Annotated in this window: 66 protein-coding genes, 1 tRNA gene and 2 riboswitches (2 of these 69 cut by a window edge); of the genes, 18 read left to right on the forward strand and 49 right to left on the reverse strand. The window is 26.1% G+C overall.

Annotation, left to right across the window (positions count from 1 at the left end; all coding sequences use genetic code 11):
* The 37 genes from J2S18_RS09665 to J2S18_RS09845 form a co-directional block, all read right to left on the reverse strand.
* Positions 1-336, reverse strand: partial view of a hypothetical protein gene (locus J2S18_RS09665; protein ID WP_307486317.1) — the 5' portion only. The gene continues 252 nt to the left of window position 1, outside the view; only the first 336 of its 588 coding nucleotides appear in the window; it begins with the start codon at positions 334-336; its stop codon lies off the left edge, out of view.
* A 650-nt stretch (positions 337-986) separates the two neighbouring features.
* Complete coding sequence (locus J2S18_RS09670) at positions 987-2,027, reverse strand: hypothetical protein (RefSeq protein WP_307486320.1); 1,041 nt, start codon at positions 2,025-2,027, stop codon at positions 987-989.
* A 7-nt stretch (positions 2,028-2,034) separates the two neighbouring features.
* Positions 2,035-2,763: a hypothetical protein gene (locus J2S18_RS09675; protein WP_307486322.1), complete on the reverse strand. Its 729-nt coding sequence runs from the start codon at positions 2,761-2,763 to the stop codon at positions 2,035-2,037.
* A 1-nt stretch (position 2,764) separates the two neighbouring features.
* Positions 2,765-3,307 carry a hypothetical protein gene (locus J2S18_RS09680; RefSeq protein ID WP_307486325.1) on the reverse strand — a complete coding sequence of 181 codons (543 nt, stop codon included), beginning with the start codon at positions 3,305-3,307 and terminating at the stop codon, positions 2,765-2,767.
* A 244-nt stretch (positions 3,308-3,551) separates the two neighbouring features.
* On the reverse strand, positions 3,552-5,672 hold the full coding sequence (locus J2S18_RS09685) for a phage tail tape measure protein (RefSeq protein WP_307486326.1): 2,121 nt from the start codon (positions 5,670-5,672) through the stop codon (positions 3,552-3,554).
* 10 nt (positions 5,673-5,682) lie between these two features.
* Complete coding sequence (locus J2S18_RS09690; RefSeq protein WP_307486329.1) at positions 5,683-6,018, reverse strand: hypothetical protein; 336 nt, start codon at positions 6,016-6,018, stop codon at positions 5,683-5,685.
* Entirely contained in the window at positions 5,985-6,542 is a 558-nt protein-coding gene (locus tag J2S18_RS09695) for a hypothetical protein (protein WP_307486332.1), read from the reverse strand. Before J2S18_RS09695 ends, J2S18_RS09690 begins: the two co-directional genes overlap by 34 nt.
* A gap of 16 nt (positions 6,543-6,558) precedes the next feature.
* A complete protein-coding gene (locus J2S18_RS09700; RefSeq protein WP_307486334.1) occupies positions 6,559-7,125 on the reverse strand; it encodes a hypothetical protein in 567 nt (188 codons plus the stop codon).
* A gap of 10 nt (positions 7,126-7,135) precedes the next feature.
* Positions 7,136-7,498, reverse strand: a complete 363-nt coding sequence (locus J2S18_RS09705) for a hypothetical protein (RefSeq protein ID WP_307486337.1) — start codon at positions 7,496-7,498, stop codon at positions 7,136-7,138.
* Entirely contained in the window at positions 7,498-7,839 is a 342-nt protein-coding gene (locus J2S18_RS09710; protein WP_307486339.1) for an HK97 gp10 family phage protein, read from the reverse strand. The genes J2S18_RS09705 and J2S18_RS09710 overlap by 1 nt, the downstream gene beginning before the upstream one ends.
* A complete protein-coding gene (locus tag J2S18_RS09715) occupies positions 7,823-8,134 on the reverse strand; it encodes a hypothetical protein (RefSeq protein ID WP_307486342.1) in 312 nt (103 codons plus the stop codon). Before J2S18_RS09715 ends, J2S18_RS09710 begins: the two co-directional genes overlap by 17 nt.
* Complete coding sequence (locus J2S18_RS09720; protein WP_307486344.1) at positions 8,134-8,418, reverse strand: hypothetical protein; 285 nt, start codon at positions 8,416-8,418, stop codon at positions 8,134-8,136. Before J2S18_RS09720 ends, J2S18_RS09715 begins: the two co-directional genes overlap by 1 nt.
* Before the next feature lie 63 nt (positions 8,419-8,481).
* The gene (locus J2S18_RS09725; RefSeq protein ID WP_307486347.1) at positions 8,482-9,288 is read right to left on the reverse strand and encodes a phage major capsid protein; all 807 of its coding nucleotides are present in this window, start codon (positions 9,286-9,288) and stop codon (positions 8,482-8,484) included.
* Positions 9,289-9,425: 137 nt separating this feature from the next.
* A complete protein-coding gene (locus tag J2S18_RS09730; protein WP_307486350.1) occupies positions 9,426-10,037 on the reverse strand; it encodes a DUF4355 domain-containing protein in 612 nt (203 codons plus the stop codon).
* A gap of 92 nt (positions 10,038-10,129) precedes the next feature.
* Complete coding sequence (locus tag J2S18_RS09735) at positions 10,130-10,297, reverse strand: CPCC family cysteine-rich protein (RefSeq protein ID WP_307486352.1); 168 nt, start codon at positions 10,295-10,297, stop codon at positions 10,130-10,132.
* Between the two features lie 321 nt (positions 10,298-10,618).
* A complete protein-coding gene (locus J2S18_RS09740; protein WP_307486354.1) occupies positions 10,619-10,876 on the reverse strand; it encodes a hypothetical protein in 258 nt (85 codons plus the stop codon).
* Positions 10,877-10,932: 56 nt separating this feature from the next.
* Positions 10,933-11,247: a hypothetical protein gene (locus tag J2S18_RS09745; protein ID WP_307486356.1), complete on the reverse strand. Its 315-nt coding sequence runs from the start codon at positions 11,245-11,247 to the stop codon at positions 10,933-10,935.
* A gap of 281 nt (positions 11,248-11,528) precedes the next feature.
* Entirely contained in the window at positions 11,529-12,461 is a 933-nt protein-coding gene (locus tag J2S18_RS09750) for a minor capsid protein (RefSeq protein ID WP_307486359.1), read from the reverse strand.
* Positions 12,448-13,824 carry a phage portal protein gene (locus tag J2S18_RS09755; protein WP_307486361.1) on the reverse strand — a complete coding sequence of 459 codons (1,377 nt, stop codon included), beginning with the start codon at positions 13,822-13,824 and terminating at the stop codon, positions 12,448-12,450. The genes J2S18_RS09750 and J2S18_RS09755 overlap by 14 nt, the downstream gene beginning before the upstream one ends.
* Positions 13,825-13,833: 9 nt before the next feature.
* A complete protein-coding gene (locus tag J2S18_RS09760) occupies positions 13,834-15,534 on the reverse strand; it encodes a hypothetical protein (protein WP_307486363.1) in 1,701 nt (566 codons plus the stop codon).
* 423 nt (positions 15,535-15,957) lie between these two features.
* Positions 15,958-16,356: an IS630 transposase-related protein gene (locus tag J2S18_RS09765; RefSeq protein ID WP_307486365.1), complete on the reverse strand. Its 399-nt coding sequence runs from the start codon at positions 16,354-16,356 to the stop codon at positions 15,958-15,960.
* A 42-nt stretch (positions 16,357-16,398) separates the two neighbouring features.
* Complete coding sequence (locus tag J2S18_RS09770) at positions 16,399-16,614, reverse strand: hypothetical protein (protein ID WP_307486368.1); 216 nt, start codon at positions 16,612-16,614, stop codon at positions 16,399-16,401.
* Between the two features lie 89 nt (positions 16,615-16,703).
* A tRNA-Ser gene (locus J2S18_RS09775) sits at positions 16,704-16,802 on the reverse strand.
* Positions 16,803-17,045: 243 nt separating this feature from the next.
* Complete coding sequence (locus J2S18_RS09780; RefSeq protein WP_307486370.1) at positions 17,046-17,876, reverse strand: hypothetical protein; 831 nt, start codon at positions 17,874-17,876, stop codon at positions 17,046-17,048.
* 50 nt (positions 17,877-17,926) lie between these two features.
* Positions 17,927-18,364, reverse strand: coding sequence for a hypothetical protein (locus J2S18_RS09785; RefSeq protein ID WP_307486371.1), 438 nt, complete (start codon positions 18,362-18,364; stop codon positions 17,927-17,929).
* Between the two features lie 340 nt (positions 18,365-18,704).
* Complete coding sequence (locus J2S18_RS09790; RefSeq protein WP_307486374.1) at positions 18,705-19,226, reverse strand: helix-turn-helix domain-containing protein; 522 nt, start codon at positions 19,224-19,226, stop codon at positions 18,705-18,707.
* A 211-nt stretch (positions 19,227-19,437) separates the two neighbouring features.
* Complete coding sequence (locus J2S18_RS09795; protein ID WP_307486376.1) at positions 19,438-19,722, reverse strand: transcription factor; 285 nt, start codon at positions 19,720-19,722, stop codon at positions 19,438-19,440.
* A gap of 160 nt (positions 19,723-19,882) precedes the next feature.
* Positions 19,883-20,083, reverse strand: a complete 201-nt coding sequence (locus J2S18_RS09800; RefSeq protein WP_307486378.1) for a hypothetical protein — start codon at positions 20,081-20,083, stop codon at positions 19,883-19,885.
* A gap of 436 nt (positions 20,084-20,519) precedes the next feature.
* Positions 20,520-21,326 (reverse strand): hypothetical protein, encoded by an 807-nt coding sequence (locus J2S18_RS09805; protein ID WP_307486381.1) that lies wholly within the window; start codon positions 21,324-21,326, stop codon positions 20,520-20,522.
* Between the two features lie 264 nt (positions 21,327-21,590).
* Positions 21,591-22,130: a molecular chaperone DnaJ gene (locus J2S18_RS09810; RefSeq protein ID WP_307486383.1), complete on the reverse strand. Its 540-nt coding sequence runs from the start codon at positions 22,128-22,130 to the stop codon at positions 21,591-21,593.
* A 261-nt stretch (positions 22,131-22,391) separates the two neighbouring features.
* Positions 22,392-22,820 carry a sigma-70 RNA polymerase sigma factor region 4 domain-containing protein gene (locus J2S18_RS09815; protein ID WP_307486386.1) on the reverse strand — a complete coding sequence of 143 codons (429 nt, stop codon included), beginning with the start codon at positions 22,818-22,820 and terminating at the stop codon, positions 22,392-22,394.
* A gap of 104 nt (positions 22,821-22,924) precedes the next feature.
* Positions 22,925-23,320: a hypothetical protein gene (locus J2S18_RS09820; protein WP_307486388.1), complete on the reverse strand. Its 396-nt coding sequence runs from the start codon at positions 23,318-23,320 to the stop codon at positions 22,925-22,927.
* Between the two features lie 327 nt (positions 23,321-23,647).
* A complete protein-coding gene (locus J2S18_RS09825) occupies positions 23,648-23,923 on the reverse strand; it encodes a hypothetical protein (RefSeq protein ID WP_307486391.1) in 276 nt (91 codons plus the stop codon).
* A gap of 112 nt (positions 23,924-24,035) precedes the next feature.
* On the reverse strand, positions 24,036-25,361 hold the full coding sequence (locus J2S18_RS09830) for a replicative DNA helicase (RefSeq protein WP_307486393.1): 1,326 nt from the start codon (positions 25,359-25,361) through the stop codon (positions 24,036-24,038).
* Positions 25,362-25,375: 14 nt separating this feature from the next.
* Positions 25,376-26,152, reverse strand: coding sequence for a conserved phage C-terminal domain-containing protein (locus tag J2S18_RS09835; protein WP_307486396.1), 777 nt, complete (start codon positions 26,150-26,152; stop codon positions 25,376-25,378).
* Positions 26,153-26,346: 194 nt separating this feature from the next.
* Positions 26,347-26,631 (reverse strand): helix-turn-helix domain-containing protein, encoded by a 285-nt coding sequence (locus J2S18_RS09840; RefSeq protein ID WP_307486399.1) that lies wholly within the window; start codon positions 26,629-26,631, stop codon positions 26,347-26,349.
* Positions 26,632-26,767: 136 nt separating this feature from the next.
* Positions 26,768-26,968 carry a helix-turn-helix transcriptional regulator gene (locus tag J2S18_RS09845; protein ID WP_307486402.1) on the reverse strand — a complete coding sequence of 67 codons (201 nt, stop codon included), beginning with the start codon at positions 26,966-26,968 and terminating at the stop codon, positions 26,768-26,770.
* A gap of 136 nt (positions 26,969-27,104) precedes the next feature.
* On the opposite strand from J2S18_RS09845, the gene J2S18_RS09850 reads away from it, so the two are divergent.
* The 3 genes from J2S18_RS09850 to J2S18_RS09860 all read left to right on the forward strand — a co-directional run bounded on the left by J2S18_RS09850 (position 27,105) and on the right by J2S18_RS09860 (position 29,583).
* Entirely contained in the window at positions 27,105-27,731 is a 627-nt protein-coding gene (locus tag J2S18_RS09850) for a helix-turn-helix domain-containing protein (protein ID WP_307486405.1), read from the forward strand.
* 482 nt (positions 27,732-28,213) lie between these two features.
* Positions 28,214-28,402, forward strand: coding sequence for a hypothetical protein (locus J2S18_RS09855; RefSeq protein WP_307486407.1), 189 nt, complete (start codon positions 28,214-28,216; stop codon positions 28,400-28,402).
* Between the two features lie 17 nt (positions 28,403-28,419).
* Positions 28,420-29,583: a tyrosine-type recombinase/integrase gene (locus tag J2S18_RS09860; RefSeq protein ID WP_307486410.1), complete on the forward strand. Its 1,164-nt coding sequence runs from the start codon at positions 28,420-28,422 to the stop codon at positions 29,581-29,583.
* 128 nt (positions 29,584-29,711) lie between these two features.
* On the opposite strand, the gene J2S18_RS09865 is transcribed toward J2S18_RS09860, so the two are convergent.
* The 5 genes from J2S18_RS09865 to hflX all read right to left on the reverse strand — a co-directional run bounded on the left by J2S18_RS09865 (position 29,712) and on the right by hflX (position 35,466).
* Entirely contained in the window at positions 29,712-30,449 is a 738-nt protein-coding gene (locus J2S18_RS09865; protein ID WP_307486412.1) for a YebC/PmpR family DNA-binding transcriptional regulator, read from the reverse strand.
* A 114-nt stretch (positions 30,450-30,563) separates the two neighbouring features.
* A complete protein-coding gene (locus J2S18_RS09870) occupies positions 30,564-31,211 on the reverse strand; it encodes a YigZ family protein (RefSeq protein WP_307486414.1) in 648 nt (215 codons plus the stop codon).
* Positions 31,199-32,614 carry an aminotransferase-like domain-containing protein gene (locus J2S18_RS09875; RefSeq protein WP_307486417.1) on the reverse strand — a complete coding sequence of 472 codons (1,416 nt, stop codon included), beginning with the start codon at positions 32,612-32,614 and terminating at the stop codon, positions 31,199-31,201. Before J2S18_RS09875 ends, J2S18_RS09870 begins: the two co-directional genes overlap by 13 nt.
* A 13-nt stretch (positions 32,615-32,627) precedes the next feature.
* Positions 32,628-33,521: a nucleotidyltransferase domain-containing protein gene (locus J2S18_RS09880; RefSeq protein WP_307486420.1), complete on the reverse strand. Its 894-nt coding sequence runs from the start codon at positions 33,519-33,521 to the stop codon at positions 32,628-32,630.
* Between the two features lie 145 nt (positions 33,522-33,666).
* Positions 33,667-35,466 (reverse strand): GTPase HflX, encoded by a 1,800-nt coding sequence (gene hflX, locus J2S18_RS09885; protein WP_307486424.1) that lies wholly within the window; start codon positions 35,464-35,466, stop codon positions 33,667-33,669.
* A gap of 168 nt (positions 35,467-35,634) precedes the next feature.
* Here hflX and hpt point away from each other — a divergent pair, with 168 nt between their 5' ends.
* The gene (hpt, locus tag J2S18_RS09890; protein ID WP_307486426.1) at positions 35,635-36,159 is read left to right on the forward strand and encodes a hypoxanthine phosphoribosyltransferase; all 525 of its coding nucleotides are present in this window, start codon (positions 35,635-35,637) and stop codon (positions 36,157-36,159) included.
* Positions 36,160-36,220: 61 nt separating this feature from the next.
* Here the strand turns inward: hpt and yunB are convergent, their stop codons facing one another.
* Positions 36,221-36,862 (reverse strand): sporulation protein YunB, encoded by a 642-nt coding sequence (gene yunB / locus J2S18_RS09895; protein ID WP_307486428.1) that lies wholly within the window; start codon positions 36,860-36,862, stop codon positions 36,221-36,223.
* Between the two features lie 100 nt (positions 36,863-36,962).
* Here yunB and J2S18_RS09900 point away from each other — a divergent pair, with 100 nt between their 5' ends.
* Together J2S18_RS09900 and J2S18_RS09905 are read left to right on the forward strand one after the other, a co-directional pair.
* Positions 36,963-39,413, forward strand: a complete 2,451-nt coding sequence (locus tag J2S18_RS09900) for a transglycosylase domain-containing protein (protein ID WP_307486430.1) — start codon at positions 36,963-36,965, stop codon at positions 39,411-39,413.
* A 235-nt stretch (positions 39,414-39,648) separates the two neighbouring features.
* Complete coding sequence (locus J2S18_RS09905) at positions 39,649-41,052, forward strand: alanine/glycine:cation symporter family protein (RefSeq protein WP_307486433.1); 1,404 nt, start codon at positions 39,649-39,651, stop codon at positions 41,050-41,052.
* Positions 41,053-41,092: 40 nt separating this feature from the next.
* Here the strand turns inward: J2S18_RS09905 and J2S18_RS09910 are convergent, their stop codons facing one another.
* The gene (locus tag J2S18_RS09910) at positions 41,093-41,917 is read right to left on the reverse strand and encodes a hypothetical protein (RefSeq protein ID WP_307486436.1); all 825 of its coding nucleotides are present in this window, start codon (positions 41,915-41,917) and stop codon (positions 41,093-41,095) included.
* Positions 41,918-42,145: 228 nt separating this feature from the next.
* On the opposite strand from J2S18_RS09910, the gene J2S18_RS09915 reads away from it, so the two are divergent.
* Both J2S18_RS09915 and J2S18_RS09920 read left to right on the forward strand, forming a co-directional pair.
* A complete protein-coding gene (locus J2S18_RS09915; RefSeq protein WP_307486439.1) occupies positions 42,146-42,541 on the forward strand; it encodes a YtxH domain-containing protein in 396 nt (131 codons plus the stop codon).
* Positions 42,541-42,858 carry a hypothetical protein gene (locus J2S18_RS09920; RefSeq protein ID WP_307486441.1) on the forward strand — a complete coding sequence of 106 codons (318 nt, stop codon included), beginning with the start codon at positions 42,541-42,543 and terminating at the stop codon, positions 42,856-42,858. Before J2S18_RS09915 ends, J2S18_RS09920 begins: the two co-directional genes overlap by 1 nt.
* 22 nt (positions 42,859-42,880) lie before the next feature.
* On the opposite strand, the gene J2S18_RS09925 is transcribed toward J2S18_RS09920, so the two are convergent.
* Complete coding sequence (locus J2S18_RS09925) at positions 42,881-43,966, reverse strand: GNAT family N-acetyltransferase (protein WP_307486444.1); 1,086 nt, start codon at positions 43,964-43,966, stop codon at positions 42,881-42,883.
* 403 nt (positions 43,967-44,369) lie between these two features.
* On the opposite strand from J2S18_RS09925, the gene J2S18_RS09930 reads away from it, so the two are divergent.
* The 5 genes from J2S18_RS09930 to J2S18_RS09950 are packed head-to-tail and all read left to right on the forward strand — an operon-like array spanning position 44,370 to position 48,660.
* Positions 44,370-44,909, forward strand: coding sequence for a helix-turn-helix domain-containing protein (locus J2S18_RS09930; RefSeq protein WP_307486447.1), 540 nt, complete (start codon positions 44,370-44,372; stop codon positions 44,907-44,909).
* Positions 44,910-44,946: 37 nt separating this feature from the next.
* On the forward strand, positions 44,947-46,005 hold the full coding sequence (potA, locus tag J2S18_RS09935; protein ID WP_307486450.1) for a spermidine/putrescine ABC transporter ATP-binding protein: 1,059 nt from the start codon (positions 44,947-44,949) through the stop codon (positions 46,003-46,005).
* Positions 45,995-46,834: an ABC transporter permease gene (locus tag J2S18_RS09940; RefSeq protein WP_307486452.1), complete on the forward strand. Its 840-nt coding sequence runs from the start codon at positions 45,995-45,997 to the stop codon at positions 46,832-46,834. Before potA ends, J2S18_RS09940 begins: the two co-directional genes overlap by 11 nt.
* Entirely contained in the window at positions 46,828-47,610 is a 783-nt protein-coding gene (locus tag J2S18_RS09945; protein WP_307486455.1) for an ABC transporter permease, read from the forward strand. Before J2S18_RS09940 ends, J2S18_RS09945 begins: the two co-directional genes overlap by 7 nt.
* A complete protein-coding gene (locus J2S18_RS09950; RefSeq protein ID WP_307486457.1) occupies positions 47,611-48,660 on the forward strand; it encodes an ABC transporter substrate-binding protein in 1,050 nt (349 codons plus the stop codon).
* A 37-nt stretch (positions 48,661-48,697) separates the two neighbouring features.
* On the opposite strand, the gene ndk is transcribed toward J2S18_RS09950, so the two are convergent.
* The gene (gene ndk / locus J2S18_RS09955) at positions 48,698-49,093 is read right to left on the reverse strand and encodes a nucleoside-diphosphate kinase (RefSeq protein WP_307486460.1); all 396 of its coding nucleotides are present in this window, start codon (positions 49,091-49,093) and stop codon (positions 48,698-48,700) included.
* A gap of 162 nt (positions 49,094-49,255) precedes the next feature.
* Here ndk and J2S18_RS09960 point away from each other — a divergent pair, with 162 nt between their 5' ends.
* On the forward strand, positions 49,256-49,528 hold the full coding sequence (locus J2S18_RS09960; RefSeq protein WP_307486462.1) for an acylphosphatase: 273 nt from the start codon (positions 49,256-49,258) through the stop codon (positions 49,526-49,528).
* Positions 49,529-49,623: 95 nt separating this feature from the next.
* On the opposite strand, the gene J2S18_RS09965 is transcribed toward J2S18_RS09960, so the two are convergent.
* A complete protein-coding gene (locus J2S18_RS09965) occupies positions 49,624-50,991 on the reverse strand; it encodes an alanine/glycine:cation symporter family protein (RefSeq protein ID WP_307486465.1) in 1,368 nt (455 codons plus the stop codon).
* 75 nt (positions 50,992-51,066) lie between these two features.
* Positions 51,067-51,160, reverse strand: a riboswitch (glycine riboswitch).
* A gap of 2 nt (positions 51,161-51,162) precedes the next feature.
* Positions 51,163-51,247: riboswitch (glycine riboswitch) on the reverse strand.
* Between the two features lie 181 nt (positions 51,248-51,428).
* On the opposite strand from J2S18_RS09965, the gene J2S18_RS09970 reads away from it, so the two are divergent.
* From J2S18_RS09970 to J2S18_RS09985, 4 genes are all read left to right on the forward strand, one after another.
* A complete protein-coding gene (locus tag J2S18_RS09970) occupies positions 51,429-52,211 on the forward strand; it encodes a Cof-type HAD-IIB family hydrolase (RefSeq protein ID WP_307486468.1) in 783 nt (260 codons plus the stop codon).
* Between the two features lie 192 nt (positions 52,212-52,403).
* Positions 52,404-53,909, forward strand: a complete 1,506-nt coding sequence (locus J2S18_RS09975) for a spore germination protein (protein ID WP_307486470.1) — start codon at positions 52,404-52,406, stop codon at positions 53,907-53,909.
* Positions 53,878-54,969: a GerAB/ArcD/ProY family transporter gene (locus J2S18_RS09980; protein WP_307486473.1), complete on the forward strand. Its 1,092-nt coding sequence runs from the start codon at positions 53,878-53,880 to the stop codon at positions 54,967-54,969. Before J2S18_RS09975 ends, J2S18_RS09980 begins: the two co-directional genes overlap by 32 nt.
* Positions 54,947-56,083, forward strand: a complete 1,137-nt coding sequence (locus J2S18_RS09985) for a Ger(x)C family spore germination C-terminal domain-containing protein (protein ID WP_307486475.1) — start codon at positions 54,947-54,949, stop codon at positions 56,081-56,083. The genes J2S18_RS09980 and J2S18_RS09985 overlap by 23 nt, the downstream gene beginning before the upstream one ends.
* A gap of 167 nt (positions 56,084-56,250) precedes the next feature.
* Here the strand turns inward: J2S18_RS09985 and J2S18_RS09990 are convergent, their stop codons facing one another.
* Complete coding sequence (locus J2S18_RS09990) at positions 56,251-57,207, reverse strand: D-2-hydroxyacid dehydrogenase (RefSeq protein WP_307486479.1); 957 nt, start codon at positions 57,205-57,207, stop codon at positions 56,251-56,253.
* Between the two features lie 284 nt (positions 57,208-57,491).
* Positions 57,492-57,671, reverse strand: partial view of a TraX family protein gene (locus tag J2S18_RS09995; RefSeq protein WP_307486482.1) — the 3' portion only. The gene runs 684 nt beyond the window's last position; only the last 180 of its 864 coding nucleotides appear in the window; its start codon lies beyond the right edge, outside the window — the gene reads right to left on this strand; the stop codon is at positions 57,492-57,494.

Raw genomic sequence — 57,671 nt, forward strand, 5'->3', positions numbered from 1 at the left:
ATCTTTCTCTACAATATGCTCTGGATCAGTAAATGCATATAAAACAAATCCAATAAATATATAAATTCCGATACTTAAAACTATTAATGAAATTCCAATTTTACATAAAATCCGTGTAGATGTCTTATCATTACTCTTGCGCATAATCTTATATAAAAAAATAATTATTTGAATTAGAATTGAAAATACTAATATAGTAAAAATACTTACAAATATAAAATTAACCCAATTTAATAATACCAACTTATTTAATTTAAGTATATATTCAAGAATCTTATACACTATTATTATTAAAAATAGCGTAATACAATTAATAATAAAAATTTTCTTTTTCATAAAGCCTCCTTATGAATTTATATCTATAAATAAGCACTATCATATCCTTCAAGTTTTTCTTATTTATAATTATCTAGATGTTTGTTTGATATAAGATATGTTTTGAAATCATTCCATTTAAGATGTATTTATTCATTATATACATTAAAATATTTCTCTATTTTGCTCCTTTAAGTTACTATTTTAACGTATTAAACAAAATATCACAAACATATATTCAAATCAACATGATGTATTTTTCAATTTATAAATTATATTAATATTTATAATGTTATTATATTTGCATTAACAAATTAGAAAACAAAAAATTGTAAGACTTATTCTTGCAATTCTTTTTGTTATATGGAAAGTATTAAAGTTAAATGTAAGTTTGATGTTATCCTTAGTTATTATAGATCTTATTTTATTGCATTAATAGTTGGTTTTATTTTAAGCTTACTATATTTGTATTATCTTTTACTTATATACTTTATCATTAGAAATTAATAAAAATAGCTGCAGGGATTAAGTTCCTTACAGCTATTTTTACTAAATAATATTCTATCTCTATATAATAAATATTATTTTTTTGGTTTTTTCTTTTTTAATTCTAAAATCTTCAAATAAAATAAAAAATTATAGATTCAAAAATAATAATTCATTTTTTTAATCTATTCTTCTAACTCGTCCAATTCATTTTCTAGCTCAAGTTCTATTTGTTCATCAACAATACTATAAACTAAATCATCATCTTCTTCTTCCTCGGAATTTTCTAATTCTTTTATTTCATCTTGTATTTTTTTTAATTGGGCTTGTACATTTTCATCAATTACATTACCTATATTTCTTAAGAAACTTAACTTAACATGTGCTGTCCACTCACCACGAACCTTACTTTCATTATATGCTTCAACAATTGTAGGCAAAATTTTTCTACACATTAATATTGTAAGTGCTATTACTTTTTCATCATCATTATATCTCATAAGAGAACCTACATAATTTGCATCAGAAATTTTATTACCATTATTAAATTTTAATTCAGATACAAGTATATGATCTTTATATTGTATTTCTGGTTTTAAAGCCTTTAAATTATCATCATTAAAAATAAATGCTAATGTTCCTAATAATGCACCAACTCGTACGCCTTGTCCTCTTATAGCATTTATCTCATCCTTACTTTTCCCCATATAACTAACAAGTCCTGTTAAATATAGTTTACATCCATTCATTAATTCATCATTTTTATATTCTCTTAGTCTATAAAACATCCAATATAATAAATCTTTATCAATATTATTATCCTCAATAATTTCTCCCCATATTGATTCTTTGAAAAACTTTTTTATTATTGAACTGGCATGTGTTTTGCTTGATAATATTATTAATTTAATTTTCGTTTTATCTTTATAAATTAAAATATTTTCTTCAAACCAATTCATTCTATCTTCTAACGAATCATCTTTTGACCAAATTTTTTTAGCATACTCAATTCTAACTCTAAAATATATATGCTCTATTTTTTCCCCATCTACTTCTATTTCTCTTTTACTATTTATATCAAATCCATCTATATTAATTATAGCGTTTTTTAAGTCTCTTTCATCCCAATCCATCTTTATTATATGTTCTTTATTTCTATTTAGAACATTAATAACATCATCAATCTCAGTAAAATCTTTAAAATACCAATTTGAAAATTTTATCATAAAATCTTTATTCCTTTCTATATACCACTTCTTGCTTATCGAAATTTAAATCAAAAAATATAATTACAATCTTTTTCAAAAAAAATTTATAAATTTTTTTTGAACATATAACTCTTATATCAGTTGATATATAATCTTCATTTTTTATTGATTTATTTGATAGTATTTCTAAAGTTAAATATATTTTTTTATTATTTTTATTTGTGATATCAACACATATTTCTTTAGATGGATTATCGTAATTTATATAATCATATTGATCTAAATCACTTACAGTAATGCTTGTCCAATCAGTATTTTTAATTACTATATATATAATTCCATCTAATTTTCTTATTATAGTCTGTAAAAGTTTATACTTATAATCTACAAATATCTCCAAATCAACTTTAGAAATTTTATCTATTCTTAAACGTAATTGTTTCAAGTCTACTCTATTTTTAAAAAAAGTTTTTATTGATGCTGGTGAATTAATACTTTGTGCAATAAAATTAAAAATTAAAGTTATTATTGCCGAATCTACTGCAATTCTAGCAGTACTACTTAATGGTAACATATTTAATCCTAATAATTTTTGAACGTTGTCTATTATTGTTAAATTTGTTAAATTAAACAATAATACCGCTATAGGTGCACTATATTTTATTAAACATTTTAAATATCCTGTAATACCTCTGCTCCATATAATATATATTGATGGAAGTATAAATATTATATAACCTATATTTCTCACCATCCTAAATACACTTTATAACTTCCAGTACTTTATCTAATATTTTAGAATCATCAATTATTAATAACCCATTATCATATAATGAAAATTTTATTTTTATTGGTTTATCATCACTTTGCATTCTAAATGACATATACTTTATATCTATTCCTTCATTTGATTTTAACCAATTTAATTCATCTAATAAATTTTCTTTAAGATTATTAGATGAATTATAATTTATTTGAGATATTAATTTTAATAACATTTCATTATCATCTTTAAAAATATCTATTAATCTAATTTCATCTATAATTAAATTTTTTTTCATACATGATTTCAATAAATTTAAAAATTTATTGGCTGTTATAATATATTGTGTTGCTGGGAACTTATTCATTTCTTCTAATAAATATTTATAATCATACAAATTATAATCATATTGAATGGCGATTTTGTTTCCAGATAATAATACAATTTTATCTTTTCCAAACTTTTTGTATAAGTAATTTAAAGTTTGTTCAAAATTAGATGAATCTAATATATATATTTTAAATTGTTTATCCATAAATTATCACCTCCAAAATTTTAAATCTACTGTATAATTGTATACCTATTACATAAATAATATGTTTCAAGTAAATTATATCAATAAAAATTACTGAAGTATACTTATATTAACTAAATTTAACTTTTATTATATACATTTAATTAATTTTTATTCGCAATAAATTAAAATAAAGGCAGGATTTCTCCTGCCTAAATTACTTTTTATACACAATGTCCTAGTTTTTATCTACCCTAAAATTCCTCTATGCTATTCCTAACATTTTTTTATACATATCTATTTCCTTATCTTTTTCAGCTATAAATTGTATTATTTCTCTTTCATTTACTTTTAATATAATAGGTCTATTTGCAATTTTATCTAGTTTATCCCATAAAATATTTAATGGTATTACAGCCTCTGCATTAGAACCAGTTCCGTTAAATTTATCTCCTACAACATTTCCACCATTAAGTAATGTTGGTTGTGTAAAGATACCACCATTATATAAATAATTTATGTTAGGTAAATTAACTCCAAAGTGTTGCCCTCCGACAACTGGTACCCAACTTGGAATGTCTACACTAATACTATTTATTCCACTTATTGCGGCGTTAATCATTCCGATTACTGCATTTAATGGTGCTTTTAAAACAGCTCCTAAACCGTCCATTATTCCACCGAATATATTTACTACTCCTTGCCAAGCTTGACTCCAATTACCCGTAAATACACCTTGTATAAAGTCTATTACTCCGCTAAATATTCTTTTTATAGAATTCCAAACACTAGACATATTATGCATGAAGGCATTTATAATATTTCCAAACACTCCAAAACTCTTGGTCCAATCTGTAGTAAATATTCCTGTTAAGAAGTTATTAAATCTTTTAAATACACTAGTTATCTTTGTCCAAACTTTATTAACTCCATTTCTAAACCAATCACATTTATTATACAAAGTAACAAATACTGCTCCTAAAGCTAAAAGAATTGTTATTACTAATCCTATTGGATTCATTCTCATTGCTAAGTTTAAAGCTTTTTGTGCTAAAGTCATAGCTTTTGTTGCTGCTGTAACTGTTAATTGAGCTGCTTTAAATGCTAACAATTTAACTTTTTGTGCTACCCATACTGCTCCATTTTTTATTGCCATTGCTGTATTTTTTATTATTTCTATAGTAAATTTGGCTAAGGACTTGATACAATTTAATATTCCTTTTACAAAATTAGCTACACCCTTTGCTGCACTTTTTACTAGCTCTATAGTAAATTTAGCTAAAGATTTAGTTATATTAACTATTCCATTTTTAAACTTACCAATTACATTAGTTCCATTTTTTACGCCTTTTGCAAAACCTTTTACTCCATCAATACATTTTTTTGTGTTTCCAGGAAAATTTTTAAGGAATTTTACTGTTACACTTACACCTTTTCCAAAACTGCCCAATGCTTTTATAGTTGGACCTAATGCTACTGCAAATAATCCCATATATACTATAGTTTGTTGTGTGCCTTTATCCATTCCAGATAAATTTGTTATTAATTTATTTAAGTAAAGAATTAATGGAGTAAATATAGGTAATAATCTACCTCCTATTGTTGCTTCAAGTTCTTTAGTAGATTCTTTAAAAGTTCTACCTGCATTTGCTGCTTGATCGCCAGTTCTAGCAAAATCTCCTTGTGCATCTTTAGTCTTAGCCATTACATAGTTATAACGTAACTGTACTTGCTCGGCTTGGCTCATATCTTGAATTTTTTTATGAATGCCTTTACTTTCTGCAAATCTTTGTAGGTTAGTTTGTGTCATTATTATTCCTAACCCTTTTAAAGATTCAGTTTCACCAGTATATACTCCAGTAAGTGCTGTATTTGCTTGTTCTATAGATATATTTTTAAAAGATGCCATATCTGCTGCTAATTGAGTTAAATTCATAGAATAATCCTTAGTTTGATTAGCATTTAAACCCATACTTGAACCCATATCACCAAACTTACTAGCCATTTCTAAAGCACTAGATTGACACATCCCCATAGATTGTAAAGAAGTTTTACTCCAACTTTCAACTGTATTTGCATTATTTTTAAATACAACATCTGTTTTATTTATATTTTCGTTTAAATCACTTGCTGCTGAAAATGAAGCTTTACCTGCCAACATTAATGGAGCTGTTAATCCTAAACTTAACTTATTACCTAAACTAGAGAATTTATTAGAAAATTTATTTAATTTAGAATCAAAAGAAGATGTAGCATTTTCACTTTTCTTTAAAGTTTTTGCCACATCTTCACCTTTTTTATTTATTAAATCAAAAGCTCGTACTGTTTCTTGATAATTAATATCAAACTTAGCACCAGCCTTAAATACTTCTGCTATTAGTTCCACCTCCCTTCTTTTATAGGAGTTTATTTAATAATTTATTTTGTTTATTTTTAATCTTTTTAACTTTATGCATTTTTTCAGCATAAGTTAAATTATTTTTAGTTCCCCCTACATAATCCATATAATCAAGTGACTCACCATTTAAAACCTGATAAATAGCATTTTCTAGTACATATTGATTATGTATTCTTTCATTAAAATACTGTTTAATAGTTCCATCTATAATCACTACTGCATCTGTTATTCGCATATTTATTATAATTGAATAAGCATTACACTTTACTAATAAACCAATTAAATCACAGCCTATATTTTCTAATGTAATGCTGTAGTAAAAGCCTTTAAGCAAGCTTGAAAATCTTCACTATCTAATATTTTCTTTAACATAGCAAATGTTACATTTATTTTTTGGTTTTGTATTTCTTCTACTTTTACATCAAATAAACTTGCTAGTGTCTTTTCAATAACTTTTGCATTTGGATAATATCTCTCAATTATTGCAGTATATACCAAATTAAAAGCGTTATCTAAAGACATACTTTGCACTTTATCTCCTAAAATATTTAGTTCAATATTTAAATTTTTTGTTTTTAAAGATATTACCTCTTCGATTATCTTTGCTTGCTCTTTTTCATCTTTCTCTTCGTATTCATCCATACTCATTTTAGATTCAATGTCTTCCTTTAAACTTTCTTGCCATTCTACTTGTTTTTTAGAATAAGCCATCATTAAATCCCTTTTTTCATTACTACCACCACCAAATAGTGCCAACACCTCATTTTTAATACCTAATTTGTTTATTAAATTAATTAATTCTATTCCTTTTTTTGTTGTTATTTCTAGTTCAAACTCATTTAATTTTTCTATATTCATTCAATTCTCTCCTTTATTATTCATTTTTTGATTTAACCATTTGAGTAAAATTAGAAAATACTTCAACAGGTTTTATTTTCCCATCATATGCATTTTCCAATGATATTTTAAATGATGCATTTTCTTTACCCTTCATATCGAATTTAATTCCTTCTTTATTAAAAACATCTCTTATTAAAATTATTGTTGGATCTCCACTTTTATTTTCACCTACTACTAAAACATCTTTATATTTTTCTTCTGCTATAATTCCATAACTTGCTACATAATGACCTTCACCTACTTTATCTAGCAAACTACTCTCTATAAGTTTCTCATTTAAATCAAGCAAATCACCTGTTATCTTTACATCCCATTCTGATACTCTTTGCCATCCTTTAACTTTTTTTGCCGCATTTTTTATCACATCAATTTTAGGTTTAATATTTATTGTAAGTTTATCTTCAAAATACCCTAGCACCTTATCTTTTAATGCTTCTACATATCCCTTAGTTGCTTGTACATCAGTAAAATCTCCAATATAAACTGCTCCCTCATCAACTAGCATATTTTTCTCACTAGCATTCCCGTAATCTATTGTCATCTAATCACTCCTAACTATATTTTTTTATGTTATACATTAACACTGCTTTAAATTTATCTTTATCTATATAATCGCTATACCAAACATTTTCTCTTACAATCCAATCCAAATTACTAAACTTAAAATTATTTAATAACTTATCTAACTGCATTGTTTCATTTATTATTTTTATTTTATTTTCTTTTAATCCAACTAATTTAACTTCAAGTGAAATCAAAGTACAATGACCATTTTTAGTATCCATCATTGATTTACCTATCTTGAACTCTTTCGCAATATTTCCATTCTTAAAATTAAAATCATCTGTAATAATATCAACTCCATTTGGTACAATATTGCTTAATTCTTTGTAATATTGAATAATATCTATCATTAATCAAATACCTTTCTTAAATGTTTAATATAAATATTCTCAAACTTTTTAATATCCCTTTTAAATGTACTTCTCAAATAGCTCTTATTTTCAAATTCAACTTTTCTTGCATATATTAAAGGACTACCAACTTCAAAGCTTGAATGAGTATCTGTTAGCTCTGTATTAAAAGTAATACTCTTTTTTAAAGCACCAGGGCTAATTGAACCCTTCTCTTTACTACCAACTGGAGTAACACTTTGTACATCAGCAGTAACAGTAACAGCACATTCTTTAGTTGCATCTTCCATACATTTAATAATTTGATCTCTAAGTTTTAAAATATTATTTTCTACATACATCTATATCACACTCCAAAATCGCATATACCTTATACTCTTTCCAATCTTTCTTCTCCTCAACTTTATAGGTAATATCATCTACAACAATTACATCATCAACATTTAGATTTTCATTGCAATACATTTGTAATTTTGATTTTATTTGACTTCCCCAAGTATATTTAATTGCTTTTTCTAGGATTGGTTGAATATCACATTTGAAAGGTTGCTTTAAAATGTAATTTTTATTAATCATCATATTTTCTCTTAACTCTTCTAATTCAGTTGTAAAATATATATCTTCATATATTTCCATTAAACCCACACCTCTGCCTTTTTATTTGTAGGTTTAGGTAATAATCCCTTAATGTCATTAAAAACATTTTTAATTCCACCATCTACATATGTAATTTGTTTCTCACCTATCTTGTATTGTTTTATTGATGGATTTTGATTTAAATAAGCTTTTAAATTTTGAGTTAATAATATAATTGCACTATTAAAATTTTCTAAAATATAGAATCTTGTATATTTTTTTGTATCATTTAAATAATAATAAATTTGATCTACAGCTATATCTCTTATTTCATTATCTGTCATCTGTATTTCCTCCTTTTATATAAAATTAAGGGCATACAATTATATGTATACCCCCCTTATATATTAGACTTGTGAAGCTTCTAATGTATATTTTAAAGCTGCTATCGCTTCTTTTCTTAAAACAATAGATCCATAAACATCTAGTCCTCTTACACCATCTGCAAATGCAGATTGTAATCTTAATGCTTCTGTTTCTTGTAATTGTCTACCAAAACCAGATCCTGATTTATGCATAGCGATTATAGTATCTGCTGGAAGCTCTTCACTTTCTACAACTTGAAGTCCATTAATTTTTTGTCCTTCTACTATTCCATTTTCAAGCACTACTGGATTTCTAGTAAATCTATCATCTTTAGCTAATAATCCTAATATTTCAGCATCTACAACAACGTATCTATTTACTTTTGGTACTTTCTTCTTGCTTAACTTAGTTCCTAGATCAACTATATTATCATAAACATTTTTTGTATTTAATACTATAGCCTTACTCTTTCCAATAGTTTCTCCTGCACCTGCTGCTACTGTAATAAAAAAGTCTGTATCTTCTTTTTCTTTTAATTTTGCAGCTTCATCTGCAATAGTATCTTGCATTACATCCTTAACTGCTTGTACCTTGTCTAAATCATCCATTGTCATTGCAAAATACTTCTTTTTATCAAAGACTAAATCTACTGGAGTAGTTGTAACCTTATCCCATTCAATGTTACCTGTATAGTCTTTTACATCCCCTGTTGTTAATCTATTAAATGTTACTTTACTTCCATCTGTTCTAGCAGGTTTTGTTGAAATAAGTTCTGCAACTGAAGTCTTTCTAAATTCTGTTATTAATCCTGCTTCCCATAATACCTTTTTAAATGAATCTATAGCCATATGTTTGGCCTCCTTTTATATCTAATATAGTAGTTATTTTTCTTTTTGGACTAAATCAAACTTTAAAAAAGTCCATAAAAAAAGACTATGTTTTTTTTGCTATATATCATTTCAAGCAATTTTTCATAATCTTTTTCTTAGTTATTATTGTTATTAAAATAGTCTAAAGCTTCTTCCATACTTAAATTGTCATTTTGTAATAAACTCTCATAAGTTTTAGCTGTTGCTGTTCCTTCTTTCTTTGGTGGTTTATATCCACCATTTAATTTACTTTGCACCTGGCTATTTATATAAGTTTTCATACTATTTTCAAATAAATCAATGTTAGCATTTGTTACTTCTTCATTTTCACCTAACACAAAATCAATTAAATTACCTGGTATATTTTTTTCTGTTAATGTATCTTTAAATTTAGCAACCATTTCGGCTCTAGCAGATTTTTTATCAGCTTTATCAAGTCTTTCTTCTAATTCCCTAATCTTTTTTTGTTCAGGAGTTTCTTTTTTATTAGTCGCTTTTAAAACTTCTGCCTCTATTAATTTTTGCATGGTATTATTCTTGAAAGTATCGATTGCTTTCGTAACCTTTCCATCCATTAAACCTTGTATATCTTTATTACTTGCAAGTAATTTATTAAAGCCATCCACATCAGTAATTGGCTTTGCAAAACCATTACTAAGGATAATTTCATCAATATCCTTATCGTCCTCTACTTTATTAATTAAATTTAATAATTCACTTTTTAACATAATTCCTCCATTCCCTATATAGTTGTAAAAAAAACTATATAGTTAAATTTATACATAATAAAAGCACCTACTCTTTATCTAAGTAAGTGCCTTTAATTTATTTCTTTACCATTTTCATATGCTTCTCGTGCTTCTTTAAGTAACATTTTATTAGGTCCTATTAGACCGTTTAATTTTTCATTTGGACCACTATTTTGATAATTACAATTATCGCAAATATCAAACATACCTACCTCTTTACTACATACTGGACATTTCACTTTTTATAACTCCTTTATTTAAAATAGTGACTACATTAAATAAGTTTTTAATACCAGATTGAAATATCTTCTTCTAAATAGTTATTTATTTCTTTAAATTTCTTCATCATACTATAAACATGATTTAAATAAAATTTATGATTAGTTATATCTTTTTCAGCTATCTTTATTAAATTAAATTCATTAGCATATTAAATACTACTTCTCCAAATTCTCCCGTATGCTCTAGTTGATATAAATATAATACTTTATTCTCTTTTATATAACTCTTTTTTACATATACCGCACTTACTTTCTCCTTATTATTTAATTAAACTCTCTTTATTGATTATTCTTTTGATATAATAATTCATCATAAAGTTTATATAATTTAATACCTAAGTTATTTACTTTTTCTTGATTATCCATACCATTAAATACAATTTCATCATTTATTAATAATTGTACTTCTCTAAAATCAGCTCTATTAATTTCAAATTCAATGAAGTTCTCATATTCAACTAAATAATTTATATAGTCTTTAACTCCTGAAATATTTATTAATAAATCATACAAGGCTTTTCTTAATTTAAAACTCATTTTTATTACTCCTTAAGTTTGAATATAATAAAATTAATTTATATGATAAAGTTGTATTAATTAGTTTGATAATATAATTCATCATATATTGTTTGAAGTTTTTTACCATCTTCATTTAAATAATCTTGATTTACAAATCCTATCTCTATTTGTTTATCCGCAACATATTGTAGTAATTTCGTTTCGTTAATATCATCTATCTCAAAGTATATATATTCACCTGAATCTTTTTTATTTTTAATTATATTATCTTTTATAATTATTAAATCAATTATGGTATCATCTACATCATCTTTATAACAGTTTTTCTCATTGCTTAACATATTTAATAGGTATTCAAACAATATTTTTTTTAATTTAATCTTACACATTTTTTAACCTCTTTACTAACCTTTCATCTGTTGAATTACATTGAATTAAATTACCCATATCTGGGTTTATAGTTATTTTAATCTTATAAACTTATGGTTATTCTTTTTAAGTTTTTCTTTTACTTTTAATAGTTAAGTTAATGTTTTATAGATTTCACTCATCTATATTATAGTTCAAATCTTGAAAATCTTTCAATGGCCTAGGTATATTTTTTGAACCAATTATATTTTTATAATTATTAAATTACTTCTTATGTTTTGATTTATATTTATCTTTTAGATTATCTTTGCCTAATTCTTTTTTCTTGATACCATTCTTTATAATCTTTATAACTGATATTTTTCTTATTCATATTATCTATACGATTATTAGGTGTATAATCTTTATTAGGAATTAATATATAAGTACATCTATCATTTACATGGCGTGGTAATTCTGGTCTATCTTCATCAACTTTAAAGACTTTTCCATCATCACTAGCACATTTCTCACATGTTTTACTATCTAAGGTAGCACTATATAATAAATTTTTAAAATCATTATTATCTTTAAAAAATTGTTCATTTGCTGCATTTTGTACTCTTACCACTTCATTTCTAACTAATCTTGTAGTACACATTTTATTGACTTTAAACTTTTTTCTTATTTCTTTTTCTATTTTATTAAGATTAGTTTCACCTCTAAGAAATTTTCTTATTTCATGTTTTACTTTTTTAGATAAATCATTTTTATTTGTCCAGATTCTATTACTATAATTTTCCCCTTTGATAGTATGCTTTAATATTTTTTCTAAATCTCTTTTACTTATCTTTTCTAATGTAAAATCCATACCTAAAGATACTAGATAATTATTTATATTATATTTATCCTTTACTTGGTCTTTTAACTGCTTTGTTATCAGTTTATTTTCCTCTTTATATTCATCAGAAAATATATTAGTAACTGTTTTATCTAACTTAGCTGTCAGCTGCTTTTGCTGTATTAAAGTTAAGTTCATTTTATCATCTTTAACTTGATATTTAAGCATTATAGTTGCTATATTTTTAAGCAATTCTTCTGTATTTAAATCTTGTTTTTTTAATAACTCCATTAAAGTTTTATCTGATTTTTCATATAATTCATTGGCCAACTTCAAAAAGTTCTTTATAAAAAATTGTTGATTTTTATTTAATTTGGATAACCCTTTAATGTCTTTATAATTAAATTGTTTCATTCAAATCACCTGGTATATCTCCAGTTAAATCTTCTTTTTCCTTTAATTCAGCTTTTGCTCTTTCATATTCTGCCTTTGCATTAGTTATAAAACTTAGATTTTCTAGTCCTGTTTCTGCACTTAAAATTCCACTTGGTACTAATTTAGTAATTATATCTGCCATAGCACTATCATCAGAAGGAACATTTAATGTATATTTAATTCCAACTTTATTAAAGTCTAAATCCTGTCCATGTAACTTATTTAATGTAGTAAACATACATTGTATTCGTGTCTTAATAGCTTTAGTCATACAGTTTTGCTGAATCTTAACTTTATTTCTTAAAGCTATTATTCTAGTCATTAGGGCCACCCCTGAAGTATTGCTGCTTTGCTGTTCATTTAAATTAATATGTTGGCTTAATTGGTATATATCATCTTGTAAAATACTCAATAACTTATTATGAATTTCTGGGTTAATACTTTTTATTAAATAATCAGCATTAGCTGGATTTTCTTTATCATCATTGACAAGTAATATTCCATTATCCCTAAAGTTAGCTATTATTGTTTCAGCTATTTGTTGTTCTGTTACTACAGCATCTTCTTTTCCACCTTTTAAAGCCTCAATCTCTTCATCACCTAACCCCATATTTTTTAATATTAAATAACTTAATCTACTATCCCCTATTTCATTACTAAAATCAGATAATACATTTTCGATATTATCCTGTAAACTCTTTAAATCCATAAACAATGTATTATATATTCCATCTACTAAGTTACAATAACCAATAGGACACATATTAAAGTAATGTACATTAGTTTCTAGGATATCAAAATTACTATCCATTTTTATTGTTTCTGTATTATCAAAATATTCTATATACTCTGTTCCATCTACTTTATATACATGAATTGCATCCTCTACTATTCCTTCTTCATCTAAGCTCACATAACAATTTAAACTATTGTATTCTTTTATTTTGAATATATTATCTTTTATATAATAAAGTTCCATAGCTTCACCAAATACAAGTAAATTTTTCATCAATTCTGAATCTATATTAATGTTATTACTATTCATAACACTAGCTATAATTTTAATTTCTATGTTATTTTGAGGAGCTTCTATATTATTTAATGTTTCCTCTAATGATAATTCTCTAGTGTAAGTAATTGGATTACCTGTTGCAAACGCTACTTCTTCATTTATAAATTTTTTAATAAAATTAGCCTTAATTATTCTATTATTTCCTATTTGAGATTTTTTGTAGGTATTATCTATATCTGTTTTTCCTATATAATAATCCCACATTTTTTGTTTTCTACTTACTGAATCTTGCCAGTTCTTATAAAGTTTTTTTACTCTATTTAAATCCATTTATTACACCTACTTTTTTAATAAAGCTCTACTAACAAAAGTCATTGATGCTCTTTTAATAACTTTGATAGTATCTATATTGTTTATAGCCATTTCCAAACTATCTATAGCATCATCATGCAATGAAAATTTTTGACCTTTGAAGTCTTTAACTTGTTTGTTATATTCAGTATTTTTTTCATTAAAAAAGACCATCCCCGAATTAATTTTATCGGTTATAGTCATTATTCTTTCATCTTTATTTTTTGTATTATATATTGTTATTACTTTAATTTTTCTTCCTCTTAAAGCACTATCTGCTGCTATTCCTTCTTCTATCCTAGTAGCATCTACGCCTTTATAAACATTCTTTTCTAAGAATACATGTGTTATATCCTTATTAGCTCTTAATTTATCTAGCACAGTTTCTATATATAAATCAAATTCTAATTTTGAATCAAATTTATATAAAGACCCTTCTTTTACAATATAAAAATTATTATATTTTCCTAATGTAGTCATTGCTGTAAAGTCGCTTTTACTATTATTACTTGCAGCTTGGTCTATTGTTAATATTGTTTTATTACATTTATATTTTAATATTTCTTCCTCTGGTAATTCTATAGTATTTGTTATCCATACATCCCCTACTTTGCTTGTATCACACATTAATTCCTGCATAAATGATAATCTATTAGTAAAATAACTATTTGCTATATCTTTACTGCAACGATATTTGCTCCAAATTGTTGTAAATTGCATTTTATCAATATTATCTAGGTAATATACTTCTGCTGTTTTAACATTGTTTGGATCTTTTATATTTAATAATAAACTTCTATACTTAATCCAGTATTCATTATTTAAGAAATAATCGTCTATATCAAAATCAACTACTCCACGCCTAAAAGTTTTAAATGTAGCATCATTTCCTATAGTTTCTATAAAATCACCATTTGCTAGTGGAGTACCCAAAACTATAAATTTAGTATCAGCTTTTATTTTTACGCCTCTTTTATTATAGTTAGCCTTATCTCCACTTTCTACAATTTCTTTATAGAATTTATCTACTATTTTTTGCTTAGATTCATCTGAATTAACATCATCTTGCTTTAACACATCATCACAAACAATTACCTGTGGCCTTACCCTATTATAGACAGTACCTCTTATAGTTGAATTATAGGCTTTAGCACTAATCATAGTATCATTAGTTAATTCTAAATTATCAGCGTTTACTTTTCTGGTCCTTGTATCAATTAATACTCCAAATTCCTCTGCAATTTTTTTGCACTCTAAAAATTTTCTAGTATCAAAAATAAATGCTTGTGTATCTCTTTCTGTTTTACCAATAATAATAGTAAACTTAGATTTTTTATAACAATGTAGCCAACAACTAAGTAATTTATTAACTACTGTACTTTTAGCAAATCCTCTTGGTAATACAAATAGTTCCCTATCGTATTCATCCTTTACAAACATTTTATTTAATTCTTCTATAACAGCTAAATGTGTTGGACTTGATTCTCTATTATCTGGCTCATTATCCTGTGCTATAAAGAATTTATTTAAATAATAGAAACCAAAAAAAGCTATATCAATTTCTCCTATAGCTCTTGCAAGTCTTTTCTTATTTTTTAATATTAATTTCACATCATTTTCTTTATTTAAATCTAAAGGAGCTTCTTTATTGTGTTTATTCCAATACTTACATATTAAATATATATCCAAATTCAGTTCTTTACTAAATTCTTTTCCCTCTATATAATAAATACATATCACGTCCCTTTCTTTTTTCTTTGAAGTTTAAAAATTATAAAAAATTTTGTAGAAGTAACACCCAAGAAAAAATGTTCATCCAAAAAACAGAATACCCCGCCCTTGATTATTTCCCAAAACTGAAAATCTATATTTTTACCAATTCAGGTTTTTATTTCGCTAAATCAAAATTTCACGTAGTTTTTATTCATTTTACAATTTATATTCATATCCTATCTAGTTTAGTAATACCAATACCTAAGATACAATTACATCAACTTTATTTATTTCCAATCTTAACATTTATGCATATATTCATTAATATCTTGTATAGTTATTCAACTTATTTTAATATATACATACTTTATTCAGTATTGATTATCTAGTTATTTCCCATTATTTCTTTTTTAATTCACTTTTAAACTTTTCCATATCTAGAATATCATTTTCGCCTTCATCATCTGTAACTGTGACCTCCGCTTTAGTTGTTGTATTTCCCCAAACCCTGTTAACTAGGTACTTTAAAAGGTCTGCTCTTACTTTTGAACTTGTATTTTTATTTAATGCTAGATCTTCCAATTCATCTACATAAAGCTTTATTTTATTCATAACATGCTCTTTAGTTGAACTTTGAATCTCTAGTCTAAGCATGTCTAGCTCATTTTTAAACTCTTCATCATCCAACCAATTATAAACAGTTGCTCTAGCTACTCCTATCTCTTTAGCAATACTTGCTATTTGTCTACCTTCAAGTATATATTTAATAGCTAAATATTGTTTATCTCCTAACTTCATAATATCACCTACTTTATCACTATGCTTATTAGACACATTATTTTATATCTGTCTTAATCTATTATGTACTCTTTTATATCGTCTATTGTTATTCTTAAATGTATCATTAATACCATCATAAGGATTAATATCAACTGTTATAATTTCACAATTATTATAATTATTACATAATGGGTTATTATAACTACAACAACATATACGTTTATCTTTATCCCATTTACTATATTCTAATTCTTTAATTGCTTTAACTTTACTCATTATTATTTCACCTCACTTAATATATTTAATAATAAAATAGCTATTAGTCTTTTTTAACTAATAGCTCTTGTTTGAATTAATATTTTAACTGGTGGAGAATAAGGGATTTGAACCCTTGCTTGATATTATTTAAATACCAACTGGCTGATTAGCAATCAACTCTCTTAACCTGACTTGAGTAATTCTCCATGATAGCGACCTCTCCACACCCCTAGTCGCTTTGTTGCTTTCACCTTGATAAGCAATCCCTTTATGCTTAATAAACTCCTGTTCCTGGTAGGAGTAACACCGATTGTTTAATTAAGCCTATAAATAACAAAATTTTTTCAAAAAGTTTTGGCAAGAATATAAAAAATAAAAGCCTTGGGTTTCATTCCCTCGACCTTTATCTATATTTTAATTATATCACAGCTATATGTATATTTTCACTATCAAGAAACTATCATTTTTTTATCATTTAATTCTTTACAGCGCTTATTTATATGATTAATATAATTGTCATATTCTTTTATAATTTCACTTAAATATTTTTCAAATTCATCTAAATTTTCAGCAACGTATTTCATATTTATATTGCATATATTAACATTGTTATCATATTTGTTAGATATTTCTTTAATTGAAACAAATAGCTTCATAACATTTTCAAGCAATTCATCTCTAGATGCTATTATACGTTTATTTTCTTCTTCATTTAACAAACTACTATAAAAAATAAAGCTATAAATATTTTTATAGTAGTTTTTTATTATTTTCTCACTATTATACAAGAAATCAGTTAATTTATCCCTTGAAATAACTTTTTTATTAATTTTATTTACTTCAAATTGAATTTTATCAATTATAAATAAACTATCAGAACAAATGGAATGTAACTCTTTGTACTGCATAACCTTATCATTAATTATTTTTATATTATATTCTTTATTAAATTTTTCTTTTTCATGTTGTAATTGCTTTTCAAATTGATTTCTGTCTTCTTCTCTCCTAGTGTCTTCTATCTTTCTTTGCTTATCAAATTGTTGTTCTTGCTTTGCTAATGTTGTTTTTAATATAATTAATGAAATTATACCTCCTAATATAGCACCACCAAATGAACCCGCAAAATTAAAATAGTCTTTTATTTCTAGTTCGTATCCATATTTAGATATTTTAAATATTATAGGAATAAAAAAAGAAATAAAAATAAAAAATAAAAAAATTTTTAAATATAATTTATTATCTTCATTAAAGAAGTCTATTATTTTTTTAAATATTTTCAATCAAAACACCCCCAATACCAAATTATACTATAATTTGAATTGAAAATATTCTATATACCTAACAAATCTAATGTGAACTCATTTAGAATATCTCTTTTCATTCTATAAAAAGTAGCTAATGATATATTCAATTTATTGCATAAATTATTAGAATTTAACCTTTCAAATTTATCCTTAGCATAACATTCAACTAATATGTTTCTATCTACTTCATTAAGCTTGTTTAAAGCTGTATCCATATATTTAACAAATATCTGATTAATTTTTAATCGTTCTTCTAATTCAGCTTTTTCTTGAATTAATTTCTCTAATTTGTAGTTAGCTTTCCTGCATCCAGTAGGTCCAGGCATATCGCTATACTCTTGTGCTCCAACTCCTTGCATTTCATATTTAATTACTTCAAGCTTATTAATTATATTAGGAATAGATCTAGTTTTTAATCTATAATATTTTTCTAATTCTGATATTGTTTTTTCTTTTAAATTCATTTTATTCACCTACTATTTATTGTTTCTATTAATCCTATATATCCTTTATAAGCTTTTAATATGTTTATACTCATTTCTAACTCTCCTTTACAAATGAGCCACACAAAGGTTATACTATATTTGCGAGATATGGTAGTTACCTTTGTGGTACTGCTTTTTTTTATTTGCTTTTATTAAAAGGCATTTCAATCATTGTTTTAGCTACTTACTCCCAAATAATTTTTGAACTACTAACATAGTTTTTTTCAATAACTTGAAGTAATTCTATTGAAAACTACTTTCTACAAAGTTTAACAGAGTATTTTAATCCATAATGTAGGTTTAAAACTTAATACATTTATTATTTACTGCCTCTAAACTCTTTTATATTTTTAAATATTAATGCTAATTGTTGTTCTATGGAGTTTTCTATACTTTCTATATCTTCATCATCTAAACATATTGGACTAGTCCAAATTGGATCAAATCCATTTTTCCCATTATATATTATGCTTAATAATTTAATACTCTTGCATAAATGTTCCTTAGCCTCATCAGGAATTCCCATTCTATACTCTCGTAATGGTTGCTCAATGTTTCTATCAATTAAATTTTGTCCTTCTATAAATTCTTCATCTTCATATGGATTATCAAATTGCTCAGCAAAATCTTTTTCAGTTTTATCTAAGATTTCTTCAGGAGTATTGTTATATAATGTACAAATTCTTATTAATTGTTTAGGTTTAGGACAAACCTTTCCATTTTCTATATCTGAAATTGTTGTATAAGATATATCTGTTATTTCACCAACTTCTCTTAATGTAAATCCTAGCTCTTTTCTCCTTTCTTTAAGTGTTTTTCCGAAAATTATATTAGCCTTCATTCAATTCAGCTCCTTTTTGTTAATTTTATGGCTATATTCTAACATCTTAGCTTTTATTTATCAATATTTTTTTAAAATTTTTGTATATTTCTAAATTTAGTATATAAAAAAGGGTAGCATTTTGCTACTCCCTTTATATAACTATTTATTTTTATAATTATCTTTTTTTACTTTATACTTTTCTTATACTTATTACTAATTTAATTATAATTTAGATAACTTGAAGCTTTATAATCTCAAGTTTACTCTTATATTTTTCAAGTTCATTTTCTAATTTTTTTATTCTGTTTTCTAATTTTCTTCTTTCAATTGGTGATAATGGATTATCATTAGCAATAGTTTCTAGTTCCATAATTTCATCCATTCTGTATCTTGGAGAAGATAAACCAGGAACTCTTGTAATAATCCCTTCACGCTCATAATTTTCAATTACTTTAGTGGAATTAAAATCCCACCTTTCAGCAAGAGATTGTCTACTTAATAAAGTCTTTTCCATTACTTTGGCTCCTTTATAAATTATTTTTTTCTATTAATATTTTAATATTTATTCAATAGTTCTATTATTTTTTAAATTTAGCTTTAATTACTTATATTCTAAATTACATTTTTATAAAACTCAAAATTAATTTAGTAAATTATATTTAAAATATTCTGTTTTATTTTTCACTATATATAGATTCATCTTTAGATATATCTTTAGAAGGTGTAACGCTTAATGTTTCATTCATTGTTACGCCTAATGTTTCACAATCGCCTTTAATCCCTTTATTTTCAATACTTTGTAACATTTCGCCTAACGTTTCACTTAATGGTACATTTAATGTTACGCTTTTTTTGATATTTTCAGCATAAACCATTTTATATTTACTATATAATAATTCTTATCCCACACCATGGAGATAAAACTTTTTCTTTGCCTTCTTCTACTATTCTTTGCAATTTTCTTTAGCTATCTTTCTTAAAACTTCTTCTACTTTTTTTAAATTTGCTTCATTTTCTTCTTTTGAAATATTTGGCTCTATAATTGTTACTTTTACCATAAGATCACTTCTCCTTATTTATATTCATTTCCATAGTCTTGATAACTTATCTTATTAATTTTCATTTTCTATAATTTATAGTATAAGATCATCAGAGCTTAAATAATTATAAAAGGTGGTATGTAGTATGCCTGATAACGAAAGTATTTCTCGTGATTTAACTATTATATATCTTCAAAATAAATGTCTTGTGCAGTCACTTCACATACTACACATATATATTTAGTGGATATTTCATAATTAATTAAAATAACTACATTCCCCATTCTTCTTTTAAACTATTTATAAATTTCATCATTTTCCCATCATCTTTATATACATCAGGATGAAACTTTGCTGATAAAGTTCTATATATCTTTTTTAATTTTTTCTTATCTTCTTCATTGTAGTTACTCTGTTTTGTATTGAAATAACTACTATAGTTTGAATTATAATTGTAGTTATTCTTAAAATTTTCATGATAACTACGCTCATACTTTTTATTTATTTCATACTGCCTTTTAATATCATTTAATTTTTGCTCTTCTTTAAGCTCTCCAAATACATCATAACAATAATCATAAGTATTATCACCATACATATCTTCAAATGCTCTTTTACGCTCTAAATACTCTTTTATTATTTCCTTATGCTTATTACTTACTCTATACTCTTCTGTAGCTTTAAATTCATTTTCTATAAGTTCTATTATTGGATCAAACTTCTTATATATCATATCTATTAATTCATCTTCTGTAAGTCCTAATTCTTTTGCTTTATCTTCTATTTCATAGCAATAATCTCCTATACATGAACTATAATCTATGATGTCATAATAATTAATCGTACATATAACTTTTTGTTTCTTTTTAACTTTTCCTTTATGTCTATAACTTTCATGAATACTTATTCTATATGCTTTCTTTATGGTCCTTTTAAATTTATCACCAGTATATCCATAACCATATACTCTTTTTTCTTCTCCATTACATATCCACTTTGTACAATAACTCTCTAATTCTTTATATGCTCCATTAGTATTCTCTTTCTTTAAATCTATCTCTTGTATAACACAATACATATATATAATCACCTCTCTACACTTTTATATTTATATATCTGCTCTTTATGCTGTAATAAACTATCTATATCCACCTTATAATATTTAATATGCTTATCATTAATCCAATCTATTAAATGCTCTATACTTAAATATGAGCTATTACCGTTAAAACTAATATATCTGACATTGTATAATCAGCCTTACAATTTACCACCAAACATTGTTTTTACTAATCTTCCTGTTTATTAGATTGTTCTTATTAATTTAATACAACTATACGTTTTATAAAATACTATCTAACTTACTTTTTACATCATTTATAATTTTCATCATTTCCCCACTATCCTTTACTATATCTGGGTGATATTTCTTGGCCATAGCTCTAAAACCTAACTTTATAAATTCTTTTGCTATATCTTTTGTAGTGTTATCAAAACTTATAGAACTTGTACCACTACTGAAACCACTAGTATATGAATTATAATACTGTCTATATTGCTCATATTCTTTTTGCTGCTTTTTATATTCTTCCTCTTTATTTCTTCTATTTTTCTCCAATATTTTCTCCCTAATATCTAAATACTTATCATATACTAAGTCTTGCTCTATCTTATTAACAATATCTTTTTCATTTAAAACCCTTTTTATATGCTTTGATATGATACTTATTCTTATATCTGTAAAATCAATTTCCTGTAGTGTCATTATATATTTATCACTACTTTTTACCTTCCCAGTTTCTTTATCTCTATGTCTATTACATAAATAAAATTTATATATATTTCCGTATTTATCTTTTCCTTTTTTTGCTGAACAAAACATACCTTTTCACTCCTTTTGTAGTGTTAATAAACCTATATCACTACGTTTTATTTAAATAATAAGGCTCGACTTAATGTCGAACCCTAATTATTAATCTACTTAAATATATATCAATAAATTAAAAGTTCACATTTAAATTAAATATCTTAATGTTTAACTTTAAGGTTAACCTTAAATTGTCGCCAACCTCTTTTCTTTAAATATAACCTATGTTAATGCTTAACCTTTAAACTCTTACTCTTTTTTTGAGTAATAGCTCCTTTAAATTAAATATTTATTTTTTTCTCTATATTTTTTCCATAATTTCTGTATATGTCTATAACTATAATTCATCAATTCAGCTATTTCAGTTAATTTTAGATTAAATACAATTTTTAAAAATCCTACACGTTCAAATTTTTCAGGTATTAATTCCAGATAATTTTTTATTGATTCACCATCATTAAATCTATCTAATAAATTCTCATCAAGCTCTATCTTAAATAATATCTTTTCCTTTTCTTTCAAATATCCTTCAATACTTATTTCTTTTCTACTTCCATGAATACAATCAAAGTCTTCCCAGCTTGTCCCTTCTTTATATCCACTAGGAGCAAATGCTTTTATATATCTATCATCTACAAATTTTATTTTATCTTTATTAAACTGTATTCTAACTTTAATTATTTTTACAATATCATCATATGTCATTTTTTAGCTCCTTTATAATTTTCCTAGCTGATTAAAAAACATTATGTCATATCTAAAATATAAAATAACAAGAAGGTTCAACCTAATGTTGAACCCATATTTAATCAATCTTTTGTATATTTATTCTCTAACTTATATAATTTTCTATATACTTCTTTTTCTAATTCAAAGACTTCATTCATTCCATTAATTTCATCTTTAGGAGTAGGTATTTCACCAGCTCCTTTATCTTCACATACTAAGTCATTTTTAACATCATTTAATGCATTCTCTAATTCCTCATTACTTAGCTTTCCAGTTGCTCTTAATATTTCTTTTTTAAATTCCATAAACTTTTTATTATTAGTTCTTTTTAATTCTGTTAATCCTTCTACCAGTTCAATAGCATCTGTTAGATCCTCTGATTCCTCACTACTTAGCTTTTTAGTTACTTCTGCAGCTTCATTATTTAATTCAATTTCATTTAAACATTCCTTTAATGTATTTGTATACTCTTTCATCTTACTAACCTCTCTTATTTAATATTCCTTTTAAAAAATTATATATTATTCTTAAATATCTCCCTTCTTTAATTACATCTAATTCATCAATTAATTCTTTTATTTCTTCTTTCATTGTATTAACCTCTCTTTTTCTCATTATTTTTGAATTCATTTAACCCTTTCCAGTTTGGCTCTATTCCTTTTATTTTACATTCTTCAATATAAGCTTTTAATATGTTTATACTCATTTCTAACTCTCCTTTACAAATGAGCCACACAAAGGTTATACTATATTTGCGAGATATGGTAGTTACCTTTGTGGTACTGCCTTTTTTATTTAAATTATTATTTGCATCTTCCATTTTTAATATCCAAATCTCCAGCAAGAATTTCACCAATTAAGATTTTAGTATTTAAATTTGAGTTTTTATAATTTGTAGAACACTTTTTAACCTTATCTTTTAAAATTAAATCACTAGTTTCTTGACATAATAATTGATGAATTTCTCTAAACTCATATTCATGTTTAACTATATAATCTAATATTTCTCCAACTTTTTGTTCATCTTCTATTCCTTTTATTTTTATTTCAAATGGTATGTTATCTATCGTAAAAATCATAATTTAATCTCCTTAAATTTAACTTCTAACTTTTTAAAATTTGCAAGTATTTTATTATGCCTTTTTTTATTATAATAACGAAGTTTCCGTGTATTCATCCTATTTTCAAAACCTATCTTATAAAGTTTGAAACCCTTGAATATTCTCCCTCCCATCTAAAAGCAAGTGTATTCTTTTCACCATGCCTATTTTTTAATATTGTCAAATTAACACATTCAGGATTTTTATCAGCATTTCTTGAACTATAATCCACTAATCCATCTTCTGCTAATTTATCCCTTAATTTTTTATTATCAAATTTTTTATTTCTGTATATTGATATTACCTGATCTGAATCCTGTTCAATTCTCGCACTATCTTGTATATCACTTTCTGTTATTTTTTCAGATATATTTTTACTCTCGTTTATGTCCGCTCTTCTATTAGCCTGTGCCAGTAAAACTATACATATATCTTCTTTTAACGCTAAATCTTTTAATTGACTTGTAACTTGTCCTATTTTTTCAGTAAGTGACATTCCATTCATCCCAGAAATATATTTATTTATATAATCAATAAATAAAATATCTAATCCATTATTTAATTTATATAATTTTATTTCACTAATAACCTTATTTATATTTGTTTCATTTGTTATATAAAACCCTTTATTCATAAGATTATTTATAAAGCTTGTTACTCTATCTTTTTCTTGAGCTGTAAGTATCTTTTTATTCATTTTTTGATATTCAATATTCAATTTACTTGCAGCCATTTTATTTAATACTTCTATTACTGACATTTCCCCACTTCCGTATATAACTTTATAGCTTTGTAAAATTAGATTTAAGGCTATTTGTATTGCTAATGTACTTTTACCTATCCCGCTCCTTGCAAACAATGTAACAAGCCTTCCTCGTTGTAAATTGCCTATTGTTTCATCTAGCTTATATAATCCAGTCTTAAATCCTTTATCATCATCAGCATATAAATTATTTAAATATTCCTCATAAGGATTGCAAATATCTAAATCTTTAACTACATCACTTTTATAAACTGATTCTAAAGTTTTATTAATAAACTCTGTCATTTCATCAATTGTATTTAGTTCTTGAACCTTATTGACCATTTTATAAACTACTCTTTTTTTATACTCATCTAGCAACAAACTCACTTTTGTTTCAAAGTTAGCATTGGTTGGTGAGCAACTCGCTATCTCAGTTATGTAGGTTATTCCACCCATTTCCTTTGTTTTTTTATCGCTATAACTTAGCAAGTTAATTAAATCAACTGACATATTTTTCTTAATCATTTCCAAAATTACTTGGTATATCTTTCTATGTTCCTCCACTTGAAACATATTGGCTTTTATGCTATCGCATTTAGTAACCAACCCATTATCTTGAATCAATCCACATAAAAGCTCTTGTTCTAAAATCACAGCATTGTTCTTTATCATTTGTCCATTCCTCCTTAGTAGTCTATATCGTCATCTGACAATAGCTCACCTGAATCATAAAGTGATTTAACATCCTCAGGAGCTACGTCTATTTGATTTAAATATCCTTCAAATTTATTTCCAAACAATGTTTCAGGTCTTAAATATTTACTCATCTTAGGATTATTAATCCATTCATTAACCTTCTTATCAATTACTATCTTAAAATCCTCTACTGTATATTTTTCTTTTAGCCTAGCATTTATTAAACCTTTTGTCTTTTTACTGTTTGCTTTATATCTAGTATTAGCTTTTAAATTTAAATACTCTATTATTTCCTCAATGTATTTTGAACTATCTATATTATTAGATATTATGTTTAGATTATTATGTTTAGATGATTGAACCTTTTTCTGTTCCTTATACTGTTCCTTTTTGTGTTCTCCAATACCTTCTAAAGCATTGATATTACTATTATTATTCTGTTCCTCTTTTTGTTCCTTTTTATGTTCAAAATTCTGTTCCAAAAATCGAGTTAAAAAATATATGCTTTGAGTGCCCTTTTTACCTTTTAATCTCTGCTCTATATATCCCTCTTTGACTAATGTTTTTATTGTATTTATCATAACTTTATGTGTTAAATTTAATCTATTTTCCCAACTTGAATAATTAAATCCACATTCACCTCTTTTTAATCCATTGTATTCCTCTAGTGTATTGTTTACTCTAAGTTCAAACTCTTCGTACACTATATAAATATGAGCTTTCTTATAACCATATTTAATAAAAAGACTACGCTCTATACTATTCATTGCTTCACCCCGTTCACCCCCATTACCTAAAATAAGGTCATTTTACTTTATCTTTAGAATTTGCTTTAAGCCTCTACACTTTTTTATGCAATATACCACTAAAGGCTTGTACACCTTCATATGTTAGTTTTTTATTTAATTTAATACATATCTTAAATATCTTAAAATCCATTTTAAATACCTCTTTACATGTTCTATTTTTTTGTTTGTCTTAATACCCAATCCTCTAATCCTTTTTTATATACATAATATTTACCTGAAACCATATAACTTGGAAAATCATCTTCCTTAACCAACTTGTATATAGCATTAACACCTACTCCTAAAACCTCCGCTGCCTCTTTAGGGCTTAAAGATAACTTTGAATCACTATCTGAAGGTTTAAACTCTTTAAGTTTTTCTTTAACTTCAGTTGTTATAAAATCTACAGTTAGATTTATGAATTTTTCAAAATAAGGATCCTTATTAACATCCTCCATATTTATCTCCCTCCAATTTATTTAATATCTTTCGCAACTTATTGCGACATTTTAAGACTAGAATACTAATAGAGCTTAGTCTTGTCTTACTTTGTTATCAGATATGATTTACAAAGTACGAATTTCGTACTTTGAATTATTCATCTTCTAAAAAGAATAATGTCATTACATCTGAATTAAGTAATTTAGCTATTTTTTTCATTAAATCTCTATTTGGATTTTTTGCAGCTCCATTTTCTATAAGTCTTAAGTATTCTCTTGATATACCTAGTTCTTTAGCAAATTCTCCAGCCTTAAATCCCAGCCCTACTCTTAATGCTTTAATTTTATATTTCATTTTTTCACCTCACATTGACAAGTTGTAATTGTTAATTTAATACTATATCAACAATTATAACTTGTCAATATCTTTTTATTTTTTTATTTTGACAAATATAATTTGTTATTGGATAATATTAATAGGAGGTTTTAAAATGAGTGTTAATGAAAATATAAAGTTTTATAGAAAACAAAAAAAAATAAGTCAAAGAGAGTTAGGACGCAGAATCAAAAAAAGTGGACAATTAATATCATTAATAGAACAAGGAAAAACGACTCCTTCTATTGATACAATTAATAAGATAGCTTTAGCTCTTGATATTTCTGCTGATAAATTATTATTAGAGCCATCTAGTAACATTTATATAAGTCCTTCTGAAAAAATAAAATCATCTATTCATTCTGCTATTTTATCAATAATGGAAAATGAAATTGATAATTCACACCTTACAGATGATGAAATAACAGAACGTCTTTTAAAAGTTGCAACTGAACTTTATACAACTGAAGATGAAAAAGAATCTTTTTCAAAAATTACTGCTGATTTAATGCACTCTCCAATTAAATATAATGAACAGGATTTTCATGCTATTGAAAACCATGTAATAAAATGTCTTTATAATTTAGCTGTAAGTATTGGTCTAGATGGTTTTAATGAATTATCAAGAGATGAATTATTAAATATAATTAAAAGCGATGAATTAAAACAAACTTTAGAATATTTATATTTTGATGCAAAAAAGAAAAAATTAAAGAAGGTTATTCAAAAAAGAACTAAGTAAAATTTCCCAACTTATCGGTAAATTTAAACCAAGGGGAATTTCCACTTGCTTAATATTAAACTTGCCTTTTTTCCAACAAACTCAATTATGAGTAGGCTGCTATGTACATTTAGGTACATAGCAAGTCCAAAATTGGATTGTCATTATGCTAAAGGAACATAGTAAATTTACTGAGCTAAGTTAATTGGTCTTAAACATTAAACACCTCTTAACTAAGCTTAGATTTAGTCTCAGCTGATGAGATAACATTTTGTTATCCATATTTCGCCCAGTTGTGGTCTAAATCCTTTAGAAGGTTTTAAGATTCTGCAGCAAATGGCAGAAAGATTTATATTAAGAGGTAGCTTTTCACGACCCCCTAGATATTCCCCCACTTATGGAGTAAATATATTGTAGTGTTACATATACTTATCACTACATAATTACGTAGTTATTTAAGTTTAAAATACAGTAACTACTTAGATTTTAAAGGAAGTGATAATATGCCATTATCTGATGATAAAAAGTATTGCCCTTTACTAAAAAGAAATATATCTAGAGCTTATTGTATGGAGATAGGAGATGTTATAAGAGATGATATGGATATAAAACATATAGAAGATAGATTTGATATTGATAAAGCAAATGAAATATGTAATAAATGTGGTTGGGATTATACACCAATACTCTAAAGAAATGAGGTAATATTATGGCAAAAACAATATATAAAAAGAAAATAAAAAATGGAAAAGAATATTATTTTTATAGATTAAGGCATAAAAATTTAAAAAATCCTAAAGATATGTATGCTAAGACAGTAAAAGAGCTTGAAAATAAAATAAATCAGCTTAAATACGAACTTGATCACGATATTATTAATAACAAAGAATGTTTTGAAACTTTCTTTACAGATTGGCTCTTTGATGTACATTTTGGTCATTTGAAACCATCAACTAAAGAAAACTATGAAGGCGTTTATAGGATGTACATTAAAGGTAGCTCTTTATCTAAAATAAAAGTTAAAGACTTAAAGCTTATTGATATACAAAAATTTTATAATAACTTAGTGGCTAACGGATGTACTATTATAAGAATAAGAAATATACACAAAATAATAAAACCCTTTATAAGATACTTATTTGCTAATAATATTATTATAAAGGACTTTTCAACCTCTATAATACTACCTAAAGAAGATGAAAAGACAAAATTGACTAGGGAAAATAAAATAGTTCCATTTACACGTGAAGAAGAAAAAACATTCCTTATGGCAATAAAAAACCACCATTTAGAGGCTCTTTTTGTTACTGCTCTATATAGTGGATTAAGACAAGGAGAATTATTTGCTCTTACCTGGAATGATATTGATTTTGAAAACTCTTATATTAATGTGAATAAATCATATAGATATATTGCTGATGTATCTCGTAATGGTAGATCAGGAGGATATGGTAGTGTTCAAACAACTAAAACTCCTAAAAGTATAAGAAAAGTTCCTATACCTAAATTTGTTGTGAATATGCTACTAGAACATAAAAAGAAGCAACTAATACAGAAAATGAAATACAAAGATATATACAAAGATAACAATTTAGTATTTTGTAATAACCTTGGAGCCTATTTAGTTGATAGCACCGTGGCACGCCAATATAAGAATATTTTGAAGAAAAATAATATCCCCGAAAAGAAGTTCCATGATATGAGGCATACATTCGCGACTAGATTATTTGAACTTGGTGAGGACCCTAAAACAGTCCAAGAGCTCTTAGGTCATAGTACAGTTTCAATGACATTAAACACATATACTCATGTCTTAGAATCAGTTAAATTAAAAGCAGTATCAAAATTAGAGGAACTTCACTATGCTTTATAAATAAAAATCCCTCTTTATTCACATCCTTAAATCTATAAGGGGCAAAAAAGAGGGCAAAACTTAAATTATGTAATTACTAATCTATTTAAAGCCTAGTAAATAAGCCGTTTTTCAGAGTTGTTATACTCCTATTCTTCCCAACCTTCTGGAAATTCTGCATTGTGGTAAACTTCTTGAACATCTTCATCATCTTCAAGTAAGTCAAGCATCTTTTGGAACTTCTTAGCATCTGCTTCATTTAATTCTGATGTTGTATCTGGAATCATCTTAACTCCAGCATCTAAGAATTCTAATCCTTGTTCTTCTAAAGCTTCTCTAACTTCACCAAAGCTTGTTGGATCTGTATAAATTACAAATACCTCATCTTCAGCTTGGAAATCTTCTGCTCCAGCATCTAATGCCATCATCATAACTTCTTCTTCATCTAAATCGCCTTTTTCAATAACGATTTCTCCTCTTTCTTGGAACATGAATCCAACACAACCTGTTGTTCCCATGTTTCCGCCGCCCTTTGTAAAGGCACTTCTTACATTACCTGCTGATCTATTTTTATTATCTGTTAAAACTTCAACTATTACTGCAACTCCTGATGGACCATATCCTTCATAAACAATTTTTTCATAGTCTACTGCTGATAATTCTCCAGCTGCTTTCTTTATTGATCTTTGTATAGTATCATTAGGCATATTAGCTGCCTTTGCTTTTGCTATTACGTCTCTAAGTTTAGCATTAGACTCAGGACTTGAACCACCATTCTTTACTGCAACAATTATTTCTTTACCGATTTTTGTAAAAATCTTTCCTCTTTTTGCATCCACTTTACCTTTTTTGGCTTGGATGTTATGCCACTTTGAGTGTCCTGACATGTCTATTCCTCCTTACATTTTTTAAAACTATAAAAATTATACCATAAAATTATATCATATGGTTTTCACTTTATTCAACATATCAATTGTTTATATTTTCTTTACAATTTATAATTAAATTCCTTTAAATAATCTGTTATTTTCTTTAAAGTATATTCCTTCTTCACTTTTTGAAATAATAGCTTTACCATTTGTAGCTTCTGTAACTTCTTTTTCAATTATAGGTAGTATACTTTTTTCTGCATATATATGAATAATAACTTTATCTGTATATTCTGAATCTTCTATATGCCAGTTATTTTGTGAGCAAAGATATTGTATCTTACCAATTAAATCATAATCTATAGTAATTGAAACTTTAAAGCCACAAACTTTTTCTACAACCCCACCAGCTTTAACAGCTATACTAGCTCCCTTTGTATAAGCTCTTGTAAGACCTCCTGCTCCTAAAAGTATTCCTCCAAAATATCTAGTTACAACTACAGCACAATCTGTAATACCTTGCTTTTTCATAACCTCTAATATGGGAATACCTGCTGTTCCCTGTGGTTCTCCATCATCAGAATATCTTTGAATTCCATAATTTTCACCAATAACATAAGCCCAACAATTATGTCTTGCTTGTTTATGCATACTTTTTATTTCATTTACAAAAGCCTTAGCTTCCTCTTCATTTTCAACTCTTTTTGCATATCCTATAAATTCCGATTTTTTTTCTTCAAATCGGTCTTCCCCTCTATCTCTAATGGTTATATATGCCATTTTTCAAATTCCTCCTTAATTATATCAAGTCCTCTTCTTATGTTATCACAATCTGTTTGAGAAAAACCTATCCTAAAGGATCTATCCCCTTCTTTATTATCTCTAAAAAATAATACTCCTGGTGTTATATAAACTTTTCTCTTTTTTAATTTATAAAATAATTCCCTTGAAGATATATTATTATCTTTAATTATAAGATAGTAATTTAACCCACCATCTGGTTTATTAAAGTATACATAATCTGATAATTTTGTCTTTATAATTTCACCCATTAATTCATATCTTCTTTTATATTCAACAGATGAATTTTGAATATTACCTCTCCAATCCTTATTTGCAATATAATATTCAAGAGCTCTTTGCATAAGAGTTGATGTTGTAATATCTGTATTAACCTTAGCCCTTAAAAAATTATCTCTAAATTTTTCTGGCACTATAATATAACCAAGTCTTATTCCTGGTATAAATATTTTTGAAAAACTTTTTATATATATAACCCTATCTTCTGTATCTAAATATTTAAAAGGAACATATTCAAAATCTTCATTATAAATAAGTTCTGATAAATAATCATCTTCTATTATGTAAAAATTATACTTCTTAGCAAGTTCTAATATTTTTTTCTTTTTATCTAAACTATAAGAAATACCTGTTGGATTTTGAAAATAACTCATTGCATAAAAAAGCCTTATTTTATTCTTTTTTAAAATTTCTTCAAAGACTTCAATATTTATTCCATCCTCTTCCATAGGTACTTCAAAAAGATTTGCCCTTCTCCATTTAAAAACTGATAAGGCACCACCATAAGTTGGCTTTTCAATCATTACATTATCATTAATATTAAGAAGTGCTTTAGAGGCTATATCTATACCTTGTTGTGCCCCTGAAACAATAAGTATATCTTCTGGATTAATTTTGCTCTTCCAAAATACATCATTTATAGTTTCTCTTAATGGATCATATCCAAATGTATTTTGAGAAAGCAAAACTTCCTCACCATCTCTATCTAAAACTTTATTTACTATTTCTTTAAAATCTTTTATAGGGAAAAATATTTCTTTTGTTGTTTCTCCAGTAAAATCTATATATTCATAATTATTATTATTTTTAAGCAGCTTAAATGTTTTAGCATAATCTCTTATAAATGGAGAATTTACCTCTTTTTTCTTTGCAAAGGTTCCACTTCCAACCTTTTGATATGCAAATCCTTCATTTTCTAATTTTTTATAACAACTTACAATTGTTACTTTATTAACTCCTAATTCTTCACTAAGACTTCTAATGGTTGGCAATTTTTCTCCATCCATTATTTCTCCACTTTCTATTAATTCTTTAAATCTATTTGCAATTTGAATATATTTTGGAGTTTCATCTTTAAATTGAATTTCCTTTATACTTTTCAAAACATATCACCTTTTATTCTATTCCATATACATTTTCATTAATTATAAAGTTATTATCTTTATCAATGACATCCTTAACTTTATTTTTTATTATTCCCTTTGAAAGAAGTCTTTTTAATATTTGTTCTACCTTTATATTTTTGCCATCCATTCTTTTATCTTTTACTATTTCAGTAGAACTTAAATATTCTTTTGTGTTACTTAATATATCTATTATAACTTTTGCTGCTATTAATAAGTTATCATCTACGTACTTGTCTATATAATCTATTATTTCTATAATATCCTCTTCTTTGGTACCACTAAATAATTTATCATCAATTATACTTTTAAAGGAATCATTTAAATTAATAACCATTCTAATGGAATCTTTACTTATTGTGTATCCATTTAAACTTAAATATAATTTAGAAAAGCTATCTAAGCTTCTTATCATCATTTCATATGCAGTATATATTCTATTTAATTGTATATATTTTTTACATATTTTTATTTCTTTAATAACCTTACTTAAATATTCTAGATTTTCTATATAATTTCCTTCTCCACCATATATAACTCTATTGTAAATTAAATTTATTTCATTATCTCTTGAAAAAACTAATTTTGAAAATTTTAATATCCCTTTTGATATGCCCTTATTTCCTTCATTTTCATAAGAGTATAAAAAATTCTTTTTACTTAATAACTTGGCATGAATAGGAATTCCATTAACTTCTGAATAAACATCTCTCATCTTATGGAAGTCATCTTTATATATAACAAAAAAATCAATATCCGATCCTCTCCAAATATCTCCTGATACCATACTTCCAAAGGTAAATACTGAAATAACATTATTATTTCTTTTGAAATCTTTCATTATATCATTAAAGGCTTTTTGATATTCAATTATCACATTCTTCATTCAATTTTTCCCTCCATAATATTATTACTATCAATTATAACAAAAGTGTTTCAATTGTTAAAATATTATTTAAAATTTATAAATAATAAAGATTCATAAAATATCATAAAGTCTATTTTACGAATCTTTATTTTGTTTCTATAATTTAGTTTAATATATTTATTATATATTCTTTTGTTCTATTAAATGCCTCATCATCAACTTCAACAGTTAATGCAGTTCCATTATCTATATATTCTTCCTTTAATATTCTTCCATTTCTATGAAGGAAGGAAACAACATCACCTTTATCATATGGAATTACATATTCTACTTTCTTTAAATTATAAGGTAACTTCTTTTCTATTTCATCTAATAGTTCCTCTAAATTTATTTCTTTCTTAGCAGAAATTTTAACTATATCATCATAATAATTAATTTCTTCTTCTATTTTATTTAGCTGTTCCTCTGTTGCCTTATCAATTTTATTTAAAACAAGTATTGTTTCTTTATCTATTGCACCAAGTTCTGATAAAACTTCTTCAACAGCTTTTATTTGTTCTAAAGCATCATCACTTGAAGCATCAACTACATGACATAAAAGGTCTGAATAAATAACTTCTTCTAATGTTGATTTAAATGCTTCTACTAAATCATGAGGAAGCTTCCTTACAAATCCAACAGTATCAGTTAAAGTTATAAGTCCTTTATTTTTAAGAACTATTGCCCTTGTTGTAATATCTAATGTAGCAAATAACATATCTGCTTCAAAAACTTCTTCCTTATTTCTATTATCCTTTGAAGCTGCTATATTACATAATGCATTTCTTAAAGTTGATTTTCCTGCATTAGTGTATCCAACAAGTGAAACTTTAGGAATGCTTTCCTTGTTTCTCTTTTCCCTTTGAACTTCTCTTGTTTTCTTTATCTTTTTAAGTTCTTGATTTAAATCATAAATTGTTTCTCTTATATGTCTTCTATCTGTTTCTAATTTCTTTTCTCCAGGTCCTCTAGTTCCTATTCCTCCACCTGTTCTTGAAAGTATTGTACCAAGTCCTTGAAGTCTACTTAATCTATATTTAAGCTGAGCTAACTCAACTTGAATTTTAGCTTCCTTACTTTTAGCTCTTCTTGCAAAGATTTCTAGTATTAAAGTTGTTCTATCAATAACCTTAGCTCCTATTGCATTTTCAAGGTTTCTAACTTGAGAGCCTGATAATTCATCATCAAATATAATTACATTTGCTCTCTCTGTTTGTCTTAAATGAGCTATCTCAAGTACCTTTCCTTTTCCTATATAAAAGGCTGCATCTATTTTATTTCTTCCTTGATAAACCTTTGTTAAAACGGGAATATCACAGGCCTTTGTAAGTTCTTCAAGTTCATCTAAACTTTCCCTTGTATCTGAACCAACTAATATAGCCCTTTCTCCCTCATCTTCTACAACATCATTTTCTTTAACAAGATCTTCAATATATCTAACTTTATCTATTATATTTATTGACATTAATTGTTCAAAGGATAAATTATTAGTTTCTTCATATACTAAGTTATTGTTATATACCATTAAAGTAGCTATTGAAAAATCTATTATTTTTCCTTCATATATACCAATTGCAATTATACTATCTAATTTAAGCTTTATAAGAGCTGTCAAATCAAGAGCTGAAAGATTACTTAATCCATTTGGATGAGTATGAATAACTCTAATTCCTGAAAGTCTCTTTTCATTAATGTCTAAAACAGGTAGTTCTACTGATGTTGAATCTCCTATGGCAACTGATGTTACCTTACCTTTTCTATCTATAGCTACACTAATTTCTCTCTCTATTTGGGAAGAAAGTCTTGTTATTGTTTCAATAATTTCAATATTACAAGCTTCTTGTTTTTGTGTTTTTATACTATAAAGTCCATCTAATTCTGAAAGAACAGAATTTCTAATTCCTTCTGTATTACCTTGTATCATTTAATCACCCTCTTTTAAATATCTATTGGTTAATTTGACTATAATTCTATACTAATAAAGATTAGTTGTAAACTGTGGCAAATTAAATTTACACTTGATTTTTCTTTAATTATACAGTATTTTTATTAGTAAAGAATACGATTTTTATTTTACTTGGAGGTTTTATTAATGGAAGGAAAAAAACGTAATATTTTATTCTCAGAGGAGCAAATTCAAAAAAGAATAGCTGAACTTGGAAAAGAAATAACAGAGGATTATAAAGATAGAAATCTTTATGTTTTATCTTTATTAAGAGGAAGCTTTATATATGCAGCTGATTTAGTTAGATACATAGATACAAAAGTTAAAATTGGTTTTATGACTACTTCAAGCTACGGACACAATGAATCAAGTTCTGGAACAGTTCAAGTTGTAAATGATATTCCAGACAATATAGAAGGATATGATGTTCTAATAGTTGACGATATAGTCGATAGCGGCATAACTATGGACTTTGTTGTTAATCACGTAAAGAAATTAGGTGCTAAGTCAGTTGAAACTTGTGTATTATTAGACAAACCTTCAAGAAGAAAAGTTGACATTACTCCTAATTATTGTTGCTTTGAAATTGAAGATTTATTCGTGGTAGGATATGGTCTAAATTACGGAGACTACTACAGAAATGTTCCTTATGTTTTTAATTGGGAATGCTAAAATATAAAAATTTACTTTAAGCAAAAATAAAGTGACAAAGGATTAAAATCCTTTGTCACTTTTATTTTTTAAAATCTATAGCCGTATCTGGTATTTCTCCAACTACTATTGTCTCTGATAAAGGAATTTGAGTATTTACCTCAATTTCCCTATTATACATAGGTATAATTATTTTGATTCTTCCCTTTACATTTAAATATATTTTATGTCTAGTTTGATTAATTCCTGCACTTTCAAAAATAGTTTCATAGCTAGTTTCTATATTTCCAATAGGTTCCATTTCTATATTTATATTTGGTCCTAAATTATAATAAATACTCTTATCTGTTATCCAACCTAAAGGAACCTCTATCCCCTTTTTTCCAAGCTCATCTAATTCATTATTAGATCTTATTGATATCTCACTAGTAATTTTATTTAGTAAAAATGTATTTGCCTTTATTAAATTTATTTTATTATTTTTATCTTTATCTATTATTACTATATCATTATTTGCTACTTCTTCATCAAAAACTTCTATACTTATTTTGTTTATTGTTTTTATAGTTTCTGCTCTCATAGTTGTCTCTGCTATTGATACTACTGATGGCATAACCTTTTTATCAAAAATAATTAATAATAGATTAAAAAAAATAAATATGGTTATAATAACAATTACAACAGATTTATATGTTTTTTTTCGCATTTTTGTATAATATTTCATATAACACCTTTTTTATTGAGTTATTGATTTACTCATATTATAATTATGCTATAATGGATAAAAATATTATTCATTAATTTTAAGAGATTGGGAGGAAGAAATGGCAGATAAAAAAGAGTCAAAAAAAGATACAAACATAAAAAATAGCCAAGCTTCAAAAACTAAAGAAAAAAAAACTAAAAAGAAGAAAATATTAAAATGGATTGGACTTAGTGTTTTATTTGCGTTTTTAGCAATAGCTGTAATAAGCGTAGGATATATAGTTGCTATAGTAAAGAACACGCCGCCTATTGATGTAAATAAAGTAGTTAATGTAGATCAAACCCTTCAAGCTTACGATAATAAAGATCAATTTTTAGCATCTCTTCATGGAAAGGAAGATACTCAAAAATCCACTTCTGATAAAATACCTAAAAATTTAAAAAATGCAATAGTTTCAATAGAGGACGAAAGATTTTATGATCATAATGGTATTGATGTCAAAAGAATATTAGGTGCAGTAGCTAATGATGCTATATATGTGGTAACTGGGAAAGGTGGACTTCAAGGTGCCTCTACTATTACTCAACAATTAGTTAAAAATACAATATTAACTAACAAACAAACTATTGAAAGAAAAGTTAGTGAAATGTATCTTTCATTAGAACTTGAAAAAATGCTTACAAAAGATGAAATACTAACTGCTTACCTAAATCACTTTCCTGTAGGGGGAATTGCTTATGGTGCACAAGCAGGTGCTAGAATGTATTTTGGTACTGATGTAGAAAATTTAAATCTTATACAATGTGCTTATCTTGCAGGAGTTACTCAAGCACCTTCAACTTATAGTGCTTATAATCCTAATAATGAAAAAGACCCTAGCATTTATATAAATAGAACTAAAACTGTATTATCAAAAATGCTAGAACATAAATATATAACTCAAAATCAATATGATAAAGCAATAAAAGATTTAGATGACGGAAAACTTAAATTCAAAAAATCTCAAAAGGATTACAAACTTCCATATGAAGATTTTATTTATGCAGCTGTAGATCAAGTAAAAAATGATTTAAAAGCAAAATATAAATATAGTGATGAACAAGTAGAAAACTTAGTTTTAACTGGTGGACTTAAAGTTTATACAACAATGGATAAAAGTTTACAAGATTATACTAAAAAAGTTTTAAATAATTATAGTAATTTCAATATTCCTGGTGGTGATAAGCTAGATAAAGATGGTGTACCATTACTTCAAGCTTCAGCTACAGTTACAGATTATAGAAATGGTAAAGTTTTAGCCCTAGTTGGTGGAAGAGGCGATCAAGGTGCTCGTTCTTTAAATAGAGCTTACGACTCATTAAGATCTATAGGTTCTTCAACAAAACCTTTTACTGTTTATGGACCTGCAATAGATACTAAAAAGTTAACAGCAGCTTCAGTTATAGATGATGCCCCTATTCCAAAATCAATATCAACTTATAACCCTAAAAACTCACCAGATCATTACAGAGGATTATTATCTTTAAGAGAATCATTAAAATACTCAAGTAATGTTGGTTCAGCTTTAACTCAGCTAAAGGTTGGAGATGCTACTTCTCTTTCTTATGGTGAAAAATTTGGGCTTAAATATTCTAATGAATCTAAAAATATATCTACTTATGCATTAGGTGAATTTGCCAATAGTCCTAAAGATCCAGATGGTGGTAATACATTTATAATGGCTTCTGCTGTAGGAACTTTTGGTAATGATGGTATTTATGTAAAACCTAGATTATATACAAAGGTTGTAGATGAAAATGGAAAAGTAATTTTAGATAATACTAAACAAGATAAAAAAATTCTTTCACCTCAAGCAGCTTATATTGTTTACGATATGATGAAGGGACCTCTTTCATATAATGCTGGTCCTGCAAAATTTGGTGCTATGCCAGTTGCAGGTAAAACTGGTACTACTTCCTATGGTAAAGATTACTGGTTCGTTGGATTAACACCTCATTTAAGTGGTGCTGTATGGGTTGGATATGATAATCAAAAACCAATTAAAGGTGGTGGATCAGGAATTACAACTGCTAACCTTTGGGGAAAAATTATGAGAAAAGCAAATGAAGGTTTAAGTACAGCTGATATTAAAAAACCTTCTGGTATTGTTGAAGTTCCTATATGTATGGATTCAGGATTATTACCTACTGATTTATGTAGACATGACCCTAGAGGAAATAGAATACGTACTGAAATGTTCATAGATGGAACTCAACCAACAAATTACTGTGAAACTCATGTAAGTGCAGCAGTTAACAAGTTAAACGGAAAACTTGCAAATGATAATACACCTAAATCATTAATAGAAAATAAGGTGTTTATTAAAAAAGATTATACAAATTCTAAAACAGAGGATTATAAATATGTTCTTCCAACATCTACTGATAATATGACTTCAGTACCAGAAACTGAAGATAAAAAAGACAAAGATAAGGATAAAGATAAAAACAAAGACAAAGATAAAGATAAGCAAGAATCTAACAACAATGAAAATACAAATAATTCTAACGACGCTAAACCAGATAGATAAAATAATTAATTAAATTTTAAAGAACCATTTTAATAAAATGGTTCTTTTTACATTTATATATGAATTTTCGTAGTCAACTTCCTGCACAGCATTTTATATATTACACTTTTTTCATTGTTTTAAACGACAAAATACGTCTTTATGAATAAATCGAAATTAGTTCTTGCAATTTTCATATTTCTATTATAAAATATAATAAATTGTTACATAACATAATTAAGGGAGGGGTAATATTTTGAAAGTATTAAATGATATAATTTTACAGTTTAACAATGTTTTGTGGACTTATGTATTAATAGCTATGTTATTAATTTTAGGTGTTTATTTCAGTTTTAAAACTAAATTTGTACAATTTAGATACATTAAAGAAATGTTTAGATTGTTAGGAGATGGATTTTCATCAGAAAAAAAGAAGGGGCATATTTCTTCTTTCCAAGCATTTTGTATTAGTACAGCTTCAAGAGTTGGTACTGGAAACTTAGCTGGTATAGCTATTGCTATTTCACTAGGTGGTCCTGGTGCAATATTTTGGATGTGGCTAATTGCACTTATTGGTGCAGCTTCAAGTTTTATAGAATCAACTTTGGCACAAATTTATAAAGAGAAAAATGCAGATGGTTCCTTTAGAGGAGGTCCTGCTTATTATATGGAAAAGGGATTAAAGAAAAGATGGATGGGTGTTATATTCTCAATACTTATTACAATAGCTTTCGGTCTAATCTTTAATTCAGTTCAATCAAACACTATCACATTAGCATTTAATGATGCCTTTGGTGTAGACAGATTAATTGTTGGTGCTATATTAACTTTAATAACTCTTTTTGTAATATTCGGTGGAGTTCATAGAGTTGCAAAAGTTTCAGAAGTTATAGTACCTATAATGGCATTAACTTATATTGCAGTTGCCGTATTTATATTATTAATTAATATTACAGAGGTTCCTTCAGTAATAAAATTAATTTTTGAAAATGCCTTTGGATTTAAAGAAATTGCAGGTGGTACATTAGGTGGTGCTATGCTTATGGGAATTAAAAGAGGGTTATTCTCAAATGAAGCTGGTATGGGTAGTGCTCCAAATGCTGCTGCTACTGCTACAGTATCTCATCCTGTTAAACAAGGACTTATTCAAACTTTAGGAGTTTTTACAGATACTATAATAATTTGTAGCTGTACTGCTTTTATAATTCTTTTATCAGGTGTTGATTATACTAATCGTTCAATTACAGGAATACAACTTACTCAAAAAGCACTAAGTGCTCAAGTTGGTCCTTGGGGAAATAGTTTTATAGCAATTTGTATTCTTCTATTTGCCTTTAGTTCTATAGTTGGTAACTACTATTATGGAGAATCAAATATTGAATTCTTAACTAAAAAGAAATCTTATGTATTTATATATAGAATTCTTGTTGTAGCTATGGTGTTCTTTGGTTCAATTGCTGAAATTCAAATTGTTTGGAATTTAGCTGATGTATTTATGGGACTTATGGCTGTTGTAAACTTAATTGCTATAACAATGCTTAGTAAACAAGCATTTGCAGCATTAAGAGATTACTCAGAACAAAAAAAATCAGGAATAAAAGAACCTTTATTTAAAGCTTCTTCAATACCAGGTTTAAAAAACGTTTCAGAATGGAATTAATTATAAATAAAAAAATAGCAGATTAAAATCTGCTATTTTTTTATTCTACTTTTGTTTTCTTTACTGTATTACTAAATGCATTTATTAATTTTCCTGAATCAGAAGATATAAAATAAATCATGTTTTCCTTATCATTTGAAACATTAACTACATAAGCTAGCTCTGATTTATTTAAAACTTCCTTTTTATTGCAAAATGCCAAATAGGACTTTCCTTTAATTTTTCCGCCACTACTAACATTTTTAAATAACTTTAAGGCTGTTTCTTCTGCTTTTTCCTTTGAAATATTTATCTTTATATCATTATGATTATCATCTTTAGTTTTATTTACATATCCTTGTAATTTCCCATTATTTTTATTTATGTTTATAATTACTTCCTCTGAATAATAAGGATATCCATCCTCATACTTTGAAAAAATTATTGAATAAAAAGGTGATTCATCCTTTAAATCATTTCTATTTACTTCTTTTACTCTATAATCCCCACTACATATTTTTGATAAATATTCCTTTGCAATCCCTTCTCCTTCTTCTGGAGTTACGTTGATAACATTATTAACTTTCATTTTATCTGCAAAACTAATTACATCAAAATTTTTATTTAAATCAATTCTGTAGTTATTACTTATTAGAGAATAAGTTTCATTTTCTTTATCTGTTCCTGTTTTCTCTTCCATTTGGAACTTTATATGTTCATTGTTTTTTTCAATCATATTTTCACTTTGCAACTTTTTTATAAATTTATTTGCTGCAACAATTTGTTTTCTTCCTGGTCCATAGTAATTATATAAAATAATAGGTATCGTTATCAAAAGTATTATTACTATTAAGATACTTACATATCTTCTTTTTTGGTCTTTCATAAATCCCCTCCTATATTAAAAGATAACACCTAATTATACATATTAATTTTACACTATATCTTTAATTTATGAAATACTATATCAAATAATTGTATACTTTTTAAATAGTTTAATCAATATATTAACATTGGTTTAATTAACCTTATTTGTCTTGTCCTTCCTCTCTTCATTATAGTATAATGAAGCTAACAAATTTATCAAATTTTTATTATTTTAGGAGGTTATTGTATGAATTTATCAAAATTAATAGAACAAAAAAGAAAACAAAAAGCTAGACAAGCACAAAAGAAAACTGCTAAAACATTAGCTACAGGCGCTACAGTAGGTGTTATTGCAGGAGCTTTAAGCGGTATATTACTTGCACCTAAATCAGGAAAAGAAACAAGAGATGATTTAAAAGATGCTGCTAAGGATGTTAATGAAAAACTTAAAAGCAAAGCAAATGTAGCTTCAGCTAATTGTAAAAACAATATATTAGATGCTAAATCAAAAATTAAAGAATATTTAGATAGTAAAAAGCTTAATAACAAAGATGTTACAGAAGACCCTGAAGAAAAAGAAACTGAAGAAGATACTAAAGAAACTGTTGCTGAAAAAGTAGAAAATTCAGAGGATAATAAATAATGTATATTAGTGTTGTTGGATTGTTTTGGTTTATTGTAGGAATATTAGGTGCAGTTGCATTAGTATTTTTAATAATATGCTTATTAAAACTTTCAAACCTTTTAACTAAAGTAGATTCTCTTTTAGATGAAAACAAAAAAAATCTTAATTCTACTTTATCAAATGTTAATGATATAACAGAAAATGTTAAAGATATAAGTGATGTAGCAACAGAAGCAACTGCTGATGTTATAGTTGCAAAGGAAAATATAACAAACCAACTAAATACAGTTAAAGATATAATTACTATTATTGCAAATGTATTTTTAAAAAAGTAAGTGGAAATATAAATATTTCCACTTACTTTTTTAATCCTATTTCATAGGCTAACTTTTCTTCTAAATCGTTACCACCTATTTTTTTAATTAAATTTAAATATAACTCTAATGTTCCCATTATATTTGTACTTAACATTAATTTACCATTATCAGTATAATTCCTTTTTACTAATCTAAAATCAGTTTTTTCTACATTTACCCCTTCAATCCATTCTCCATAAGGGACTAGTACTCCACTTAATTCACTACAACTTGCTAAATAATATATACCTTCATTAATAGCACATATAAAATCACAATCATCATAACATTTTAATATACAATTAGTGATTTTTTTCTTGCTATCTTCTAAAATCATATTTTTACCACCAGGGACTATTAAAACATTAGGCTTTTCAACTTTATTATCATCTAATACTAAGGATATATTTTTGCTTATTTTAAAATTATTATCAATATTTATTCCATAAACATTAAATAGAGTTTTTCCTAAAATAAAATTTGCTTTTTCAAAGAGTTCCTTTGCCATAGTATAATCATTCATATTCATATTTTTTATCATTAATATTCCTATATTGGTTTTTGTTCCTTTATCAAAATTTAAAAACTCTTCCTTTGTAATTCTCATAGTAGTTTTTCCACTAAATTTTCTAACTTCTTCAAATCCTATCTTTTGAGCAACCTTTTCACCTTCAATAGTTAATACGTTATCCATTAACATATCTCCACCAAATTCTAAAAAGTAATATTCAAGTAAAAGTCTTACTGCTTCTTCTCCATATCCTCTATTTCTATAATTTGAATGAATCTTAACATTGAATCTTGCAATTTTAGTGGCAGAATCGTATCCATGAAAACTAACTTCTCCTATTGCTTTATCTTTATTATCATATACTAAGCAATAAAAATTTTTGCCATCTGTTGGATTAACCATCTTTTTATAAAACATTTCCCATTTATTTTGCGAAAAATTAAATACTCCCCCAATATCTTTCATTGTTTCTTCATCATTCCAAAGTTGTTGAACAAATTTTAATTCATCATATTCAGGCTGTTTTATATATACTTTTTTTCCGTTTCTTCTATATAATCCTTCTCTTAGCTTCATTATAATCACCTTTTATTAAAATTTCACCCTTCTCTATTTTTCAGCTTTCTTTTATTATATCAAATTTTTATTACTTTTTTATGTATTAACTATTTTTTTATTTATTATAAATTTTTATTAACATTCCATCGTTAATCTCTGCCAACTTTTTCAATTTATTCACTTATTTTTAAAATATTTAGTATTACTAAACTTTTTTTCACCTTTTATTAAACTCTTTTTATCAATTTTCCTATATAGCTCCCTAACACCAACGAATTACATAATAATTTTTTTAAATTTTTTTATTAAATATATTGATTTTTTTCTCTTTAATCATTATAATTATTCTTGTTTGTTTAGTAATCTTAAACTTTATGTTTAGTAAAAGTTATATTTATTATAGAAATGGTGGTGTGAAGACATGGAAATCGGAGATAAGATTAGAAGTATTAGAATTGCTAAGGGGCTTACCCAAGAAGAGTTAGCTAATAGATGTGAATTGTCTAAAGGCTTTATATCTCAAGTTGAAAATGATTTGACTTCCCCATCTATAGCTACTTTAGTAGATATTTTAGAAATTTTAGGAACTAATTTGACTGAATTCTTCAGTGAAAAAGGGGAAGAAAGAATAACATATAAAAGCGATGATATGTTTGAAACTGAAGATGAAGATTTAGGATACAGTTTAAAATGGTTAGTACCAAGTGCTCAAAAAAATGACATGGAACCAATTATGTTAACATTAGAGCCTAATGGTAAGTATATTGAGGAAGAACCTCATGAGGGAGAAGAATTTGGATTTGTTTTAAATGGAAGTATAATTCTTCATTTAGGTGATAAAAGCTATAAAGTAAAAAAAGGAGAAAGTTTTTATTTTAAGCCAAAATCAAATCACTACCTTTCAAATTCTGGGAAAACTATAGCCAAAGTTATATGGATAAGTACTCCCCCATCATTTTAATATTTTATTTTTAAATTCTAGAAAGAGGTGTTTTATTATGAAGGATAATATTTTAATGCTAAAAGGTATAAGTAAAAAATATGGAGATAATGAGGTTTTAAAAGATCTTGACCTTAATATAAAGAAAAATGAATTTTTAACGCTTTTAGGACCAAGTGGTTGTGGTAAAACAACTACTTTAAAAATTATTGCAGGATTTGAAACTGCTGATTCAGGTAAGGTAATTTTTGATGAAAAAGATATGGCAAGCTTACCTTCTCATAAGAGGCCTGTAAATACAGTTTTCCAAAAATACGCTTTATTTCCTCATATGAATGTTTATGAGAATATAGCTTTTGGACTAAAAATTAAAAAAACACCTAAAAATATAATTAAAGAAAAAGTAACAGAAATGCTTAAGTTAGTTGCCCTTAGTGGATTTGAAAAAAGAAGTATTGATTCTTTAAGTGGTGGACAACAACAAAGAGTTGCAATTGCAAGAGCTCTAGTTAATGAACCTGAAGTTTTACTTTTAGATGAGCCTTTAGGTGCATTAGATTTAAAGCTTAGAAAAGAAATGCAAATTGAACTTAAGAAAATTCAACAAAGATTAGGAATAACATTTATATTTGTAACTCACGATCAAGAGGAAGCCTTAACTATGTCAGATACAATTGTTGTAATGAATAAAGGAATTATTCAACAAATGGGTACTCCACAAGATATTTACAATGAACCTTCAAATGCTTTTGTTGCAGATTTCATTGGAGAAAGTAACATAGTTGATGGTATTATGCATGATGATTTTGAAACTGAATTTTTAGGAAGAACATTTGAAAGTGTTGATAAAGGATTTAAAAAGGATGAACCTGTTGATATAGTTATTAGACCTGAAGATATAAAAATGGTTAAAGCAGATGAAGGAATGCTTAAGGCAAAAGTTATTTCTGTTATATTTAAGGGTGTTCATTATGAAATTGAAATTGAAATTGAAAATTATCCTAAAAGATGGATTATTCATAATACAAAATCAGCTGAAATTGGATCCATCATTGGAATAGACATATATCCTGAAGATATTCATGTAATGAAAAAGGTGACTTGCGATGAACAATAAAAAAAGCAGTTTAGCTGCTTATCCATATATTATATGGAGCGCTTTATTCATAGTAGTTCCATTATTAATGATTTTGTTTTTTAGTTTAACAACAGATTCAGGATCAGGTTATCAATTTTCTTTTGAAAATTTCAAAAGACTTATGAACCCACAATATATTAAAATATTTAGTCGTTCTATTTATTTAGCACTTATTTCAACAGCTGTTTGTTTAATTATCGGCTATCCAGTTGCATATATTATTTCAAAAATGCCAGAGAGTAAACGTAATTTACTTATTATGCTGTTTATATTACCAATGTGGATGAATTTCTTATTAAGAACATATGCATGGTTACCTATACTAGGTAAAAATGGTATAATAAATACTTTTTTAGGGAACTTTGGAATATCACCAATTCAGTTTCTTTATACAAATGGTGCAATATTGCTTGGTATGATATATAACTTTTTACCATTTATGATACTGCCAATTTATACAGTTTTATCTAAAATGGATCAAAACTTAATAAATGCAGCCTCTGACCTTGGTGCAAATAAAAAAGAAATATTTACAAAGGTTATATTTCCACTAAGTCTTCCTGGTGTTATATCAGGAATAACTATGGTATTTATGCCAGCAGTTTCAACTTTCGTTATTTCAAGACTTTTAGGTGGTGGAAAGGAAATGTTAATTGGTAATGTTATAGAACAACAATTTACAACTATGAGTGATTGGCACTTTGGTTCAGCATTAGCAATAATACTAATGATTTTAATATTAATTTCTATGGCCTTAATGTCAAAATTTGATGGAGATGAAAATGAAGGTGGTGGAAACTTATGGTAAATAGATTTTATGAATTTATTAAAAGATTTTATCTTGCAATAATTTTTATATTTTTATATGCTCCTATTGTTACTTTAATGGTTTTCTCATTTAACAATTCAAAATCAATGGGAAAATGGAGTGGATTTACTTTTAAATGGTATGGAGAACTTCTTCATAATGATACTTTAATGGAAGCTCTTTACTATACTATTTTAATAGCTCTTATTGCTTCTGTTGTTGCAACTATTGTAGGAACTATTACTGCAATTGGTATTCATAATATGAAGAAGAAAAGAAGAGCCTTATTATTAAGTATAAATAATTTACCTATTATAAATCCAGATATAGTTACTGGTGTTGCTTTAATGAGTTTATTTATATTTTTAAAATTTGATTTTGGATTTAAGACAATGTTACTTGCACATATATCCTTTGATATACCTTACGTAATACTTTCAGTACTTCCAAAACTTAAGCAACTTCCAGATAACACTATTGAAGCTGCTATGGACCTTGGTGCTACTCCTTGGTATGCTTTAAGAAAAGTTATAATTCCTCAAATTAAGCCAGGTATATTTGCAGGATTTTTAATGGCTTTTACAATGTCAATTGATGATTTTGTAATTAGTTTCTTCACAACAGGACCTGGAGTAACAAATCTTTCAATTGAGATTTATTCTATGGCAAGACGTGGTATTAAACCTGAAATTAATGCACTTTCTACATTAATGTTTGTAACAGTACTTGCACTACTATTAATAGTAAATAAGAAGAAAAAAGCTGAGGTGAACTAGATGAAAAAATTTAAAGTTTTAGCTGCTATAGCTTTAAGCATAACTGTAATAATTGGTTTAATTACAGGTTGTTCTAAAGATAAAACTAATGAAGCCTCAAATCAGTTAAATATATACAATTGGGGAGATTATATTGATCCAAATTTAATTACTAAATTTGAAAAAGAAACTGGTATAAAGGTTACTTATAACACTTATGATACTAATGAAACAATGTATTCAAAAATTAAAGATGGCTCTAGTAATTATGATTTAATAGTTCCATCTGATTACATGGCAGAAAAGATGATAAAAGAAAATCTTCTTGAAAAAATAGATTATAAAGAGATACCAAATTATAAATATATAGGTAAAGATTTTAAACATCTTCCTTATGATCCAAATGATGAGTATTCTGTGCCATATATGTGGGGTACTATTGGTATAGTTTATAATCCTGATATAGTAAAAAAACCTGTAGATAGTTGGAATATACTTTGGGATAAAGATTATAAGGGACAAATTGCAATGTTTGACTCTGTTAGAGATGCTATGGCAATTTCATTAAAAAGACTTGGTTATTCTATGAATTCAACAAATCCAGCTCAAATTGATGCAGCTGCTAATGAATTAATAAAAGAAAAACCTTTAGTTCAAGCTTATATGGTTGATGAAGTTAAAGATGCTATGATAAGTGGAGAAATTGCAATTGCACCTGTTTGGTCAGGAGATGCTGCGTATATAATGAATGAAAATCCTAAAATAAAATATGTTGTTCCAAAGGAAGGAACAAATAAATGGTTTGATTGCCTTGCTATTCCAAAGGGAGCTAAGCATAAAAAAGAAGCGGAAAAATTTATAAACTTTTTATGCAATCCAGAAAATGCTCTTACAAATGTTGAATATATAGGTTACCAAACTCCAAATACAGAAACTTTTAAAATGCTTCCAGAAGATGTTCAAAAACAATATCCAACTAAAAAAGAACTAAAAAATACAGAAGTATTTACAGATTTAAATCATAAAGCATTACAAGACTATAATGATGCATGGATTAAAGTCCGTTCATAAAAAAAAGCAATCAAGAATTTACTTGATTGCTTTTTTATTAAAACCATAAATTTATTTCTCTTTTAGCACTTTCTTTTGAATCTGATGCATGAACACAATTTTCTGTTAAATTCTTACCATATAAAGCTCTTATTGTACCCTTCTCTGCTTTTTCTGGATTTGTTGCTCCATTTATTTTCCTAATTTTATTAATGGCATCATCCCCTTCTAAAATAAGTGCACAAAGAGGTCCTCTAGTTATATAATTAATTAATTTTTCAAAAAATGGCTTTCCTATATGTTCACTATAATGTTTCATAGCAAACTCTCTATCTATTGTCATCATCTTAAGTGCTATTATTTTAAGTCCATCCTCCTCATACATAGAAAGTATCTTACCTATAACATTTTGTTCTACTCCATCTGGTTTTATTAATACTAAACTCTTTTCCATATATCTTAATTACCTCCATAAATTCCCTTATAATATATATTCTATTATTTTAAACCTATAAATTCAATATTTTTCTTAATTTTCTGACTATTTATGTCTTATAACTTTTATTTTATTTTTCTATGATATAATAAATAATAATTGTAAAAGGAGATGGTCTTTATGAATAGAATGAAAGTAACCTTTACAGGCCGTGTTCAAGGAGTAGGTTTTAGATATTTTGTTCAGCTTAATGCCATAAATTATAATTTAACTGGATGGGTAAAAAACCTTTCTAATGGGGATGTATTATTAGAAGTTCAAGGAAATAATGATACTATAAATAAATTTTTAAATATAATAAAAAAAGGAAATGGATTTTCTAAAGTTATAGATATGTCTATAACTTCTCTTCCTGTAAATTTGAAGGAGAAAAAATTTAAAGTAGTCTATTAAATTAAAAAGCAAAATAATAAACATTTAAAATTCTATATAATTTTTAAAAATTAATTATATAAAATTATTTAGTTTATTATTTTGCCCTTTTATTTTTAATCTATTTCACAAATAAGCTCTTTTATTTCTTCTTTACTTTCCTTATAAAACAATTTATCTGTTTCTTCAAAAATAATTTTTCTAAGTGCTATAATTGCAATTAAATTAGGTATTGCCATAAGTCCATTAACTATATCTGCTCCTATAAAAATAACATCTAAAGATATAAATGCACCTATTCCAACTAATACAATATAAAGTATTTTAAAAGGAATAATAGCATTTTTCCCAATTAAATATTCAACACATTTTTCTCCATAATAATTCCATCCAAGTATTGTTGTAAAAGCAAAAAATACTAATCCTATATTAACAATATATTTTCCAATTAAGGCTATTGGTAATCCAGCTTCAAAAGCTGCTGTTGTTAAGGCTGTTCCTTCTAGAGGAGAATTATACATTCCTGTAAGAACAATTACTATACCTGTCATTGTACAAATTACTATTGTATCAAAAAATGTACCTGTCATAGATATTAATCCTTGTCTTGCAGGTGAATTTGTCTTTGCAGCAGCTGCTGCAATTGGTGCACTTCCAAGTCCTGCTTCATTTGAAAAGACTCCTCTGCTTACTCCTCTTTGTATTACCATAATTATAGATATTCCAGTAGCTCCTCCAAAAGCAGCCTTTGGATTAAAAGCACTTTGAACTATTAATCTTACTGCTTCTGGAACTTTATTAATATTAAATACAATTACCATAACAACTCCAATAATATATAAAAGTGCCATAAATGGTACTATCATTTCTGAAACCTTAGAAATTCTTTGTATACCTCCAAGAGTTACCATAGCTACTAATATAGTAATTACAATAGCAGTTATAATTATTGGAACATTAAAGGCTGTCTTTAAACCTTCTGAAATTGAATTAACCTGTGCAAAGGTTCCAATTCCAAATAAAGCAACTAAAACTCCACATAAAGCAAAAATCTTTGCAAGAAATTTATTTCCCATACCATTTTGTATGTAATACATAGGGCCACCCTTTACTACTCCATTTTCATCAAATTCTCTATATTTTATAGCAAGAACACCTTCTGCATATTTTGTTGCCATTCCAAAAAATGCTGCAATCCACATCCAAAACAATGCTCCTGGTCCTCCAGCTTTAATTGCAGTTGCAACTCCAACTATATTTCCAGTACCAATAGTAGCTGAAAGAGCTGTACATAAAGCGCCAAAACTTGATACATCTCCCTTTGCTCCTTCTTCCTTCTTAAAAATAAAACTTAAAGCTTTAGAAAGTTTTGTAACTTGTAAAAACTTAAGTTTAAAAGTTAAATACACTCCTGTTCCTAAAAGAAGAATAAGAAGTGGCGGACCCCATACAATTGAGTCCATAGTTGTTAAAATTTTTTCCATAAAAAAGTCCTCCTAAATTTTAAAATTCTGGAGGAGATTAAATAAAGCTAAAAAATATATTTAACTTCAAAAAATCCCCTGTCCTTTTACCTGAGAGTTTCAGCATATAAAAATTTATATACCTTGCTCCTTCGGTGTTCAAAATAAAAATTTTGAATCTCTCCAGAGGCTCGTCCAATAGCGGTCCTATAACCTGAAAGATTTTCCCTCTTCGGTGGACTAACTAATAAGTTAATCACTCTCCCACTACCTTCATCCGAACACATATTAAATTTTATTTTATGTTTTTTATTATATAATATAAACTTATTGTAAATCAAGTTTAAAATAATTCCTTATTTACATCATTATTGTTATATAATTATCATTATTGTTAATAGTGCAATATATGTGCTATTATAGTGTTTGTTATAAGACTTCAGAGAAAGGGTGATATTTTGATAAAATTAATCGCTTCAGATATGGATGGTACTTTATTAACTCCTAATGGAGAAGTACCTAAAGAATTTTTTGATATATTTAATAAATTAAAAGAAAAGAATATTGAGTTTATAGTTGCTAGTGGACGTCCTTATAAAACTTTATATAGAGATTTCAAACCAATTTCCGATGAATTATCATACATTTCAGATAATGGAGCTATGGTTGTTGAAAATGGTAAGGTAACAGCTTTAGAGATTATTCCTAAAAATATAATAAAAAAAATTATTAATTCTTGTAATAAAGTAAAAAATATAACAGTTGTTTTTTGTGGAGTTAAAAGTTTCTATCATTTAAACTGTAATAAAAATACTTTAGAAGAAATTAATAAATATTATTTAGATAAAACAATAATAGAATCTTATGATGATATAGATGATGAAATATTTAAAATTTCTATTTGTGATATGGATAATGCGTTAACTAACTCATATCCTATTGTAGAAAAAGATTTAAAAAAATATTGTAAAGTTTCAGTAGCAGGAAGATTCTGGACAGATATAACTAATAAGCATGTTTCTAAAGGATCAGCTATTTCAAAAATACAAAAATTACATTCTATTTCTAAGGAAGAAACTATGGTCTTTGGAGATTACTTTAATGATGTGGACATGCTAAAACAAGCCTATTACAGTTATGTTATGGAGGACGCCCTAGATGAAGTAAAAGCCTATGGAAATTTCATAGCAAAAAGTAACAAAGAAAATGGAGTTCTTCAAGTAATAAAAAGTATACTTTAAAAATTTTTTAATTTAGGTTATCTTTTAGTTTCCTGTTGATTTTAGATAGCCTTAATTTAATATATTAATACACATTTAAGCTATAAGTTTAGAAATTTCAAATTCTAAATTTATAGCTTTTTTTATTAGAATAAATCTAATAATTTATGAGAAGAATATATTTATTAAAAATAATAATTAGGAGAAATTCTCATGAATGATAAATTTGTTAATGAACTTATGAAAAGTGCAACATCTACAGAATCAACTATTATAATAAAAGAATTATTAATAGATAAAAATAAATCTACCCCTATAGTAATTATGTATTCAGAATCAATAGTAAATAAAGACATTATAAATAGAGATATTTTAAATCCTCTTATGTATAATTTTAACGTTCTCTTTCCAGATAATATTGATAAATATGATTTTTTAGTTAAGGTTGCTTTACCTGTAAGCAATTGTTTAGTAGAGGATTCCTTTTCAAATATAGTTAATGCACTGCGTTCTGGTAAAACTATATTAACCTTTTATGGATTAAGAAAGGCAATAATAATTGATACAATTTCTCTACAATATAGAAGTATTTCTACCCCAACTATAACTTCTACAATAGCTTCTTCTAAAGAAGACCTTAATGAATCATTAGAAACTAATATCTCTATATTTAAAAGAAGAATAAAGGATAAAAATTTAATAATAAAAAATATGAATTTAGGACGAAGAAGTAAAACAAATATTAATGTTTTATATCTTAAAGACATTGCAAATCAAAATGTAGTTAACAATGTATTAAAGGATATAGCATCATTAGATGTAGATAATATTCAATCACTTGGAGCTCTTCAACAATATATTGAAGAATTTAATTATTCAATAGCTCCCCAAGGATATATAACAGATTCAGCAGAAAATGCAGTGGATAAACTAAGTGAAGGAAAAGTTATAGTTCTTATGGAAGGTAGTCCTTATGCCCTTTGTCTTCCTGCTTTATTAATTGAGTTTTTCCATAGTCTTGATGATTATAATCAAAGAACTATAGTTGCATCCTTTTCTAGAGCCCTTAGATTTATTGCTATTATAATTGTTTTAACCCTTCCTTCTCTGTATGTTATTTTAACTAAATTTAATCCTGAATTATTAATTGATAAATATGTTCAACCAATAGCTAGTTCAAGGCAAGGAATTCCCCTTTCCCCATTTTTAGAAATATTTACAATGGATTTAGTTGTAGAATTTTTAAGGGAAGGTGGTCTAAGACTTCCTTCAAAAGTTGGTCAGACCTTAAGTATAGTTAGTGGTATTATAATTGGAGATGCTGCAATTCAATCTAAAATAATATCTCCATCAGCTTTATTTATAGTTGGAATAAGTGTTGTATGCACATTTTTAATACCAAATTATCAAATGGCACTATCTATAAGGCTTATTAAATTTCCATTTTTAATACTTTCTAACACCTTTGGCATATTAGGCTTTGTTATAGGATTTTTCTTTTTATTATTATATCTTTTTAATTTAAATGTATATGGAATCGACTATGTATCCTTTTACTCAGATGATATGAAAGATACATTTATTAGAGGCAAACTTTCAAGCCTTATAAAGCGTCCTATTATATCCAAAACAAAGGATAAAATTAGACTAGGTACTAATCATATAAAAAAGTGGAGTGAAAAATATAATGAAAAAAAATCTTCAAATATCAACAAGTGAATTTATATGTATGCTTATAGGTTATTCCATAATTATAACGGAACTTAAATTTCCTGATATAATAAATACTTATGCAGCTCAAAATGGATGGATAACTACAGCTTTATCTGGTATATATCCCATTTTATTTTTTACAATGTATGGATTTGTTTTTAAAGCTTATCCTGACAAAAATATTTTTCAAATAAACCTAGAACTTCTTGGAAAAATTTTAGGAACTTTCTTTAACATATTTTTTATCATATACTTAGTTGCTTATAGTGCTACTCATTTTTCAGGATTTGCTATGATACTTGTAAATACAATCCTTTGGTATTATACAACATACCAAACTCTTATTATTGTTATAATTGTAGCGTCTATAGCTACATTTTTTAGATTCAAAGCTCAATTAAAACTAGGTCAATTTACATTATATGTAATTATTGCTATATGTATTTTATTAGGTTTTTCTTTAACAAAAGGAAATAAATTAAATATAATGCCCATATTATCTATTGCTCCAAAAGAGCTATTTAAAGCTGTATACCATGGTATATATGCATACGCCGGCTTTGAAATAATGGTATTATATTTACCCTATTTAAAAAATAAATCAGATTATAAAAAAATAGCAATAACTACAACTTCTGTATTAATATTAATCCTTACTTGGTTAATATTTATAGCTATATTTTACTTTGGTCCTGATGCATTAAATTTATTTTATTTTCCAATGCTTGATATAATGGCCTCAATTAAAGTACCTCTTATTAATAGTTTTACATTAATTTTTATACTTTGCTGGTCAATACATTCTTTAAAAAATTCTACATTTTCATTTTCAAATATACTTAATATACTACCTCCAAAGAAAAATACTAATTATAAAAAACTTTGGCTAGTAATTCTTATACCATTTTTTTATTTTATATCAAAGTTAATTAGTAATGTAATAAACTTAGTTTATTTTGTTAATTACATTTTCATTCCGATGATGATTTTAGTATTGTTTAATATATTTCTATTATTTATATCTGTAATAAGGAGGAATAAAAATGACATGGAAAACCCTTCGTAGATATATTATATTATCAATTATTATTTTATGTGTTGCTGGAATATCGAAGTTATATAAACACTTTCATTTTTCAAATATTGAAGATATTGATTTTGTTGCTGGCATAGGTTTTGATGTAGATACTTCTATGGATAAAAAAATTTTTTCTATTCCTGTATTAGTATATGACTTTAGTTCCCCAGGCAAAATAACTAGCCATATATTAGAGGCAAAGGGTTCAACTTCAACTGAATCTAGAATAGATAGACAGTTTCACTCTGGTAGAAAGTTTTCCCTTGGCTCTGAAAAAATATATCTTTTTTCAAAAAAACTATCAAAAGATGGTATAAATCCCTCTTTAGATGGTTTATTAAATAATACTCAAACAAATGGATCTGCAATAGTTGTTACAACTTCAAATGATCCTAAAGATGTTTTAGAAATAACAGTTCCAGGATATTCTACAGCACCAGATTATATTGAAGGATTAGTTAATTCCCTGCAATCTTACTCCCATTTTTCTAATGTTCAAACACTATATAATACATATATTGAAAATAGTACAGAAGGTTGTAAATTTATTACTCCAAATATAGATATAATAAATAATAAACTCTATTTAACTTCCATGTCAGTATTTGATAAAGGAAAATTTGTTGCTTCCATTCCTAAAGAACAATTTAGAAGCCTTAATGTTTTAAGAAATAATTTTGGTACAGGTATAGCTACATTTTTAGAGAATGATAATTCATATATATCCTTTAATACAATATCTAAAAGAAAAGTTGAATGTACTAAAAATAAAGATGGAACCTTTAATTTTGATATAAATTTAAAAGTTAGTGGTCAAATACTTAATAATAATAGTTCTAATAGGTTAATAATTTCTCCCTATGAACAAACACAACTGGAAAGTAAAATAAATAACTACTTTAAAAAAAATCTTTCAGAATTTATATCTACAATGAAAACAGATTATAAAATGGATTTGTTGAACTTAGGATATATAGCTGCCACTAAATATGGTCGCCATAAAGTTACTAATTGGGATGAGGAAGTATTAAAATCCTCAATAAATGTTAATGTAGATTTTAATATAAATAAATTTGGAATAGGTAATTTATCTTTATACTAAATATATTTTTTAAATACTTAAATAAGTAATTTAATTTATTATATAAAGTGTAATTTTAAAAACTAATTATAAATAAAAGGCAAAATAATAAAACTAATTATACTTACCTATCAGTTTATTATTTTGCCCCTTTATTAAAATTTAAAATATTACACTTTAATAAATTTTTATTCTATTCTATTTCTTCTTTCTCCTCTATTAAAAGCTCTTATATTTTCTAATAAATCAGTAAATAATCTATTTCTAGCCTCAACACTAGCCCACGCTATATGTGGAGTTAAAATTAATCTATCTTTATTTTTTACTGATAAAAGAGGATTATCTTCTTTTATTGGTTCTACGGAAAATACATCAAGGGCTGCACCTGAAATCTTTTCTTCATCTATTGCTCTAGCTAAATCTTTATCTACAACAATTGGTCCTCTTCCCATATTTATTACAACTGCTTCCTTTTTCATCTTGCATAAATTTTCGTAATTTATTAAATTTTTAGTATTATCATTTAAAGGAGCATGAATTGAAATTATATCTGATTCTCTTAAAAGCTCCTCTAAATCAACTCTTTTATAATCACCATTGTTATTTTTTCCTGAAGTTGAATAATAAACTACATTAACTCCAAAAGCTTCACAAACCTTAGCTACTCCTCTACCTATAGCTCCAAGACCTACTATCCCCCAAGTTTTACCCATTAAATCATGGAAAGGTTTATCTAAATTTGTAAAAATATCTGCCTTTGAATATTCCCCTGATTTAACATAGTTATCATAATAACTTATTTTATCGTATAAATTTAATACTGTAGCAAAGGTATGTTGTACAACTGTATTAGTTGAGTATCCAGCAACATTAGTAACTGCTATACCTCTTTCTTTTGCATATTCAATATCAATATTATTAAAGCCTGTAGCCATTTCGCATATAAGTTCTAAATTTTTTGCATTTTTTAAGTTGTCCTCATTTAATATAACTTTATTAGTAAGAATTATGTTAGCATCCTTTATTCTTTCTATAACCTCATCTTTACTAGTAATGTCATATAATTTTAACTCTCCAAACTCTTTTAATAAATTATAATCAACATCACCTAAAGTTTTTCCATCTAAAACTACAATTTTCTTCATATAAATCTTCCCTTCTATCATATATATCTTATTTTTATTATAAAATTTTTTCTACTTTATTTCTATTATAATAAATATTTTTTCTTCATTTATGATTAAAGAATATTTTTCTATTTATAAGCGTATAATTTAATAACAATACCTCTCTAAAGGTTAGAATTTTTTCTAACAATCTAATGATTTATCATTAAAGCCCAGTACAATAAGCTACATTTTGTACTGGGCTTTTACAAATTAGACTATGTTTTAGGTAAATGTTTATTTTAAAACATAGACATAAATTTTTATTTTATAAAATTAGCTAATAAAAAAAGTAACCATATATGTACTGGATAAAATATGTAAAATAACCATCTTAAATCTCTTCCCTTTTTACCATTGTATATCATGATAAAAGGTATTGAAAATACCATCATCCATTGAGGATAAGCTAATAAAGCTTCAATATTAAATCCTGAAAGGAA

The organism is Eubacterium multiforme (genome assembly GCF_030813415.1).
GTDB lineage: Bacteria > Bacillota > Clostridia > Clostridiales > Clostridiaceae > Clostridium > Clostridium multiforme.

Bases quoted from the DNA above. Each gene is read 5' to 3' on its own strand.
- J2S18_RS09670 (WP_307486320.1), bottom strand. From the start codon at position 2,027: ATGATAAAATTTTCAAATTGGTATTTTAAAGATTTTACTGAGATTGAT.
- J2S18_RS09675 (WP_307486322.1), bottom strand. From the start codon at position 2,763: ATGGTGAGAAATATAGGTTATATAATATTTATACTTCCATCAATATAT.
- J2S18_RS09680 (WP_307486325.1), bottom strand. From the start codon at position 3,307: ATGGATAAACAATTTAAAATATATATATTAGATTCATCTAATTTTGAA.
- J2S18_RS09695 (WP_307486332.1), bottom strand. From the start codon at position 6,542: ATGAATATAGAAAAATTAAATGAGTTTGAACTAGAAATAACAACAAAA.
- J2S18_RS09700 (WP_307486334.1), bottom strand. From the start codon at position 7,125: ATGACAATAGATTACGGGAATGCTAGTGAGAAAAATATGCTAGTTGAT.
- J2S18_RS09705 (WP_307486337.1), bottom strand. From the start codon at position 7,498: ATGATAGATATTATTCAATATTACAAAGAATTAAGCAATATTGTACCA.
- J2S18_RS09710 (WP_307486339.1), bottom strand. From the start codon at position 7,839: ATGTATGTAGAAAATAATATTTTAAAACTTAGAGATCAAATTATTAAA.
- J2S18_RS09715 (WP_307486342.1), bottom strand. From the start codon at position 8,134: ATGGAAATATATGAAGATATATATTTTACAACTGAATTAGAAGAGTTA.
- J2S18_RS09720 (WP_307486344.1), bottom strand. From the start codon at position 8,418: ATGACAGATAATGAAATAAGAGATATAGCTGTAGATCAAATTTATTAT.
- J2S18_RS09725 (WP_307486347.1), bottom strand. From the start codon at position 9,288: ATGGCTATAGATTCATTTAAAAAGGTATTATGGGAAGCAGGATTAATA.
- J2S18_RS09730 (WP_307486350.1), bottom strand. From the start codon at position 10,037: ATGTTAAAAAGTGAATTATTAAATTTAATTAATAAAGTAGAGGACGAT.
- J2S18_RS09740 (WP_307486354.1), bottom strand. From the start codon at position 10,876: ATGAGTTTTAAATTAAGAAAAGCCTTGTATGATTTATTAATAAATATT.
- J2S18_RS09745 (WP_307486356.1), bottom strand. From the start codon at position 11,247: ATGTGTAAGATTAAATTAAAAAAAATATTGTTTGAATACCTATTAAAT.
- J2S18_RS09750 (WP_307486359.1), bottom strand. From the start codon at position 12,461: ATGAAACAATTTAATTATAAAGACATTAAAGGGTTATCCAAATTAAAT.
- J2S18_RS09755 (WP_307486361.1), bottom strand. From the start codon at position 13,824: ATGGATTTAAATAGAGTAAAAAAACTTTATAAGAACTGGCAAGATTCA.
- J2S18_RS09765 (WP_307486365.1), bottom strand. From the start codon at position 16,356: ATGAAGTTAGGAGATAAACAATATTTAGCTATTAAATATATACTTGAA.
- J2S18_RS09770 (WP_307486368.1), bottom strand. From the start codon at position 16,614: ATGAGTAAAGTTAAAGCAATTAAAGAATTAGAATATAGTAAATGGGAT.
- J2S18_RS09785 (WP_307486371.1), bottom strand. From the start codon at position 18,364: ATGAATTTAAAAGAAAAAACAATATCAGAATTAGAAAAATATTATAGA.
- J2S18_RS09790 (WP_307486374.1), bottom strand. From the start codon at position 19,226: ATGAAGGCTAATATAATTTTCGGAAAAACACTTAAAGAAAGGAGAAAA.
- J2S18_RS09795 (WP_307486376.1), bottom strand. From the start codon at position 19,722: ATGGAAAAGACTTTATTAAGTAGACAATCTCTTGCTGAAAGGTGGGAT.
- J2S18_RS09800 (WP_307486378.1), bottom strand. From the start codon at position 20,083: ATGGTTTATGCTGAAAATATCAAAAAAAGCGTAACATTAAATGTACCA.
- J2S18_RS09805 (WP_307486381.1), bottom strand. From the start codon at position 21,326: ATGTATTGTGTTATACAAGAGATAGATTTAAAGAAAGAGAATACTAAT.
- J2S18_RS09810 (WP_307486383.1), bottom strand. From the start codon at position 22,130: ATGTTTTGTTCAGCAAAAAAAGGAAAAGATAAATACGGAAATATATAT.
- J2S18_RS09815 (WP_307486386.1), bottom strand. From the start codon at position 22,820: ATGACATATGATGATATTGTAAAAATAATTAAAGTTAGAATACAGTTT.
- J2S18_RS09820 (WP_307486388.1), bottom strand. From the start codon at position 23,320: ATGAAAGAGTATACAAATACATTAAAGGAATGTTTAAATGAAATTGAA.
- J2S18_RS09825 (WP_307486391.1), bottom strand. From the start codon at position 23,923: ATGATTTTTACGATAGATAACATACCATTTGAAATAAAAATAAAAGGA.
- J2S18_RS09830 (WP_307486393.1), bottom strand. From the start codon at position 25,361: ATGATAAAGAACAATGCTGTGATTTTAGAACAAGAGCTTTTATGTGGA.
- J2S18_RS09835 (WP_307486396.1), bottom strand. From the start codon at position 26,152: ATGAATAGTATAGAGCGTAGTCTTTTTATTAAATATGGTTATAAGAAA.
- J2S18_RS09840 (WP_307486399.1), bottom strand. From the start codon at position 26,631: ATGGAGGATGTTAATAAGGATCCTTATTTTGAAAAATTCATAAATCTA.
- J2S18_RS09845 (WP_307486402.1), bottom strand. From the start codon at position 26,968: ATGAAATATAAAATTAAAGCATTAAGAGTAGGGCTGGGATTTAAGGCT.
- J2S18_RS09850 (WP_307486405.1), top strand. From the start codon at position 27,105: ATGAGTGTTAATGAAAATATAAAGTTTTATAGAAAACAAAAAAAAATA.
- J2S18_RS09855 (WP_307486407.1), top strand. From the start codon at position 28,214: ATGCCATTATCTGATGATAAAAAGTATTGCCCTTTACTAAAAAGAAAT.
- J2S18_RS09860 (WP_307486410.1), top strand. From the start codon at position 28,420: ATGGCAAAAACAATATATAAAAAGAAAATAAAAAATGGAAAAGAATAT.
- J2S18_RS09865 (WP_307486412.1), bottom strand. From the start codon at position 30,449: ATGTCAGGACACTCAAAGTGGCATAACATCCAAGCCAAAAAAGGTAAA.
- J2S18_RS09870 (WP_307486414.1), bottom strand. From the start codon at position 31,211: ATGGCATATATAACCATTAGAGATAGAGGGGAAGACCGATTTGAAGAA.
- J2S18_RS09880 (WP_307486420.1), bottom strand. From the start codon at position 33,521: ATGAAGAATGTGATAATTGAATATCAAAAAGCCTTTAATGATATAATG.
- hflX (WP_307486424.1), bottom strand. From the start codon at position 35,466: ATGATACAAGGTAATACAGAAGGAATTAGAAATTCTGTTCTTTCAGAA.
- hpt (WP_307486426.1), top strand. From the start codon at position 35,635: ATGGAAGGAAAAAAACGTAATATTTTATTCTCAGAGGAGCAAATTCAA.
- yunB (WP_307486428.1), bottom strand. From the start codon at position 36,862: ATGAAATATTATACAAAAATGCGAAAAAAAACATATAAATCTGTTGTA.
- J2S18_RS09900 (WP_307486430.1), top strand. From the start codon at position 36,963: ATGGCAGATAAAAAAGAGTCAAAAAAAGATACAAACATAAAAAATAGC.
- J2S18_RS09910 (WP_307486436.1), bottom strand. From the start codon at position 41,917: ATGAAAGACCAAAAAAGAAGATATGTAAGTATCTTAATAGTAATAATA.
- J2S18_RS09915 (WP_307486439.1), top strand. From the start codon at position 42,146: ATGAATTTATCAAAATTAATAGAACAAAAAAGAAAACAAAAAGCTAGA.
- J2S18_RS09920 (WP_307486441.1), top strand. From the start codon at position 42,541: ATGTATATTAGTGTTGTTGGATTGTTTTGGTTTATTGTAGGAATATTA.
- J2S18_RS09925 (WP_307486444.1), bottom strand. From the start codon at position 43,966: ATGAAGCTAAGAGAAGGATTATATAGAAGAAACGGAAAAAAAGTATAT.
- J2S18_RS09930 (WP_307486447.1), top strand. From the start codon at position 44,370: ATGGAAATCGGAGATAAGATTAGAAGTATTAGAATTGCTAAGGGGCTT.
- potA (WP_307486450.1), top strand. From the start codon at position 44,947: ATGAAGGATAATATTTTAATGCTAAAAGGTATAAGTAAAAAATATGGA.
- J2S18_RS09940 (WP_307486452.1), top strand. From the start codon at position 45,995: ATGAACAATAAAAAAAGCAGTTTAGCTGCTTATCCATATATTATATGG.
- J2S18_RS09945 (WP_307486455.1), top strand. From the start codon at position 46,828: ATGGTAAATAGATTTTATGAATTTATTAAAAGATTTTATCTTGCAATA.
- J2S18_RS09950 (WP_307486457.1), top strand. From the start codon at position 47,611: ATGAAAAAATTTAAAGTTTTAGCTGCTATAGCTTTAAGCATAACTGTA.
- ndk (WP_307486460.1), bottom strand. From the start codon at position 49,093: ATGGAAAAGAGTTTAGTATTAATAAAACCAGATGGAGTAGAACAAAAT.
- J2S18_RS09960 (WP_307486462.1), top strand. From the start codon at position 49,256: ATGAATAGAATGAAAGTAACCTTTACAGGCCGTGTTCAAGGAGTAGGT.
- J2S18_RS09965 (WP_307486465.1), bottom strand. From the start codon at position 50,991: ATGGAAAAAATTTTAACAACTATGGACTCAATTGTATGGGGTCCGCCA.
- J2S18_RS09975 (WP_307486470.1), top strand. From the start codon at position 52,404: ATGAATGATAAATTTGTTAATGAACTTATGAAAAGTGCAACATCTACA.
- J2S18_RS09980 (WP_307486473.1), top strand. From the start codon at position 53,878: ATGAAAAAAAATCTTCAAATATCAACAAGTGAATTTATATGTATGCTT.
- J2S18_RS09985 (WP_307486475.1), top strand. From the start codon at position 54,947: ATGACATGGAAAACCCTTCGTAGATATATTATATTATCAATTATTATT.
- J2S18_RS09990 (WP_307486479.1), bottom strand. From the start codon at position 57,207: ATGAAGAAAATTGTAGTTTTAGATGGAAAAACTTTAGGTGATGTTGAT.